Source organism: Amycolatopsis sp. NPDC003731 (assembly GCF_053586895.1).
Genome location: NZ_JBSFNC010000009.1, coordinates 57,351 through 111,148, shown reverse-complemented (window position 1 = coordinate 111,148; position 53,798 = coordinate 57,351). Strand labels below are relative to the sequence as shown.

Sequence of the window (53,798 nt, the reverse complement as noted above, 5' to 3'; positions counted from 1 at the left end):
TTCTTTTCATGTTTTTTCCCCTCATTCCCCCGAGAGGGAATTGTCCCCCTCACCGCCCAGACTGGCAGGAACCGTCCGCCGCCGGGAAGACCCCGTCACGCAGATAGCCCAGCACCGCTTCGTTTCCGCAAGCGTTTTCCCGCGTGAAGACGCCGTGCCCGCCGGCGTCGACGGTGATCATCCGCGCGCGGGCCCCGAACGCCGCCCGCGTCTCCCGCGCGCCCGACAGCGGGGTCGCCGGATCGCGCCGGTTCTGCACCAGCAGGACGTTCGCCGGGCCGGGGCCGCCGACGCGCACCGGCGGCTCGGCGCGCTCGACGGGCCAGAACGCGCACGGGTTCACGTTCGCCGCGGCGGGGCCGAACATCGGGTGCCGCGCCCGTTCGCGTTCGACCGCGTGCTGGTAGTAGCCGACCTGCTCGGGCCAGTCGGAGTCGTTGCAGAGCACCTGGAGCTGGAGGGCGGCGTGGTTGTCGCCGTCGAGCGGCCCGGCCGCGGCGCGCGCGGTGCCCGCCCAGTCCCGCGCCACGGCGGGGAAGGAGGCGTCGTCGTAGAGCCCGTTCCAGGTGTTCGCGCGGAATCCGGGCCCGCGGACGGCGGCGAGCTCGAAGAACTTCGCCGTCACCGCGGCCGGGGTCCGGCCCAGGTGGTAGAGGTCGTCGCGCTCGGCCGCCCACGCGGCGAAGTCCGGGAAGCGGTCGTCGAAGCCTTCCGCGAAGCGCTGGTTGGCGCGGACGTCGAGGCCGCGCGGGCCGAGGACGCTGTCGAGCACGATCCGGTCGGTGCGGGCCGGGAACATCGACGCGTAGGCGGCGCCGAGGTAGCTGCCGTAGGAGACACCGTAGTAGGAGATCTTCTTCTCCCCCAGTGCTTCCCGGATCCGGTCGAGGTCCCGGGCGGTGTTCGCGGTCGTCATGTGCGGCAGCAGGTCCGTTGTGGACGCACTGCCGCACTGGGCGGCCACGGCCCGCGCTTTCGCCGCGGTGGCGAGAACGTGCCGCGGCCCGTCCGCATAGGGGCCGAGGACCGCGCCGCGCTCCTCCGGCGTCGTCATGCCGCAGGTCACCGGCGTGCTGTAGACGGTGCCGCGGGGGTCGAACCCGATGACGTCGTAGACGTCCGGCAGGCCGGAGCCGCCCATCCGCTGCAGCAGCTGGGCGGGCATGGCGAGCCCGGGGCTGCCCGGCCCGCCGGGGTTCATCACCAGCACGCCGCGTTTCTCGCCGGGGGCGGCGGCGTGGCGGGAGAGCGTGAGCTCGATGGTCCGGTCCGGGTGCGCGTAGTCGAGCGGAACGCGCAGGGTGGCGCATTCGAGGCCGGTCGTCGGGGACGGCGACAAGCCGTAGTCCGGGCAGGGGGTCGTCCACTGGAGCCGTGGTGCCGCCTCCGCCTCGGCCGGGGGCGCGGCGAGCAGGAACACCAGGGCGATCAGGGTTTTCCGCATGCCCCGAGCCTGGCCTGCCCGCCGCGCGCGGACGTCAGCCCAGGGACCGGAACTCGTGCTCCGCCCCTGGGCTGACGTGCGGTCACGCGGCTTGCGCGCGGTTGTACAGGTTCTGCGCGTCGGTGCCGAAGTACGGCCCGAACATGTAGCCGGGCAGGAAGGTGTAGCCGAAGCTGTTCACCGAGGCCTGCACGCCGGTGCCGGTGCCCTCGTTGAACGACAGGAACCACGGACCGCCGCTGGAGCCGCCGGTCATGTTGCAGTTCATGCCGTGGTCCTTGGTCAGCAGGAAGTCGGTGAAGGTGCTGCCGCTGCAGTAGATCAGCTTCGTCCCGTCGTAGGGCGCGGCGGCGGGGTAGCCGAAGGTGTACATGTTCTGGTTCTTCGGCTGGTTGAAGGCGATGCCCTGCGCGCCGACGACGTCGGTGAGCCGCTGCGAGTCGAGCGGGTTGACGACGGCCATGCCGACGTCGTAGTTCATGTCCTCACTGGCTTCCCACTGCGGCGTGGTGAGCGTGGTCTTCGCCGTCCACTGGCCGTAGGGGGCGTTGCCGTTGTTGTAGCCGGGCACGAAGACCCATTGGGTGTGCCAGCTGCCCTGGTACTTCACGCAGTGCCCGGCGGTGACGACGACGCTGCCGTTGGTGCTGGTGACGGCGTCCCCGGAGCACGACGCTTTCTGGCCGTTGAACAGGAAGAACACCCGCCCGGCGGTCTGCGTGACCTTGCCGCCGCCGGTCCAGGGTCCCCCGCCGTTCGGGATGCTCCGGATGATCGCGCTCTGCCCTTTGGCCACGTCTTTCGGCGTGACTTCCGGGGCTTTGACGAGCGACTCCATGGGGACGGCCGCCCGCATGGCATCGGGCGTCCAGAAGGGTTTCGGTGCCGCCTGGGCCGGGGTGCCGACCAGGGCGAACGCGAGAGCGAGGATGGCGGTGACCACCGCGGTTTTCGTGTGCTTCAAGACGCCCCACCTTCCGCAGAAGTGAATCGTCGCAAAGGCGACACAGCTACTCGAAAGTAGTTGTCTGTGTACAGAGTGCACAGCCGCCGTTCGGCGTAACGCTTTCAGGACGCGGCGAAGGCCCCCTCACCGGCGGCGAGGGGGCCTTCTCGTGGAACAAGATCAGACGACCGCGAGCGGCAACGCCGTCGGGTGCACCGGGGCCGGGAGGTCCGACGCCCCCGTCAGGTACGTGTCCACCGCGTTGGCCACCGAACGGCCCTCCGCGATCGCCCAGACCACCAGCGACGCTCCGCGGTGCGCGTCACCGCAGACGAACACCCCGGGCGTCTCCGTCTGCCAGTCCGCGCCGCACGACAGCGTTCCCCTGCGGGTCAACGACAACCCGAGCCCCGACAGCAGCGGCATCTCCTCGACGCCCTCGAAGCCGATCGCCAGCAACACCAGGTCCGCCGGCAGCGTCTCGACCTCGTCGTTGACCGGGATGACCTCGCGACGGCCGGAAGAGGGATCCTTCTGGACGCGGACCTGCTGCAGCTCCACCGCCGTGACCCGCCCGTCGGAAGACCCGACGAACCGGCGCACCGCCACCGCGAACTTGCGCTCGCCCGCCTCCTCGTGCGCCGCGTACGTGCGCAGGATGTACGGCCACGTCGGCCACGGCGACCGCTCGTCGTCGCGAACCGAGGGCGGCATCGGGTACTGGTCGAGCTGCGTCACCGACAGCGCGCCCTGGCGTGTTGCCGTTCCGTAGGAGTCCGCTCCCGTGTCGCCGCCGCCGATGATCACCACGTGCTTGCCGCGGGCGTCGATCGCGGGCGGGCCGTCGCCCTCGACGAACTTGTTGGCCGGGACCAGGTGCTCCATCGCCAGGTGGATGCCCGCCAGCTCGCGGCCCGGGGTCGTCGTGTCGTCGCGGCCGCGCAGGGCGCCGACCGCCAGGACCACCGCGTCGTACTGCGCGCGCAGGTCCTCCACCGACAAGTCGACGCCGACCTCGCAGCCCGTCACGAACCGGGTGCCCTCCTTGCGCAGCTGCGCCAGGCGCCGGTCGAGGACCTTCTTCTCCATCTTGAACTCGGGGATGCCGTAGCGCAGCAGCCCGCCGAGGCGGTCGTCGCGCTCGAACACCGTCACCTCGTGGCCGGCGCGGGTCAGCTGCTGGGCGGCGGCGAGCCCGGCCGGCCCGGAGCCGACGATCGCCACCCGGCGGCCGCTGGACACTTCGGACACCTGCGGCTGGACGTAGCCCGCTTCCCAGGACTGGTCGGCGATCGTCTGCTCGACGCGCTTGATCGACACCGGCCCGCCCGACAGTGGCGAGATCGACAGCACGCAGCCCGCCTCGCACGGCGCCGGGCACAGCTTCCCGGTGAACTCGGGGAAGTTGTTGGTCGCGTGCAGCCGGTCGCTCGCCGCGGCCCAGTCGCCGCGGCGGACCAGGTCGTTCCACTCCGGGATCAGGTTGCCCAGCGGGCAGCCGGACCCCCCGGAGTGGCAGAACGGGATGCCGCAGTCCATGCACCGCGACGCCTGCTTGCGCACCTGCTCGTTGCGCTCGTTCGGGTCGACGTCCGCGTAGACCTCGCCCCACGAGGAAAGCCGTTCCTCGTAAGACTTCTTTGCGGGCTCTTCGCGCTCGAACTTCAGGAAACCGGTCGGGTCAGCCACGAGCGGCCTCCATGATCGCCTCGTCGACGTCGCGGCCGGCAGCGCGCGCCGCCTTCGCCGCGTCCAGGACCCGCTGGTAGTCGCGCGGCATCACCTTCGTGAACGCCACGGACCGGCGCGGCCAGTCGCCGAGCAGCGAGGCCGCGACCGCGGAGCGGGTGAGATCGTAGTGCTGTTGCACGGTCTTCTTCAGCCACGCCAGGTCGTCCGCGCTCGGGCGCAGCAGGTCCACCATGTCCTGGTTGACCTTCTTCGCGTCGACGTCGAGGACGAAGGCGATGCCGCCGGACATGCCGGCCGCCAGGTTGCGCCCGGTCGGGCCGAGCACCACCGCGCGGCCGCCGGTCATGTACTCGAAGGCGTGGTCGCCGACCCCTTCGGCGACGACCGTGGCGCCGGAGTTGCGGACGCAGAACCGCTCGCCGACCTGGCCGCGCAGGAAGATCTCGCCGCCGGTGGCGCCGTAGGCGATCGTGTTGCCCGCGATCGTCTGCGCCTCGGCGGCGAAAGTCGCCTCCGGGTCGGGGCGGACGACGATCCGGCCGCCGGAGAGGCCCTTGCCGACGTAGTCGTTCGCGTCGCCGACCATGTCGAGGGTGATGCCGCGCGGCAGGAACGCGCCGAGCGACTGGCCCGCCGAACCGGTGAGCTTGACGTTGATGGTGTTCTCGGGCAGGCCGTCGCCGCCGTAGCGGCGGGTGATCTCCGAGCCGAGCAGCGTGCCGACGGTCCGGTTGACGTTGCGCACCGGCAGCTCGATGTTGACGTGGTGCGCGTCTTCGAGGGCCGCCTCGGCGAGCTGGATGAGCGTGCGGTCCAGGGCGTGCTCGAGGCCGTGGTCCTGGCCGCGGGTGCGCCGCTTCGCGCCACCGTACGGGGTCTCCGACGGCATCTCGAAGATCGGCTTCAGGTCGAGCCCGGCCGCCTTCCAGTGGTCGACGGCCTCGTCGGTGTCCAGCAGCTCGGCGTGGCCGATGGCCTCGTCCAGCGTGCGGAAACCCAGCGCGGCCAGGGTTTCGCGGACTTCTTCGGCGACGAACTTGAAGAAGTTGACCACGTGCTCGACCTGGCCGGTGTAGCGCTTGCGCAGCTCGGGGCTCTGCGTGGCGACGCCGACCGGGCACGTGTCGAGGTGGCAGACGCGCATCATGATGCAGCCCGCGACGACGAGCGGGGCCGTCGCGAAGCCGTACTCCTCGGCGCCGAGCAGCGCCGCGATGACGACGTCGCGCCCGGTCTTCATGGCGCCGTCCACCTGCACGGTGATCCGGTCGCGCAGGCCGTTGAGCAGCAGCGTCTGCTGGGTCTCGGCGAGGCCGATCTCCCACGGCGTGCCCGCGTGCTTGAGCGAGTTCATCGGGGACGCGCCGGTGCCGCCGTCGTGGCCGGAGATGAGCACGACGTCGGCGTGCGCCTTGGACACGCCGGCCGCGACCGTGCCGACACCGAGCGAGGACACCAGCTTCACGTGGATGCGGGCGTGCTCGTTGGCGTTCTTGAGGTCGTGGATCAGCTGGGCCAGGTCCTCGATGGAGTAGATGTCGTGGTGCGGCGGCGGCGAAATGAGGCCGACACCCGGCGTCGAGTGCCGGGTCCGCGCGATCCACGGGTACACCTTGTTCGGCGGCAGCTGGCCGCCCTCGCCGGGCTTCGCGCCCTGCGCCATCTTGATCTGGATGTCGTCCGCGTTCACCAGGTACTCGCTGGTGACGCCGAAGCGGCCCGACGCGACCTGCTTGATCGCGCTGCGGCGCTCGGGGTCGTAAAGCCGCTCCGGGTCCTCGCCGCCCTCGCCGGTGTTGGACCGGCCGCCGATGCGGTTCATGGCGATGGCCAGGGTCTCGTGCGCCTCGGCCGAAATCGAGCCGTAGGACATCGCGCCGGTGTTGAAGCGCTTGAAGATCGCTTCGGCGGGCTCGACCTCGTCGAGCGGCACCGGCTCGCGGACGCCGTCCTTGAACGAGAACAGCCCGCGCAGCGTGCCGCCCTCGCGGTAGAGGCGGTGCACCTCGTCGGTGTACTTGCGGTACACCTCGTCGCGGCCGGTCTTGGACGCGTGCTGCAGCAGGAACACCGTCTCCGGCGTGAACAGGTGCAGCTCGCCCTCGCGGCGGTAGGCGTACTCGCCGCCCGTCTCGAGTCCGCGGTGGACGCGGTCGGTCGGGTTCTCCGGGTACGCGCGGCGGTGGCGCGTCGCGACCTCTTCGGCGAGCACCTCCAGGCCGACGCCGCCGAGCTTCGACGACGTCCCGGTGAAGTACTCGTCGAGCAGGTCCTGGCTCAGGCCGAGGGATTCGAAGACCTGGGCGGCGGTGTACGCGCCGACCGTGGAGATGCCCATCTTGGACATGATCTTCAGGACGCCCTTGACCAGCGCGTACACGTAGTTGCGGACGGCCTTGGCGGGCTCGATGCCGGTGACCGCGCCCTGGGAGATCATGTCTTCGATGGTCTCGAAGGCCAGGTACGGGTTGACCGCGGCGGCGCCGTAGCCGAGCAGCAGCGCGATATGGTGCACCTCGCGCGCGTCACCGGATTCGACGACCAGCGCGACCCGCAGGCGTTCCTTGGTGCGGACCAGGTGGTGGTGCACCGCGGAAACCAGCAGCAGCGACGGGATCGGCGCCATCCGGTGGTCGGAGTCGCGGTCGGACAGCACGAGCGTGCGCGCGCCGGCCGCGATCGCCTCGGACGCCTCGCGCCGGACGCGCTCGATCGCGCCCGCGAGCGCTTCCGCGCCACCGTCCACTTCGTACAGTCCGGAAAGGACGCTGCAGGCGAAGCCGGGGAGGTCGCCGTCGTCGTTGATGTGGATGAGCTTGGCGAGCTCGTCGTTGTCGATGACGGGGTACGGCAGCTTCAGGTGGCGGCACGACGCCGGGCCGGGGGCCAGCAGGTTGCGCTCGGGGCCCATGATCCGCGCCATGCAGGTGACGAGCTCCTCGCGGATCGCGTCCAGCGGCGGGTTGGTCACCTGGGCGAAGTTCTGCTTGAAGTAGTCGTAGAGCAGGCGGGACCGCTGCGACAGCACCGCGGGCGGGGTGTCCGACCCCATCGAGCCGATCGGTTCGGCACCCTTCTCGGCCATCGGCGCGAGCAGGATCTTGAGCTCTTCTTCGGTGTAGCCGAAGGAAAGCTGGCGGCGCAGCACGGAGTCGTGGCTCTGCACGACGTGGTCGCGGTCGGGCAGCTCGGCGATCTGGAGCAGGCCCGCGTGCAGCCACGAGTCGTAGGGCAGCTCGCTCGCCAGCGCGGACTTGACCTCTTCGTCGTCCACGATCCGGCCGGCCACCGTGTCGACCAGGAACATCCGGCCGGGCTTGAGCCGGCCCTTGGCGACGACGTCCTTCGGGGCGACGTCCAGGACACCGGCCTCGCTGGCCAGGACCACGCGGTCGTCGGCCGTGCGCCACCAGCGCGCCGGGCGCAGGCCGTTGCGGTCCAGGACCGCGCCGACCAGGCTGCCGTCGGTGAAGGTGACGCACGCGGGGCCGTCCCACGGCTCCATCAGGCTGGCGTGGAACTGGTAGAAAGCGCGGCGCTCGGGCTTCATGGTGGCGTGGTTCTCCCACGCCTCCGGGATCATCATCAGCACCGCGTGCGGCAGCGACCGGCCGCCCAGGTGCAGCAGCTCGAGGACCTCGTCGAAGGACGCCGAGTCCGACGCGTCCGGCGAGCAGATCGGGAACAGCCGGGACAGGTCGCCGGGGAGGACGTCGGATTCGAGCAGCGCCTCGCGGGCCCGCATGCGGTTGCGGTTGCCGCGGATGGTGTTGATTTCGCCGTTGTGGGCGACGAACCGGAACGGGTGGGCCAGCGGCCACGACGGGAAGGTGTTGGTGGAGAAGCGGGAGTGCACCAGCGCGATGGCGCTTTCCAGGCGTTCGTCGCGGAGGTCGGCGAAGAACGCGGGCAGCTGCTCCGGTGTCACCATGCCCTTGTAGACGATCGTCCGCGAGGACAGGGACGGGAAGTACGTGCCGCAGCCGGCGTTCGCGCTCTCGTTCTCGACGCGCTTGCGCAGACAGAAGGCCAGCCGATCCAGCTCGAGGCCGGATTTTCCGTCGGCGGTGACGAAAAGCATGGCGAAGTGCGGCATGACCGAGCGGGCGGTCGGGCCGATGTCGGCGCGATCGGCGTCGACCGGGACCTCGCGCCAGCCGAGGACCTCCAGGCCCTCTTCGACGGCGATGCGTTCGGCCAGCCCCACGGCCTTGCGGCGCTGCTCGGCGTCCTGGGGCAGGAACGCGATGCCGGCGGCGTAGGAGTGGTGGCCGTCTTCGCCGGGCGCGGGCAGTTCGAAGCCGGCCTCGGCGCGCAGCAGCGCGTCGGGCAGCTGCAGGAGGATGCCGGCGCCGTCGCCGGAGGTGGGCTCGGCGCCCGCGGCGCCGCGGTGGTCGAGGTTGGTCAGCGCGGCCAGGCCGTCGGTGACGATGCCGTGGGAACGGCGCCCGCGGATGTCGGCCACCATGGCCACACCGCAGGAGTCCTGCTCGGTCTCCGGGTCGTACAGACCCTGCTTGCCGGGCATGGCGGAGAAGATCAACGGGACCTCCTTCGTCGTCTTGTTCGTGCGGGGCCGGGCTACCGGCCGGGGAGCGCACGGGACGACGATGGCCCGCTTGTTAGCGCGACTTTAACACCTGGGAAACATGCCAGCAGCATCTCAGAGCGCCCCGGACGGCGTCGGACGGTAACGATCTGGCTGCGCGGAACGACGTAGTTCCTGATGGGCTTCCGGTAGTTCGTTCCGCTAAGTATACGGCCCGGAAACTCCGGTCGAGTCTACCGTGACCTGATCGGCTCGCTGTGTCCGCGGTCACTAGAACGTGTTACATTTCGCCGCATGATCCTCGATCGGTTCAAGCTCACCGACCAGGTCGCGGTGGTCACCGGAGCAGGGCGCGGGATCGGTGCGGCCACCGCCGTGGCCCTCGCCGAAGCGGGCGCCGACGTGGTGATCGCGTCCCGGACCGCCGCCCAGCTCGACGAGGTCGCGGCCCGGGTTTCCGAGGCCGGCCGGCGCGCTTTCCCGGTGCCGGGGGACCTGTCCTCACCGGCGGCGGCGGCCGCGCTGGCCGAGACGGCGGTCTCGGAGTTCGGCCGGCTCGACCTGGTGGTCAACAACGTGGGCGGCACGTACCCGCGGCCCCTGCTGGAGTCGTCGGTGGACTTCATGGAGGAAGCGTTCCGCTTCAACGTGGCGACGGCCCACGCGCTGACGGTGGCGGCGGCACCCTCGCTGCTGGAGACGGGCGGCTCGGTGGTCAACATTTCCTCGGTCATGGGCCGCCTCGCGGGCCGGGGCTTCGCGGCCTACGGAACGGCGAAGGCGGCCCTGGCCCACTACACGCGCCTGGCGGCGGCGGACCTGGCCCCTCGCGTCCGGGTGAACGCCATCTCGGTGGGTTCGGTGGCGACGTCGGCCCTGGAGATCGTGGTGGGCAACCCGGAGCTGCGCGCCAAGATGGAGGGCGCGACACCGCTGGGCAAGATCGGCGAGGCGGAGGACATCGCGGCGACGGTGGTGTTCCTGGCGTCCCGGGCCGGCGGGTACATCACCGGCAAGATCCTCGAGGTCGACGGCGGGCTGCAGGCGCCGAACCTGGAGCTGGGCCTGCCGGACCTCTGACGCTCAGCTCTCGTCGGTCTTCTTCGGCTCTTCGGCCGGGATCTCCTCCGCGGGCTTCTCGGCCGGAACGTCGGCCGTGACCTTGGCGGGCTCGGCCTCGGGCTGCTCGGCCGGGGCCTCCGAAGCCGGGACCTCGTCCGGCCCCGCGGCGTCCTTGCTGACCAGGGTCTCCGGCGCCTCCCGCGGCCCGCGCTTCCCGGCGACCACGAAGTACGCCACCGCGCCCGCGAACAGCAGGATCGACGTCCACACGTTCACCCGCAGCCCGAGGATGTGGTTCGCCGTGTCGGTCCGCATCATCTCGATCCAGCCGCGGCCGACCGTGTACCCCGCCACGTAGAGCGCGAAGGCCCGGCCGTGGCCGAGCTTGAACTTGCGGTCCGCCCAGACCACCAGGAGCGCGACCAGCAGGTTCCAGATCAGCTCGTACAGGAACGTCGGGTGGACCGGGCTCTCCGGCAGCGGGATGTGGCCCGTCGCGACGCCGTTCAGGAGGTTGTCCGGGTCCTCCGGGTTGAAGCGCTGGTAGACCTCCAGGCCCCACGGCAGGTCCGTGTGCGCGCCGTAGAGCTCCTGGTTGAAGTAGTTGCCGATGCGGCCGATCGCCTGCGCGACGACGATGCCCGGCGCCACCGCGTCCGCCATCGCCGGCAGCGGGATGCCCTTGCGGCGGCAGGCGATGAGCGCACCCACCGCGCCGAGGGCGATCGCGCCCCAGATGCCGAGGCCGCCGTCCCAGATCGCGAACGCGTTCCACGGGTTGCGGCCCTCGGTGAAGTACAGCTCGGGGTCGGTGATCACGTGGTACAACCGGCCGCCGACCAGGCCGAACGGCACCGCGAACACCGCGATGTCGATCACCGTGCCCTTGGTGCCGCCGCGGGCGATCCACCGGCGCTCGCCCCACCAGATCGCCACGATGATGCCGGCGATGATGCACAGGGCGTACGCGCGGAGCGGGATCGGTCCCAGGTGCCAGACACCGCGGTCGGGGCTCGGGATCGTCGCGAGGTAGGCGCTCATCACGCGGCCACCGTAGCGCTAAGGCACCGGAGCCTCCAAGGCGGCCAGGTACCCCGCCACCAGCGCGTGGGCGACCTGGGTGACGGCTTGGTCACGCGGCAGGAAGCGCTCGTCGTGCAGGCTCGGCACGCCCGCCGTGTCGCCGAGGCCGACGAACAGCATCAGCCCGCGGGTGCCGCCGCCGCAGTAGTGGGCGAAGTCGTCGGCGCCGAACGAGCGGAACCCCTCGTCGACGACGAAGCCCGCGTGCCGCAGCCACCGCTGCGCGCCCGAGGCCAGTGCCGCGTCGTTGTCCAGGACCGGCTCGCAGGGGCTGATCTCCAGCTCGGCCGTGCAGCCGTGGGCCCGCGCGGTGCCGTGGACGATCTCCGCCAGCGTTTCCAGGGCCCGTTCGCGGTCCTTCGTGCGCATCAGGCGCAGCGAGCCGAACGCGCTCGCGCTGTTGGGAACGACGTTGGCCGCCGCGCCGCCCTGGATGCGGCCGATCGAGCAGACCGCGCCGAACACCGGGTCGATCCGGCGGGACGCGACCTGCTGCAGGCTCACCACCAGCTGGGACAGCGCCAGGATCGGGTCGCGCAGCAGGTGCGGGTAGCCGGCGTGGCCGCCCTGGCCGTGCATCGTCACCTCGAACTCGTCGGTGGAGGCGTTGACCGGCCCCGGCACCGCCGAGACGACGCCGTGCGCGATCCGCGGCTGGACGTGCGCGCCGATCACCGCGTCGACGCCGTGCTCGGCCAGCACCCCGGACTCGACGACGTCGAGCGCGCCCGGCGGCGACGTCTCCTCCCGCGGCTGCAGCAGCGCCAGGATCGGCCTCGGCACGCCGACGCGCTGCGCGGCCCGGCCGACGGCGACCAGCGCGGCGAGGTGGACGTCGTGACCGCACGCGTGCATGAACTCGTTCCCGGACGCCCACGGCACGCCGGTGCCCTCCAGCACCGGCAGGGCGTCGAGCTCGGCCCGCAGCGCCACGGCCGGGCCGGCCCCGCCGGGCAGCGGGATGGCGCGCCCGGTCTTGGCGATCCGAGTGCCGTCGCCCGCGCCGAGCGCGCCGGCGACCAGGCGGGCGGTGTCCTCCTCGTCACCGGAGCCGCGCGGGTCGGCGTGCACGGCGTGCCGGAGCTCGACGGCGGCGGGCAGTTCGTCGGCGATCGCCTGCGTCCACCGGGTCCACAGATCACTCACACGTGCTCCAAGCGGTAGATCCTCTTCGCGTTCTCGTGTCCCACCAAAGCACACAGCCGGACGGCGTCCTTTTCGGACATCGCGTCCGCGGCCAGCGCGGCACGCAGGAAGTCCGACAGGCCCTGCCGGAACAGGGCCGTGCCCAGGTGGTACAGCTCGGCCAGGCCGAAAGCGTCGGTGGAGAAGAGCACCTTCCCGAACGGCGCGAGCTCCAGGAGCTCGGCCAGCACGGCCGGCGCCCGGAAGCCCGCGTTGTGCGTGATGAGCCCGGCGTCGACGAACACGTGCTCGAAGACCTGCGCCAGATACGCCGCGTGGCGGTGGAACGGGTAGTTGTGCAGCAACAGGATGGGCACACCGCGGCCACGGGTCGCCCGCAGCAGCCCGGTGAGCAGCAGCGGGTCGCACCGGTGCAGGTCGACGTCGGAGTCGCCGTAGCCGACGTGGAACTGCACCGGCAGGCCCAGGTCGAGGCCGGTGAACACGAGGTGGCGGTGCAGCACCTCGTCGGCCAGCCGCCCGCCGCCCGCGGCGAGCCACCGCCCGGCGGCGGCCTCGACCTCCGCCGGCGACGGCCGCTCCCCGGCCAGCTCCAGGCCGACGCGGTAGGCCGCGATCGACTTGAGCCCGACGGCCGTGGCCGCGCGTTTCCCCAGCTCGTCGGCGAAGGCCCCGGCGAACCCGGCTGCCGTGGCTCCCCCGATCACCGCCTCCGCCACCTGTTCCAGCCGGACGACGTCGTGCGCGCGGGTGCCCGCGAGCTCGGCGAACTGCGGCGTGGTGGTCAGCGCGTCCGGCAGGAAGCCGCCGTCCAGCAGGAAGGCGGTCGTCCCGGTGGCCCGCAGGAACCGCCGGGCCACCTCGGCCGCGCCCAGTTCGGCGCGGCGTTCGAGGTAGACCTCGGCCGGGGCGTGCTCGGGCAGGTCGAGCACGGGCGCGCAGCGGGCGCGCACGGCCAGCCCGATCAGCGAGTCGAACAGGCTCGTCCCCAGCGGTGACGGCGCGTCGGCCTCGGTCAGCATCGCTTCGAAGTCCGCGCGGGTCACGTCCCGGGTGACGACGCCGTGGCAGTGGTGGTCCACCAGCGGCAGATCCGCGACGAACGGGAGCAAACTCGTCATGCGCCTCCGTCCGCGTTCGTCAGCCTCTCCCCCACCCTACGAGCGAACCGCGGCGCGGACAGGACGGCGATCACCGCGAGCACCAGCACCGCCGCGGCCACCACCGGGAACCACCGCGCCGGGCCTTCGGTGGGGTACGGCACGACGTTGACGTACACGGTGTACCCGAGCACGGCGAGCGCGCCGATCGGGAAGACGAGGTGCCACCCCGGCACGCGCATCCGGCGCTTCACGAACAGCAGCAGGATCGCGCCGATCGTCGTGAGCAGGTAGATGACCAGCAGGATGAGGGTCCCGATCGAGCCCGACCAGGCGAACGTGTCCGACGCCGTCGCGCCGAAGAAGACTGCGCACACCACGATGATCAGCGCCGCCGCGGCGGTCACGACGCTCACCGCGGCCACCGGGGTACCGCGCGAGGACGTCCGGCCGAGGCCGCCACCGGCGTCGCGGCCCAGGGCGTAGAGCAGCCGCGAACCGCCGACGACGCAGGCGAGGCAGCAGCCGAACGCGCTGATCGCGGCACCGACGCTGATGACGTCGCCGACCCAGGCGCCCGCGTACCGGCTGCCGAGGTCGCCGAGCAGGGACGGCGAGTCGTGGAACGCGCTCGCGTCGCTGCCGAACGCCATCATCTCCACGGCCGTCACCACCACGAAGTAGAGGCCGCCGAAGAGGGCCGTGCCGAGGATCGCGCGCGGGATGTTGCGCTTCGGGTCGTGGGTTTCCTCGCCGAGCGTCGCGGCGGCTTCGAACCCGGCGAACGACAGGAAGCCGAAGACCGCGCCGAGGAACACCCCGGACAGCCCGGTTTCCGGGACGAAGACCTCCATCGTGAACCGGGCGCCGCCGGGGGCGTTCCCGGCGACGAGCCGGACCCCGATCACCACGGTGACCAGCAGGATCACCGCGATCGTCGCGCCTTCGACGGCGAGCAGGGTGCTCGTGCCGCGGCGCGCGGGCACCACGGACAGCAGCCAGGCGCCGATCAACGCCACGGCGGTCAGCACGAACGGGCCCCAGGACGGCGGCTCCGGCCAGATCCCGGTCTGCGTCAGGAAAGCCGTGCCCAGCGTGCCCGCCGCCGAGCTGGTGACGACGGCGTAGAACGTGTACGTCCCGAGCAGCCCGATGCCCGAGACGACCCCCGCGCGCGGGCCGAGGGTCGCGCCGACGAAGGCGTACACCGACCCGGCGTGCTGGTAGTGCCGGCAGAGCTTGACGAAGCCGTACGCGACCAGCAGGACGCCGACCGCGGAGAGCAGGAAGGCGAGCGGCACCGCCCGGCCGGCGGCCGCGGCGGTCTGCTGGGGGTTGATGTTGGCGGCCATGCTCGGGGCCATCAGCGCCACGGACAGGCCGACGGCCTGCCAGACGGAGAGGGATCGGCGTAGCCCTGGACGGGTTTCGACGGTGTCTGACACGATCTCCACCTCACTCGCAAGCCATTGACTCAGCGCAAGCAACCGACCCAGTGAACATCGACGGGGGCAGGATGAGCCAGCTCGATCGGGCAGAACTCGCGCAACAGGGCGCACTCCGGGCCGACGGCCTGCGCGCCGCCGGCGTGGAGCTCGTCGCGCTGACCTTCGTGGACAACAGCGGCATCGCGCGGGTGAAGGCGGTCCCGGTGGACCGGCTGTGGTCGGCGGCGGCGTGGGGCGTCGGCGCGTCGAACTCGTTCGACTTCTTCCTGGCCACCGACGACATCGTGGGCGGCGAGTACTCGCGCGGCCCGGTCGGCGACCTGCGGCTGCACCCGGACCTCGACGCGCTCGTGCCGCTGGCCGCGCAGCCCGGCTGGGCGTGGGCGCCGGCCTGGCGCTACGACCAGGAAGGCGAGCCGCACCCGCAGGACGCGCGGGCGCTGGCGGCGGCCGCGACGGCCCGGCTCGCGGAGCTGGGCTACAACGTGCGGACGGCGTTCGAGATCGAGTGGGTGGTCACGGCGGCCGACGCGCCGGACGATCCGCGCTCGGCCACCGCCGGCCCGGCCTACGGCTACGCGCGGCTGTCTTCGCAGGCGCGCTACCTGCGGACGCTGGTGTCGACGCTGGCCGCCCAGGGGGTCGCGGTGGAACAGATCCACCCCGAGTACGCGGCCGGGCAGTTCGAGGTGTCGGTGGCGGCGGGCGACCCGGTGCGCGCGGCGGACGTCGCCGTGCTGACGCGCGAGACGATCCGGACGGTCAGCGAGCACCACGGGCTGCGGGCGTCGTTCACGCCGAAGTTCGCCCCGGACGGCGTCGGCAACGGCGGCCACGTCCACCTGAGCCTATGGGACGGCGACCGCAACCTGTGCGCCGGCGGCGACCGGCGGTTCGGGCTCACCGAGACGGCGGAGGCGTTCGGCGCCGGGATCCTGGCCCGGCTGCCGGCGCTGCTGGCGATCGGCGCGCCTTCGGTGGTCAGCTACCTGCGGCTCGAGCCGCACCACTGGGCCGGGGTGTTCCACGCGTGGGGCCTGGAGAACCGCGAGGCGCCGCTGCGGCTGGTCCAGGGCCCGGCCGGGCAGCGCGACCGGGCGGCGAACTTCGAGGTCAAGTGCTTCGACCTGACGGCGAACCCGTACCTGCTGGTGGCGGCCCTGATCTTCGCCGGCCTGGCCGGGGTTTCGGAGGAGGCGACGCTGCCGGACCCGGTCGACGTCGACCCGGGAACGCTCCCCTCGGCGTCGCGGCTGCCGGCGTCGCTGACCGAAGCGGTGACGGCGTTCGAGGCGGACTCGGCCCTGACATCGGCGTTCGGCCCCGAGCTGGCGACGACGTTGATGGACGTCCGCCGCGGCGAGCTCGACCGGCTGGGTGCGTTGCCGCCGGACGAGCTGTGCGCCGTGATGCGGTACCTACATTAGGGCTTTCGCGACCTCGCTCCGGAGCTGCGGGAGCTTCGCGTAGAGCCGGTCACCCGGGCATTCGGTGTTGTAGTAGTCGCGGTGGCCCTTGATCTCTTCGACGGGGATGCCGTACTGGCGGCAGATGTAGGCGCAGAAGACGACGAGCGATGCCCACTGCGGCTGCGGTGGTTCGACGCTGGTGTAGAGGCCTTCGTTTTCGATGCCGATGGCGTTGGTGTTCTGCCCGGGGCAGTGCGCGCCCTGGATCATGGTGCTCCGGCCGCGCAGCGCGTCGAGGCTGCCGTGCCGCCCTTCGAGCCGGTACCCGCCGCGGCTGACGGTGAAGTGCTGGCCGGTGTCGGACCAGTGGTTGTTGTCGATGTGGTCGTGCTGGTCGTCGCGCGCGACCTGGAAGGCGTGGGCGAGCGAGTAGTCGGTGCTGTTGGCGCTGGCGATGTGGTGGATGAGGATCCGGTTCGCGGGGTGGTCGAGCGTGGTGAGCGCATCGGCGGGCGGGCGGGCACCCCACTCGGCACAGCTGTAGATCCGCGGCTCAGTGGCGGCTTGGGCGGCTCGGGGGAGGACCAGGCCGGCGGCCCCGGCGACGGCGAGCCCGGCGGCACCGCGGAGGAAGCTGCGCCGCGGGAGGTGTGCGATGTCCATGGCGCGGACTTTGCCGCGGAGGTGTACAGCTTTCGTACAAAGGCGGGTCAGGCGAGGCGGATTGTGGCGGTGAAGGGGCGAGTGAGGGCGAGATCCGTTTTGTCGCTCTTGGCGATGGGTTCGTACTCGCCGCCGTGGAGCTCGAACAGGGTCGCCGCGATGGGGTCGCCGGGTTCGACCAGGAGGTAGTACGGGATCAGGGCTTCGGCGTAGATGGCCCGCTTGAGGACCCTGTCCTGGATTTTGGTCGACGGTGAGACGATCTCCGCGGCCAGCAGGACATCGCTCGCTGCGTAGGCGACGGTGTCGACGCCGGGGCAGTTGAGAATCACCAGATCGGGGATCAGCAGCCGTTGTGGTCCGATCCGCACGTTCACGCCGGGGAGCAGCTCGGTGTCGTCCGGCAAGGCAGGCGCCAAGGCGGCTTGGACCTTCCCCAGAAGCCGCTGGTGCTCCAGGTCTGGCCACGGGCTCACGACGAGTGCTCCGTCAACGAGTTCGATCCGCTGCGCCAGGGTTTGCGCCTCGGGCAGAGCGAGGACTTCGTCGACGGTCCAGCCACCCGGTCGTGGCGGCAGGAAAAGCGCGTTCTGGATCAGCACACGAGGAGTATGCAGACCACCACCGACAGGTCTGATCGAGCGATGGGTGTCACACGGGTGCGACAGCGCGCCGGCTCACGCGGTCGCGACCGCCCGGCGCACACCCTCCGCCAGCTCCGCCGACAACGCACGCACGCCGTCAGCGCCCTCGGCCGCCGCCGTGACCAGGGCGGAACCCACGATCACCGCGTCCGCGAACGAAGCCACCTCGGCCGCCTGGTCGCCCGAGCGGACACCCAGACCCACGCCGATCGGCAACGACGTGTGCGCCCTCGTGCGGCGGACCAGCTCTTCCGCTCCCGCGCCGACCTGGTCGCGGGCGCCGGTCACGCCCATCACCGCGGTCGCGTAGATGAACCCCGACGACGCGGCCGCCGTCAACGCCAGGCGCTCCTCCGACGACGACGGCGCCACCAGGAACGTGCGGTCCAGGCCGTGCTCCTTCGAAGCCGTCATCCAGGCGCCGGCCTCGTCCGGGATCAGGTCCGGCGTGATCAAGCCCAGGCCGCCCGCCGAGGCCAGGTCGCGGGCGAACCGGTCCACGCCGTAGCGGTTCACCGGGTTCCAGTACGTCATCACGACCGCGCGGCCGCCGCGGGCGGACACCGATTCGACCACCTCGAACACGTGCTTGAGGCGGAAGCCGTTGTCCAGCGCCGTCACCGAGGCCGCCTGGATCGTCGGGCCGTCCATCACCGGGTCCGAATACGGGACGCCGACCTCGATCAGGTCCGCGCCGCCGTCGACGCAGGCCGCGATCAGGTCCTTCGAGCCGGCCACCGTCGGGAAGCCCGCCGGGAGGTAGCCGACCAGTGCGGCGCGGCCCTCGGCGCGCGTCGAGGCGAAGAGGTCGTCCAGCCCGCTCATTCGTTCACCAGTCCGAACCACTTGGCCGCCGTGTCCATGTCCTTGTCGCCGCGGCCGGAGAGGTTCACCACGATGAGACCCGAAGGGCCCAGCTCGCGGCCCAGTTCCAGCGCGCCGGCCAGCGCGTGCGCCGACTCGATCGCCGGGATGATGCCCTCGGTGCGGGACAGCAGCTTGAACGCGTCCATCGCCTCGGCGTCGGTCACCGGGCGGTACTCGGCGCGGCCGGTGTCCTTCAGCCACGCGTGTTCCGGGCCGACGCCCGGGTAGTCGAGCCCGGCCGAGATCGAGTGCGACTCGACCGTCTGGCCGTCCTCGTCCTGCAGCAGGTACGTCATCGCGCCGTGCAGGTTGCCCGGCGTCCCCTTCGTGAGCGTCGCGCCGTGGCGGTTGCCCTCGATGCCCTCGCCACCCGGCTCGAGGCCGACCAGCCGCACCGACGGGTCGTCGTAGAAGCCCGAGAAGATGCCGATCGCGTTCGACCCGCCGCCGACGCAGGCCGCGACGACGTCGGGCAGGCGCCCGGCCTGCTCGAGGATCTGCGCGCGGGCCTCTTCGCCGATGACGTGGTGGAAGTTGCGCACCATGGTCGGGAACGGCGCCGGGCCGGCCGCCGTGCCGAACAGGTAGTGCGTGCTGTCGGCGTTGGTGACCCAGTCGCGCAGCGCCTCGTTGATCGCGTCCTTCAGCGTCCGCGACCCGGTCTTGACCGGGATCACCTCGGCGCCCAGCAGCCGCATGCGGGCCACGTTCAGCGCCTGGCGCTCGGTGTCGACCTCGCCCATGTAGACGACGCAGTCGAGGTCGAGCAGCGCGCACGCGGTGGCCGTCGCGACGCCGTGCTGGCCCGCGCCGGTCTCGGCGATGACCCGCTTCTTGCCCATCCGCTTGGTGAGCAACGCCTGGCCCAACACGTTGTTGATCTTGTGGGAGCCGGTGTGGTTCAGGTCCTCGCGCTTGAGGAACACGCGCGCGCCGCCGGCGTGCTCGCCGAAGCGCTTGGCCTCGGTGAGCAGCGACGGACGTCCGGCGTACTCGCGCAGCAGGCGGTTGAACTCGTTCAGGAACTCGGGGTCGTGGCGGGCCTTCTCGTACTCGGTGGCGACCTCGTCGACGACGCCGATCAGCGCCTCCGGCATGAACCGCCCGCCGTACGGGCCGTAGTAGCCGCGCTCGTCCGGGTCGTGCTTGCCGTGTTCCGTCACCGCGACGGCCTCGGGCAGGCGGGGTGGGACCCGGCGGTGACCAGCTTGACCAGCGCACCCTTCGGGTCGCCGGACGCGACGAGCCCCTCGCCGACCAGCACCGCGTCGGCGCCGTGGCCGGCGTAGGACATCAGGTCGCCCGGGCCGCGCACGCCGGATTCGGCGACCTTGTAGACGTCCATCGGCAGGCCGGGGGCCAGGCGCGAGAAGACGTCGCGGTCCACCTCGAGGGTGTGCAGGTTGCGCGCGTTGACGCCGATGACCTTGGCGCCCGCCTCGAGGGCCCGGTCGGCCTCCTCGGCGTTGTGGATCTCCACCAGCGCGGTCATGCCGAGCGATTCGACGCGGTCGAGCAGGGCGACGAGCGCGTTCTGCTCCAGCGCGGCGACGATCAGCAGCACCATGTCGGCGCCGTGCAGGCGGGCCTCGTGCACCTGGTACGGGCTGACGATGAAGTCTTTGCGCAGGATGGGGATGTCCACCGCGGCGCGGACCGCGTCCAGGTCGGCCAGCGAACCGCCGAAGCGGCGCTGCTCGGTGAGCACGCTGATCACGCGCGCCCCGCCGGCTTCGTAGTCCTTCGCCAGCGCGGCCGGGTCGGGGATGTCGGCCAGCTCGCCCTTCGAAGGGCTGCGCCGCTTGACTTCGGCGATGACGCCGATGCCGGACTCGCGCAGGGCGGCCATCACGTCGCGCGGCGCCGGGGCGGCGGCCGCGCGGAGCTTCAGCTCGTCGAACGGCAGCGCGGATTCCCGCACGGCGAGGTCTTCCCGCACGCCGGCGACAATGTCTTCGAGCACGCTCACCGGGCGCCCCCACCAGGGCGCGTGCTCACGGATTCACTCGCAAGGTCGCTCACAAAAACCTTCCCCTTCCCGCCGAAACGATGCTAACCCCCGCATCCGCGACGCCCGGTTCCGGGTGTGCGCGTTACTCCGAATGCCTCCCTCGGACGTCGGTCGGATCTTCCCCTTCGGACAGGGCCTCCCACAGCTCCGCGTCGGGGTCACGGACCTTTTTCCGGGTGGCCGGAGCTGCGTACTTCGCCCCGAGCCGGGTGGCCCGGGACGCGCCCTTGACGGCTGCCAACCCGCCGGTGGCGACGAGAATTCCCCCGAGCACGGCCAGGCCGCGGCCCACCAGCATCTGGGTGACCGGCAGGCCGTCGGCGTAGCCGGAGAAGCGGACCCCGGCGACGCCGAGCCAGACCGCCGCCACGCCGGCCAGCGCCAGCACGACGCCGAGCACGCGCCGCGCCCAGCCGCCGGTGGCCACCAGCCCGGCCACGCCGGCCAGGGCCAGCAGCGCCAGCGGCACGAGCGCGGCGGCCTGCTGCTCGCCGGTCTCGCGGTAGAGCACCGTGCCCCGCACGCCGCCGTCGCGGAACTCGGCGAACCACGTCAGCCGTGACGCACCCCACAACGCGGCCGCGCCCAGCAGCAGCGCGGTCACCATCATCCACAGTGGACGCTTCGAGGCGGCCGGGTCCGGGCCCGGCGCGTCAGACACGGGCGGCGTCCGCGGCCGGGTCGAGGGCGCCCGCCGGCACCATCGTCTGCGCCGCGGCCACCGCCGACAGCACGGTCCGGGCCTTGTTCAGCGACTCGGTGTCCTCGTAGTCCGGCACCGAGTCGGCGACCACCCCGCCGCCCGCCTGGACGTGCGCGATGCCGTCCTTGACCAGCGCGGTGCGGATCGCGATCGCGGTGTCGGCGTCGCCGGCGAAGTCGAGGTAGCCGACGACCCCGCCGTAGAGCGCGCGGCGGACCGGTTCGAGCTCCTCGATCAGCTCCATCGCGCGGACCTTCGGCGCGCCGGACAGCGTCCCGGCCGGGAAGCACGCCGTGACCGCGTCGAACGCCGTCTTGCCCTCGGCCAGCTCGCCGGTGACGGTGGACACGATGTGCATGACGTGGCTGTAGCGCTCGATCTGGAAGAAGTCGACCACGCGCACGGTGCCCGGCTTGCAGACCTTGCCGAGGTCGTTGCGGCCGAGGTCGACGAGCATCAGGTGCTCGGCGCGCTCCTTTTCGTCGGCCAGGAGGTCCTTGGCCAGCTGCGCGTCCTCTTCTGGGTCGACACCACGCCAGCGGGTGCCCGCGATCGGGTGCGTGGTCGCGCGGCCGTCCCGCACGGTGACCAAGGATTCGGGGCTGGAGCCGACGATGTCGAAGCCTTCGAGCCGCAGCAGGTACATGTACGGGCTCGGGTTGGACGTCCGCAGCACGCGGTAGATGTCGAGCGCGTCGGCCGCGGTCGGGATCTCGAACCGTTGCGACGGCACGATCTGGAACGCTTCGCCGGCCTTGATCGCTTCGACGGCCTTCTCGACGGCCGCGTGGAAGTCTTCCTTGGACCGCTTCCGCACGAAGTCCGGCGCGGGCCGGTCGAACGCGGCGACGGTGGCGGGCGCGGCCACCTGCAGCTGCTCGGTCATCGCGGAGAGGCGGGCGACGGCGTCGTCGTAGGCCGCGTCCACGCGCTCGGGCGAGTCGTCCCAGTTGACGGCGTTCGCGATGAGCGTGACCGTGCCCTCGTGGTGGTCGAACGCGGCCAGGTCGGTGGCCAGGAGCATGGTCAGCTCGGGCACGTCGAGGTCGCGCTCGGCCAGCTCGGGCAGCTTTTCCAGCCAGCGCACGGCGTCGTAGCCGATGTAGCCGACCATGCCGCCGGTCAGCGGGGGCAGCCCGGGCAGCGGCTCGGTGTGCAGGGCCTCGATGGTCTCGCGCAGGACCTCCAGGGGGTTGCCCTCGCTGGGCAGGCCGACCGGCGGGGTGCCGGTCCAGACCGCTTCGCCGTCGCGGACGGTGAGCGCGGCCGGGCTGCGGACGCCGATGAACGACCAGCGGGTCCAGGACGCACCGTTCTCGGCGGACTCGAAGAGGAACGTGCCGGGCCGGTCGGCGGCGAGCTTGCGGTACACCCCGATCGGCGTCTCGCCGTCGGCGAGGACCCGGCGCACGACCGGGATCACGCGGCGGCTCTCGGCGAGGACGCGGAAGTCTTCGCGGGACGGGCTGACCGTGCCGGGACCGGCCGGACCGGCGGATGCGCTGACCATGGACCTCATTGTGCCGGTCCCTCGGCACCCGGCTTCTCCGGGTGTCGAATTCAACGTTCATTGAATTCCGCGGATCCGTACGTCATGATGGGTTCGTGAGCACCACGGACCACCCCGAGACTACTGCCCGCCGCCGCGGGCGCCGCCCGGCCGGCCAGGACACCCGCACGGCGCTGGTCGACGCCGCGCGGTCGGTGTTCGCCGAAAACGGCTACGACGGTGCGACCGTGCGGGCGATCGCCACCCGCGCCGGCGTCGACGCGGCCATGGTCAACCACTGGTTCGGCAGCAAGGAGGGCCTGTTCGCCCAGGCGGTCCTCGAGCTGCCGTTCGACCCCCTGGAGCTGCAGAAGGCGCTGCGCAACGGCCCCGCCGACGAACTGGGCGAACGGATCGTCCGCACGTTCATCACCCGCTGGGACAGCGCGGGCGGCGGCCAGTTCGTGGCGCTCATCCGCAGCATCACCGGCCACGAGCAGGCCGGCCACGTGCTGCGCGACTTCTTCCAGCGGTTCTTCAGCGGGCTGATCACCTCGATCGGCTCGGACCGCAACGCGCTGCGGATGAACCTGTGCGCGACCCAGATGGTGGGCCTGGGCATGGTCCGGTACGTGGCGAAGTTCGAGCCGCTCACCACCGAAGACGTCGAGGTGCTGGTGCGGGCGATCGCGCCGAACCTGCAGCGGTACCTGACCGGCGAGATCGGCTGACCCCGCGGCCGGAATCGCGCCGAAGCCGCGAGAAAAGCCACCAGTCAACCGGCTTGTGAGTGTGGTGGGTAGCGGTTCCGGTCTGGGCCGTTGCCAGGATCAGCAACAACGAAACGGGCTTCGCAGACACACTGAGCTGGATCGTCGACCACGCGCCAGGACCGCGTGTGGTGATCGCGCTGGAGGGCACCCGCGGTTATGGCATCGGCCTGACCCGGGCGCTGCAGGCCGCCGCACCGAACTGCGCCGTCCGACCGGATCGATCCGGCGCATCCGCGACGAACTCACCGACAACAAGACGCAGCTCTCCGCCCTGGCCCCGCACTCCTGAGCTCCGTCGGTGTCCCACCCTGGACGTTGCGGCGACCGAGCTCTCGACAACGCCTTTCATGCCATCATGCTCACTCGACGGCGCGTCTGCCCCCGGACCCAGCACTACATCGACAAACGACGCAGCCAAGGCACCAACGATCGTGAATCAGCGTCACCCGAATGCCGGACGAATTGCGGCCGATCGCCATTCGTGGACACCATTCGCACAATCGTGGAATTGAGCGATTCGTAGTATCGCCGCATGAAGCCAACGTCTTCGGGACCCGCCGCGAGAACACTTGCCGCTTCGCTGCGCGAAGAACGCGAAGCGCGCAAAATCGGCCTGCGGGCTCTCGCCGACAAACTGGGCATCCTCCCCCAGTTGCTGTCCGTGTGGGAAAAGGGACAGCGCCTGCCGAGCGTCGAAGACGTGTCGGCGATCCTGGCGCTGCTCGGCGTCACCGGGGAAAAGCGCGACCGGATCCGGGCGCTCGCCCGCCACGCCCGCGAACCCAACTGGCTCGCCTCGGGCAACACCGATCTCCCCTTCGCGCTCACCACGAGACTGGACCTGGAACGGACCGCGAACGCCATCACCTCGTGGTCGCCGTTGATCGTTCCCGGGCTGCTGCAGACCCCGGACTACATCCGGGCCATCGTGGACAGTTCCGCGGTCCCGATCGAACAGGCCGACCGGCAACTGCGGGTCCGGCTCGCCCGGCAGGGAATTCTCACCCGCCGCGAACCCATCCGGTTCACCGCTTTGCTCGGCGAACGTTCCCTGCAGGAGGACTTCGGCATTCCCGGGGTCATGTCCGACCAGATCGACCACCTCGAGGCGATGGCACAGCGCCGGAACATCAGCCTGCGCATCGTCCCCGCCGGAATCGGTTACCACCCCGGCCTGATCGGCCCGTTCGAAATCTACGAGTTCCCCGGCTCGCCGCCGATCGCCTCCGTCGAACACGTCTGCTCGACGGCTTTCCTGCACGAGGACGCGCAGATTTCCGGGCACCAGCAGGTGGCCAGGCTGCTCGCCAAGGCCGCGCTGAGCGAGGAGGCGTCCCTGGCGCTGCTCCGGGACGCCGCCCGGTGACCGGACGGCTACCGCGCGAGCAGCAGCGCGATGAGCGCCAGCGCGCCGGGCACCACCTGGACGAACAGGATCCGCTTGCTGGCCGTCGCGGCGCCGTAGAGGCCCGCGACGATCACGCAGACGATGCCGTACAGCTTGAGCTGGAACCCGGTCGGGTCGCTCGCGATGAGACCCCACACCAGCGCGAGCGCCAGGAAGCCGTTGTACAGCCCCTGGTTCGCCGCGAGCGTCTTCGTCTCCTCCGCGAACTCCTTCGTGGTGCCGAAACCGGCGCGGGCGCGCGGCGAGGTCCAGAGGAACATCTCCAGGACGACGATGTAGAGGTGGATCAGGGCGACGAGCCCGACCAGGATGTCGGCGACGATGGTCACGCGTGCTCTTTCTCATCCGCCAGGAGGAGGCGTTCCTCGGTGTCGAAGCAGGTGTGCGTGCCGGTGTGACAAGCCGGGCCGGTCTGGTCGACGCGCAGCAGCACCGTATCGCCGTCGCAGTCGATCCGCACCTCGCGAACGTGCTGGTAGTGCCCGGACGTCTCGCCCTTGACCCACAGCTTCTGCCGGCTGCGCGACCAGTACGTCCCGCGGCGGGTGGCCAGCGTCGCCGCGAGGGCGTCGTCGTTCATCCAGGCCATCATCAGCACGTCCGAAGTGGCGTGTTCGACGACGACCGCGGCGATCAGGCCGTCGGTGTTGCGCTTGAGGCGCGCCGAGACGGCCGCGTCCAGGGTCATGCGGTGGCTCCCAGGATGTGCCGCTTGAGCGGCATCGAGTTCAGCAGGACGAACGCGTAGCCGTAGCCGGCGAAGGAAAGGCCGGAGAACAGCTTGTTGAACCACAGCTCGGCGGCGAGCAGCAGGAACGCGTGCAGCAGCGCGAAGACGACGGTGACGACCAGGCCGCCGATCCGGGCGCTGCCCATCTTCAGCACGAGCCCGGTGGTCACCACGGCGCCGAGGAGCAGCGCAAGCGCGGGCATCCGGTAGATGGCCAGGCCCGCCCCGGCGCTCAGCACCGGGATCAGGTCGAGCAGCGCCCACGCGACCGGGAGCCCGACCAGCAGGCCGGCGGTCACCTTCACCTCGACGGGTGCCTGCCAGGACTTCACCGGACCTCGACCCCGCCTTCGCGCAGGGCGCCCTTGACGTCCCCGATCGTCAGCTGTCCGAAGTGGAACACGCTGGCGGCGAGCACGGCGTCGGCCCCGGTCCGCACCGCGGGCAGGAAGTGCTCGACGGCCCCCGCTCCCCCGCTGGCGATCACCGGGACGCGCACGGCCTTGCGCACCAGTTCGAGGAGTTCCAGGTCGAAGCCGTTCTTCGTGCCGTCGGCGTCCATGGAGTTGAGCAGGATCTCGCCGACGCCCAGCTCCTCGCCGCGGGCGGCCCACTCGACGGCGTCGATCCCGGTGCCGCGGCGGCCGCCGTGGGTGGTGACCTCGAAGCCGGAGGCGGTCGGCTCGCCGCCCTCGGGCACGCGGCGGGCGTCGACGGACAGCACGATGCACTGGGCACCGAACCTCCGCGACGCCTCGCTGAGGAACTCCGGCCGCGCGATGGCGGCGGTGTTGATGCTCACCTTGTCGGCGCCGGTCCGCAGCAGCCGGTTGACGTCGTCGTTGCTGCGGACGCCGCCGCCGACGGTGAGCGGGATGAAGACCTGCTCGGCGGTCCGGCGGACGACGTCGTAGGTGGTCTCGCGGTCGCCGGAGGAGGCCGTGACGTCGAGGAAGGTGAGCTCGTCGGCGCCTTCGGCGTCGTAGCGCCGGGCCAGCTCGACAGGGTCTCCGGCGTCACGGAGGCCGGCGAAGTTGACCCCCTTCACCACCCGGCCCGCGTCGACGTCGAGACAGGGGATCACCCGCACCGCGACAGACATGGCCACCAGCGTAGTCAAGGGGGTCGGACCGGCCGCGATCCGGCATCCGCCGTTCACGCCCCGGCCACCCGGTTCGTCTAGTTTCCGCGCGTGCGCAGACTCCTCCCGGTGGCCGTGGCCGCCGTCTCCCTCCTGACCGCCGTCCCCGCGTCGGCCGCTCCCCGCGACCCGGCGCCCGTCCTCCAGACCCAGGCCTTCGTCGACGACGCCGGCGCCACCCCGGCCGACGCCGACGCCGACGACCCGGCCATCTGGGTGCACCCGCGCGACCCCGAGCGCAGCGTCGTCCTCGGCACCCTCAAGGAGGGCGGCCTCGCCGCGTTCGACCTCGGCGCGCGGACGCTGCAGCTGGTCCCCGCCGGGCCGGGCGGGCGGTTCAACAACGTCGACGTCGTCGGGGACCTGGCCGTCGTCAGCGACCGGGGCCGGGACCGCATCCGCGTCTACCGGATCGACCCCGCGGGCGCGGGGGCCGGCGCGCACCTGCTGCGGGACGTCACCGACCCCGCCGCCGCGCCGGTGTTCTCCGCGTCGGAGTCCGAAGTGGACGAGCAGCGGACCGCCTACGGCCTGGCCGCGGGCCGGGACCCGCGCACCGGCCTCCGCTGGGTCGCGGTGACCCGGCGGCACGAGACGCGCGTGGCTCTGCTGCGGCTGGTCGACCGGCCGGGCGGCACCGTCGGCACCGAGCCGATCGACACCGTGGACCTGCCGGCGCGGTTCCGGCTGCCGGACGGCACCTCGTGGTCGCCGTGCGAGGAACCCGGCGAACGGCCGCAGCTGGAGGGCTCGGTGCTCGACGGGCGCGTGCTCTACACCGCCCAGGAGGACGTCGGGATCTGGCGGATCCCGCTGACGTCCGGGGGCTTCGGGCGGCCCGAGCTGATCGACCGCGTGCGCTCCTTCGGCGTCCCGCAGCGCTGGGACGCGGCGTCGGAGGAGTGCGTCCCGGACGGCGCCGACCCCGGGTACGGCGGCCGGTGGCTGACCGCCGACGCGGAGGGCCTCGCGGTGGCGAACGGCACGCTGTTCGCCTCCAGCCAGGGCGACTCGCGGTTCGTCGTCTACGACCGGCACGTCCGTGACCTGCGGATCGTCGCGGGCCGCGGCACGGACTCGGTCGAGCACTCCGACGGCTCGGCGATCAGCACCGCTTCCCTCGGCCGCCGCTTCCCGCACGGCCTCCTGGTGGTCCACGACGGCGAGCGCCGCCCGCCGGCCGGGGACCTCCCGACCACGGGTTTCGCGTTCGTCCGGCTGGAGGACGTCCTGCCCCGGTGAAAAAAGTTCCGTCCGCCGTGCAGCGGCACGGCCCCCTCGCGCGTCCACAGGAGGGACCGAAAGGACGCGTGTGACCTTCGAAGAGTTCGTGGCGGAGCGGCTGGACGGGCTGCTCCGCTACGCCACCGTCCTGACGAACGACCCGCACCTGGCGCAGGACGTCGTCCAGGACGTGCTCCTGCGCGCCCAGCAGCGGTGGGACGGCATCGCCGCGCCGCCGACCTACGTGCGGCGGATGATCACCAACGAGTACCTGTCCTGGCGGCGGCGGGCGGTGCGGCGGATGGTGTCGAGCAGCCACGACGTCCTCGACGACCTCGGCCCGCCCGAGCCCGACCCCGCGACCGCCTACGACGAGCGGGACGCCGTGCTCGGCCTGCTCGCCACGCTGCCCCGCAAGCAGCGCGCGGCCGTCGTGCTGCGGTACTACGAGAACTACTCCGACGCCGAGATCGCCGCGGTCCTGCGCTGCGGCGCGTCGACCGTGCGCAGCCAGATCTCGCGCGCCCTGACCACCCTGCGCCAAGCCGGGTTGAAGCACACCGCCGTCACCACCGGAGCCCCCGAATGACCCGCAGCGACCACGAGACCGAGACGCTGATCCGGGACAGCCTGGACCGCCTCGCCGCGCGCGCCCCGGACGGCCACGCGGTGCGCGACGCGCTCGCCCGCGCCGGGCGGAAGCGGCGGCCGGCGACCCGGCTGGCCCTGGTCGCCGCCGCCGTGGTCGTGGTGGTCGTCGGCGTCGTCTCCGGCACGCAGCTGCTGACCCGGCCGGACCCGGCGCCGGCCGCGAGCCGCCCGGTGCTCGGCTACGGCCCGGAGTGGCTGCCGGACGGCTTCACCGAGCAGTACCGCGAAGGCGGACCCGGGCTCACCCCGCAGGTCCGGCAGTGGACGGCCGGCTTCGCGAAGGTCACGCTGACGGCGTACCCCACCGCCGACCCCGAGTGGTCGCAGACGGCGCTGCGGATCGCGTCCATCAAGGACCAGGTCCTGGTGCACGGCCGGGTCGCCATGCTCACCGGCTCCCGCGGCACCGCGGAGCTCACCTGGCTGGCCGACGAGCAGCACGTGCTGGTCGTGCAGGTCTTCGGGCTCCCGGACGACGCCCGCGAGATCGCCCAGCGGGTCGCCGACTCGGTCGCCGCCGACCCGGTCGGCGTCCGCGGCGAGCTGCGGTTCGGCCCGCTGCCGGCGGGGCTGGCCGAACGTTCGACCGTGGTGAAGGGCACCGGTCCCGGTGACGCGGGTACCGAGCTGACCGCGGCCGACCCGGCCCGGCCGTCGGTCGCCGCGGTGCGGGCCGCCGCCGGCCGCGATGCGCCCGGCGTCCAGGGTGCGGAACCGGTGACCGTCCGCGGCGGCGAAGGCTTCTTCGTGCCGCCGGCGACCGGGCGGGACGCGACGGTCGCGGCGCGGCTGCCGTCGGGGCGCTGGCTGACGGTCTCGGGGGCGCGGCCGGAAGCCGAGCTGATCGCCGTCGCGAACGGCGTCCAGCTCGACCCGGCACCCGACTACCGCTGGCTCGGACGGGCTACCAGTTGATCATCGGGAACCAGATGATCCCGAGCCGGCCCAGCACGCGGACGTCCCAGTAGAGCAGCGTGAACGTGCCGCCGACGAGCAGGGCGACGCCGGTGACGGTGGCGATCCGCGCCGGTTTCGCGGCCAGCCAGCGCTGCACGCGCCCGCCGGTGGCGTAGGTCAGGATGAGGAACAGCACCGCCATGACGACGATGTTGCCGAGCGACTGCAACGCGAACGCGGCGGCGCCGTAGAGGACGTTGTGCTGCTCGGCGGCGTCGCGGAACATGATCCGGAAGAGCGGGTAGGGCCGTCCGATGAGGAATCCGCCGATGAGCGCGCCCATCAGCACGAGCGGCGCGGCGGGGTGGCGGCGGGTGAAGCCGGCGAAGGGGTTGCGGAGGATGCCGAGGGCGATCAGGCCCATCAGGAGGAAGACCAGGCCGACGACGCCGAAGGCGATCATCGATTGGATGCTGCGCGGGGAGAGCCCGGTGGTCTTCGCGGTGGAGAACTGCGGCATCCGCGTGCCGACGAGCGCGACGATGACGCCGTAGACGACGGACACGGTGAGCATGCCGGCGGAGATCCAGCCGAGCGGCTTGAGCGCGTTCCGCTTCCCGCCCGCCTGGTCGCCGACCAGCGGCGCGACGGCGCCGAACGCGGCGATGTTGCAGGCGGTGAAGGAACCCGCGAGGCCGGAGACGAAGGCGAAGAGCGTCCCGGCGAGGACGCCGCTGATCGGGGTGGCTTTCGCGTCGTGGCCGAGGATCCCGTTCGCGACGCTGTCCCCGATCACGGAGTCGACGAAGGGGGCCGACCAGATGGCGGTCAGCACGAACCCCGCCACGACCGCCGCGACGGCGATCGCGGCCCGGCGCGCGGGATACGGCCCGGCGCCGAAGAAGCCTGCCTGCGGGTGAACCGGTACTTGCTGTTTGACCGCCATCGATGCCCTCCAGGGTGCGGGAATCCAGCCCAGAAAGCGTTGCAGGCAGACGTGTTGAAACGCTTCGGCCAGGCGTGTGGCTTTCCGCGCCGAAAGGCCTATGCATTCTTCACACCGGTTACGGTGGGACATGACCTTCCCCGGCAGCGCCGCCTGGCGACACGAAGACGCTCGTACCGGCTTCGAAGTGACGCGCTTCCGCCCCCACGAAGGCGGCTGGCTGGCCGAAGGCGCGACGAGCGCGGTCGAGGACGGCGTCGCCTGGGCGGTGCGGTACACCCTCGTCGTCGATCCACAGTGGACACTGCGTTCCGCCCGGATCGCCGGACTCGGTGCGCGGGAGCTGGCGGTCGAAGCCGACGGCCGCGGGCACTGGCGGCTCGACGGCCGGCCCGCGCCGCACCTGGCCGGCTGCCTCGACCTCGACCTCGAGGCGTCCGCGATGACGAACACCTTCCCGGTGCACCGCCTCGCTCTGCCGCCCGGCGGGCGGGCCGAGGCACCCGCAGCCTACGTCCGCGCGGCCGACCTCGGCGTCGAGCGGCTGGAGCAGACCTACGAGCACTTGTCCCCCGGCCGCTACCACTACTCGGCGCCCGCGTTCGACTTCGCCTGCGTCCTCGAATACGACGACACGGGCCTGATCACCCGCTACCCGGGCATCGCCGTCCGTCATCCGGCTACGGTGGGCGCATGACCTCCGAGACCGACCGCCTCGCCGCCGAGCGCTACGTCGTCCTGACCACGTTCCGGCGCGACGGGCGGGCCGTGCCGACCCCGATCTGGGTGGCCGGCCGCGACGGCGAGCTGGTGCTGTGGTCGGTGCGCGAGGCCGGCAAGGTCAAGCGCATCCGCAACAGCGGCCGCGTCGAAGTCCAGGCCTGCGACGTCCGCGGGCGGAAGACGCACGGCGCGAAGGTCTCCGGCCAGGCCCGGCTGCTGGACGCCGCCGAGACCGAGCAGGTCCGGCGGGCGATCGCCCGCAAGTACGGCATCGTCGGGCGGGTCACGATGTTCTTCTCGAAGCTGCGCGGCCCGGAGGACCGGACGGTCGGCATCGCGGTCAAAGTGGACGGCTGAAGCTGCGGAAGCCGCGCCGCAGGTAGTTCGGCAGCGCGTTTGGGTGGTCGAGCGTCGAGGTGTGCAGCCAGACGCGCCGCGTCCCGGGCAGCGCCCACGCGTCGGCGACGACGAGGGTGAGCGCGCACCCGCCGAGTCCTTTCCCGACGAACTCCGGCAGCAGGCCGAACGTGGTGATCTCGACGTCGTTCCCGGGCTGCGGCTCGAAATCCGCGGCGCCGGCGAGTTCGCCGCGGTACTCGATGAGCCGGTATTCGCGGCGGGGTGCGGCGAGCCAGCGGTCCCACTCGGCGTCCCCGCGGGTGGCGCCCGGCCACCGGTACGGCGTCCCGATCCGGACGTGCAGCTCGCGGATCAGCGGCCCCGGCCCGGTGGTCCGCAGCGCGACCCCGTCGACGAGCGGAGCGGGGTTCAACTGGCCGGCGGCGGTCATTTCGAGCCGGGTGACGATCTCCTCCACCCGCGGCAACCTACGACGCACGGGGACCGCTGTCAGCCGCTTTTCGGCCTCAAGCGGCGGCGCGCAGGGCGGCCGCCGAGGCGGAATTACCCCGGAGGTAAGGCCGGCTGCCCGGCCAGCAGCCGCTCGACCAGCGCGGTGACCAGGTCGCGGCGCTCCCGCTCGGTGAACAGGTCCGGCAGCGTCAGCCGTTCCATGATCAGCCAGTTCAGCGCCAGCCACAGCAGGACCACCATCGTGCCGTCGCCGGGCAGGCCGGACTTCTCGTGGTACTCGACGTTGAAATCGACGTCCGCGCGGATGCGGCTGGTCAGCACTTCCCGCAGTTCCGGACGGCGCGCGGCTTCCAGCCGCAGTTCCAGCAGGGCCAGGAACCCGGTCGGGAACGCGGCCACGCGGTCGACCAGTTCGTGCATCAGCGCGGTGACGCGGGCGCGGTCACGCGGTCCCTCCAGGCCGCCCGCGATCACCGCGTCGTCCACCAGCCGCTCGTAGACCCGCTCCCCCGCGTGCTTGAGGATTTCGCCGCGGTTGGCGAAGTAGTTGGACGCCGTGCCGACCGGCACCTCGGCCTGCTGGTCGACCGCGCGGAAGGTGAGCCCGCGCGCGCCCTCGTTGGCCAGGACTTCGATCGCGGCGTCGAGCAGCGCCGCGCGCCGCTCGGGATTGCGTCGCACCATGACGTTGACACCACTCCAGACGTAGTACTACGGTCGCAATCACTTCACTTAAAGTACTACATGCGGAGTCCATCCACCATGCGCAAGCTCGTGCCCGCTCGACCCGGACATGGTGGCGCTGGCCGAAGGCATGAACAGCCCGTACCCGCCCCTGCGGCATTACGTCGTCTCGCGGTCGCTGACCGAGGCCGACCCGGCCGTCACGCTCGTGCCCGGCGATCCGCTGGACCTGGCGCGGCGGCTCAAGGCCGAGACGGCCTGGACATCTGGCTGTGCGGGAGATCGACGAACTGGTGGTCAAGTCCTACCCGGTGGTCGCGGGCGGCGGCGTGCCGATGTTCACCGGCGGCTTCGGCCCACGCGAGTTCACGCCCGCCGAGGTCCTGACCTTCGGCCACGGCGGCACGATCACCACCTACCGCGCCTAGACCTTCGCGACCGCGGCGAGCGCCTCGGGCAGCGTGAACGCGCCGGCGTAGAGCGCCTTTCCGACGATCGAGCCCTCGACACCGTCGGACGCCAGGCCCGCCAGCGCAACCAGGTCGGCCACGCTCGACACCCCGCCGGAGGCGATCACCGGCGCGTCGGTGCGGGCGACGACGTCACGCAGCAGGTCGAGGTTCGGGCCGCGCAGCGTGCCGTCCTTGCTGACGTCGGTGACGACGTAGCGGGACGCGCCGTCGCGGTCGAGTCGCTCCAGGACGTCCCACAGGTCGCCGCCGTCGGAGGTCCAGCCGCGGGCCGAGAGGCGGTGGCCGGCCTCGGTGATCCGCACGTCGAGGCCGATCGCGACGCGGTCGCCGTACTCGCCGATGACCCGGGAGGTCCACTCCGGGTCTTCGAGCGCGGCGGTGCCGAGGTTGACCCGCCGGGCCCCGGTGTCCAGGGCGGCCTTCAGCGACGCGTCGTCGCGGATGCCGCCGGACAGCTCGACCTTGACGTCGAGCGTGCCGACGACCTCGGCGAGCAGCTCGCGGTTGCTGCCCTTGCCGAAGGCGGCGTCGAGGTCGACCAGGTGGATCCACTCGGCGCCGTCGCGCTGCCAGGCCAGGGCGGCTTCTAGGGGGCTGCCATAGGAGGTCTCGGTGCCGGCCTCGCCCTGGACGAGTCGCACGGCCTGGCCATCGGCCACATCAACGGCGGGAAGCAGCGTGAAAGTCACGCGGGTAACTCTAGGGCGGCGACCCGGCTCACCCGGTCAGAGGGTCGCCAGCCAGTTGCGCAGCAGCTGCGCCCCGGCGTCGCCCGACTTCTCCGGGTGGAACTGGGTGGCCCACAGCGGCCCGTTCTCGACCGCGGCGACGAAGTCCTCGCCGTGGTGGGCCCAGGTGACCTTCGGCTCCTGGCCGGGCAGGCCGTCCAGTTCCCACCTGCGCGCGGCGTAGGAGTGCACGAAGTAGAACCGTTCGTCCGGGTCCAGCCCGGCGAACAGCTGCGAGTCCGCGGGCGCGCGCACGGTGTTCCACCCCATGTGCGGCAGGACGTCGGCGTGCAGCCGGTCGACGACCCCGGGCCACTCGCCGGTGCCTTCGGTCTCCTCGCCGTGCTCGACGCCGCGGGAGAAGAGGATCTGCATGCCGACGCAGATGCCGAGCACCGGCCGCCCGCCCGCCAGCCGCTTGCCGATGATCCGGTGCCCGTGCACGTCCAGCAGCCCCGCCATACAGGCGGAGTAGGCGCCGACGCCGGGAACGACCAGGCCGTCGGCTTCGACGGCGGCATGCGGGTCGGCGGTGACCTCGACGTCGGCCCCGGCGCGCGCCACAGCGCGTTCGGCGGAGCGGAGGTTGCCGGAACCGTAGTCGAGGATCACCACACGAGACACGCCACCCAGCGTAGCCGTCGCTCTCAGCGGCGCTCGAACGAATAGACGTCGGTCACGGTGTTGCAGGGCGACGGCGGCACGACCTCGACGCGCAGCACGCCGGCGTCGTAGTCGACGCCTTCCGGGGTGAAGGTCCCCGTGCAGGTGCTGACCAGCGGGACCTGGCCGATCTCGCGCACGTGCGCGGTGACGTCGCGGCCGGTCAGCGGCCGGGCGAGGTCGATCTGCAGGAGCTGCAGGTTGGTCGGGTACAGGTCGTTGTACGGGTCGCTCGTCGCGCAGATCAGGCGCGTCGCGCCGACGAAGTCACAGCCCTGGGCGTTGCGGAGGTGGTGGTCGAGGTGGATGCGGGCGGCGACCGGCAGGTCGCCTGCCTGCCGCGGGCCGCGCGGGTTGAGGAACGGCGTCGGGGAGACGTAGAGGCGGTCGATCTCGCCGAGCGGGCCGGAGACGAGCCACTGCCCGTCGGGGGTGGCCGCGACCTGGGCGTTCGCGTTCACGGCCGGCTCGTCGGACTGCAGCGGGTGGACGAACTCCGTCGTCGTCCCGTCGGGCTGGGTGACCAGGTACATCTTCGTCGTGGGCGTCGGGGTGCGGGTGTCCTGGTAGACGTCGAAGACGTGGCCGCGCAGCGAGTCGGGGTCGCCGACGTGGCCCCAGCCCTCGTCCTTGAGCGGCTGTGGGATGGTGGCGCCGTTGCGGTAGACGAGCTCGGGGGCGTGGCCGGGCCGCCGCAGCGTGGCGAGGCCTTCGCCGCTGATCCGGTTCTCGGCGGTGGTGTGGCCGACCTGCCGCCAGCCGCTTCCGTGCGCGGCGGCGACGCCGGCGCCGGCGAGCAGGGTGGCGGTGGTGAGGGCGAGCAGACTTGCCGTCCGCAGTGTGCGCATGTGCGCTCCTCGGGAGTGGAGGCCTTGGCGGCGGCGACGTCATCCTGCCACAGAGCGCACGCTCCTCGGAAAAATCTTGAAGACACCCGTTTGAGTGTCCCGCTCGCCGGGTATCACTTCACCCGATCGTGTGCGCTGAGCCGCCACGACCGGACGCCAGGGAGGCGAAGATGGCCGAGGACGATCTGCTGTCCCAGATGCTGCACGCCTGGCGCGACGACATCGAAAGCGTGCCGTTCCCGCAGTTCGGCGAGCTGCTGATCCCCCGCCAGCAGACCCGCCCGCGGTGCGTCCCGAGCACGTCTGCTGCCCGCGTGACGAACGCCACGCGGAGAACAGACGCCTGACTGTGGTTTCCTGCGGTGGCCGCATCGACGCGTCCCCCGGGAGCCCTCATGAGCCGCACCCCTGACCCGCACGATTTCCTCGACCTCGACGCCGGGCTCGCCGAGGAGGAACGGGCGATCCGCGACGCCGTCCGCGCGTACGCGAAGGACCAGCTGCTCGGCCACGTCGCCGACTGGTACGAAACCGGCGCGCTCCCCGCCGCGGAACTCGCGAAGGGCTTCGGCTCGCTCGGCCTGCTCGGCATGCACCTGGAGGGCTACGGCTGCGCCGGCACCAGCGCTGTCGCCTACGGCATCGCGTGCCGCGAGCTCGAGGCCGTCGACTCGGGGCTGCGCAGCTTCGTCTCGGTGCAGGGGTCGCTGGCGATGTACGCGATCCACAAGTGGGGCAGCGAAGAGCACCGGCAGGAGTGGCTGCCGCGGATGGCGACCGGCGAAGCGCTGGGCTGCTTCGGGCTGACCGAGCCGGACGCGGGCAGCGACCCGGGCTCGATGCGGACGCGGGCGGTGCGCGACGGCGACGACTGGGTGCTGTCCGGCACGAAGATGTGGATTACCAACGGAACCGTCGCCGACGTCGCGGTCGTCTGGGCCCAGACCGACGACGGCATCCGCGGCTTCGTCGTCCCGACCGCCACGCCGGGCTTCACCGCGAACGAGGTCAAGCACAAGCTGTCGCTGCGGGCGTCGCTGACCGCGGAACTGGTGCTCGACGGCGTCCGGCTGCCGGCGTCGGCGGCGTTCCCCGAGGTCCGCGGGTTGCGCGGGCCGCTGTCCTGCCTGAACGAAGCTCGTTACGGGATCCTCTTCGGGGTCGTCGGGGCGGCGCGCGCGTGTTACGAAGCCGCGCTGGAGTACACGCTGTCGCGGTCGCAGTTCGGGAAGCCACTGGCCGGGTTCCAGCTGACCCAGCGCAAGCTCGCCGACCTGGTCGTCGAGGTCAACCGCGCCGGGCTGGTGGCGCTGCAGATCGGCCGGCTGAAGGACGCCGGTTCGCTGCACCACAACCACGTCAGCTTCGGGAAGATGGCGAACGTCCGGTCGGCGCTGGACGTGGCCCGGACCGCGCGGTCGATGCTGGGCGCCAACGGGATTTCCCTGGAGTACCCGGTGATGCGGCACATGGCGAACCTCGAGACGGTGCTGACGTACGAGGGCACCGAGGAGATGCACGCGCTGTCACTCGGTCAGGCGGTCACGGGGCTCGCGGCGTTCCGCTGATCGGTTTTTGTCGGTGGTGCCCGCTAGCTTCGGCGGCATGACGTTTTCCGAGTTCGAAACCGTGGTGGAGCTGCGGCGCTACACCCTGCACCCCGGCCGGCGCGACGAGCTGATCGAGCTGTTCGAGCGCGAGTTCGTCGAGCCGCAGGAGGCGGCGGGCGCGCACTTGTTCGGGCTGTTCCGAGCGAGAGCGTCCCCGGACGAGTTCGTGTGGCTGCGCGGCTTCCGCACGATGTCCGAGCGCAAGGCGGCGCTGGAGGCGTTCTACTCCGGCCCGGTGTGGCGGGAACACCGGTCGGCGGCGAACGCGACGATGATCGACTCCGACAACGTGCTGCTGCTGCGCCCGGTCCGCCGCGGCCTGGCCGCGCCACCACCGGGCGCGGGCGTGCACGTGACGATTTCGCCACCCGCTCCCCCGCCGGAGTCGGCGTTCGCGGCGTTCGAAACCGAGCCGTCGGAGAACAACTTCCCGCAGCTGCCGGTCCGCACGGACGGCCCGTTCTCGGTGTGCTTCAGCCGGGTGCCGTCGGAGTCGTCGTTCGAGCTGGTGCCGACCACGCGGTCACTGATCCGATGAGAGGAGTTCGATGAGCCCGGTGGGGTAGAGGATCTTGCTGCCGTCGCGGAAGTCGCGGAGGTCGACCCAGCGCGCGGTGGCGGGGTCGTCGAGGATCTTCATCTCGTCGCGCCGGTAGAAACCGGCGTCGACGAACTCGGCGGTGAAGACGAAGGCGATCTCGTGCCCGGGCCGGTCACGCCAGGTGAAGACGTTCTCGAGCACGCCGAGCCGGTCGCCGACCTCGATCTCGGCGCCGAGTTCCTCGCCGAACTCGCGCACGAGGGCGTCCTTGCTGCCTTCGCCGAACTCGATCCCGCCGCCGAGCGGCCGGTAGTAGGTCTCGCCTTTGAGGTCGTCGTGTCCTTCGAAGACGAGCAGTGCGTCGCCGCGCCGGATGACGGCGAGCGCGATGGGCCGGATCGATGGCATGGCGGCCACGCTATCGACCCGCGGCTCCCGAAGCACGAGCCCGGCCACCCACCCGGCCCCGGCCAGGCCGAGCACCCCGGCGGCCAGCCACGCCCACCCACCCCCGAACACCCCGGCCACGGCAACGACCACCACCCCGACGGGAGGTACCACCCAGGGCGAAAACCCCATCCTGACCTCGTCCCACACTCCTCGACTGGGCCTGAATGCTGGCCTAACATGGTCGGATCCTGGAGGGCGGGGTGAGGCGCATGCGCAGGCTTCGGCTCGTCGTCGCCCTGGCGTTGCCCGGTCTCTTCGGCTACGGCAAAGGCCCGCTCCCGCCGCCCGGCGAAAGTGAAGACACGTCCGGAAGCAGCAAGTGCCCGCGGTGCGGCGGCTCCCTCCGCCGTCGCGAAGGCAAGTCGTATTGCCGCAAGTGCGCCAGGGTGATCTACAAGTCTCCGGGGAACGGCTGAGGTGGCCGGCCCCGCGCTGCCCGACGCCGCGGTCGGGCTGGGGTCCCGCATCGGCCGCTACTTCAGCGTGGTCAGCGTGCTGCCCGCGCTGTTCCTCGTCGTGTGGACCGCGGCGCTGGTGACCAGCGAGGCCTGGCGGGGCCGGCCCGACGTGGGGCTGATGGTGCGCAGGCTCGGCGGGCTGAACCTCAGCGGCGCCGCGTGGCTGATCCTGGTGACGATCCTCGTCGCCCTGTTCCTCCATCCGCTGCAGGTGGGGATGACCCGGTTGCTGGAGGGCTACTGGGGAAGCTCGCGTCCGGCGGTCGTCCTGCTCCGGCTGCGCATCACCCGGTACCGGAAGCGCCGGGAACGGCTGGAGGATCGCCGGGAGGCCCTCGAGGAAACCCGTGACCGGGAGCTCGACCGGCTCCTGGCGGCCGCGCATCGCGAGGCCCTCGCGAACGGCGAGGACGACCCCGATCCCGCCGGCCTGCCCGAACGGCAGCGCAAGGACGCCCGCGAAGCGATGCTGGAGATCCCGGCCGGGCAGTCCCTCAGCGGAATCCACGCCGCGTGGTCCAGCATCCCGCGCGCGCTCGCGCGCTACCCCGACGTGGCGCGCATGATGCCGACGAGGCTCGGCAACGCCCTGCGGTCCGGCGAAGACAAGGCCGGGCGGCAATATCGGCTCGACGTCGTCAAGACCGCACCGCACATCGGTCTCGTCGCCCCGCAAAGCCACCTCGACTACATCGACGACGCCCGGCAGCAGCTCGACACGTCGGCGAGGTTGTGCGTGGTCGCGTTCGTCGTGACCCTCGAAACGGCGGCTTTCCTGGTGACCGGCGGCTGGTGGCTCCTGCTCGCGCTGGGCCCGTACTTCCTCGCGTACATCGCCTATCGCGCGTCCGTCGCGGCGGCGGAACAGTACCTGGGCATCCTCAGCACCGTGCTGGACCTGAACCGGTTCAAGGTGTACGAAAGCCTGCACCTGCCGCTGCCGACGACCGCCGAACAGGAGCGGGAGAGCAACAAGAAACTCATGAGGTTCCTCGGCGGCGAACCCGAACACCTGCGGTACAAGCACCCCGCCGCCGGTACCCCCAGCACCGGCGACAGTGCTGCTACTCCCCCAAAAACTCCCTGATCGAGAACCCCAGCGACCCGGCATCCAGCCCGTGGGCCAGATCGTGGTCCCCGATGGTCCCGTACGTCCGGACCTCCACGTCCCGCCGCACGCCCAGCGATCGCAACCGATGCGGCACATCGGAAAGCGCCTCCGCCACCCACGCGGCCGACGTTCCGGCCAGGTACGGCTCCACCAGCACGACGGAAGCGGACGAGGAAAGCACCGCCGACCGCAGACCGGCCGCGTCGAACGGGCGGATCGTCGAGGCGTACAGCACCGTCACGTCCAAGCCCGCCGTCGCGCGCAGGACCCGGTCGAGCACCGGGCCCACCGCCACCACCACGCCGGCCGACCCGGACCGCAGCCGGGTGAAGCCCACGCCCAGGTGCGGAGAAGCGTTTTCCTGCGCCGAAAGCCGCAGGTAGACCCGGCTGTCCCCGGGGATCGACTCCAGCAGCAGGCGCTCGGCCTCGGCCGGGTGGCCCGGCACGTGCACCGTCCAGCCCGGCAGGGAATCGATCAGGGCGACGTCGCCCGGCGACTGGTGCGTGCGCCCCGCCGTCGGCATGTCGTACGACGCTCCCCACGACACCAGCACGCCACCCACGTCCTGGTGCGAGAAGTCCAGCTTGATCTGCTCGAAGGCGCGCTCCACCAGGAACGGCGGGAACGTGTGCACGATCGGCCGCAGGCCCGCCAGCGCCAGCCCGGCCCCGGTGCTGACCAGCAGCTGCTCGCGGATCCCGACGTTGATCACCCGGCCCGGGTGCCGCCGGGCCGCGCCGGCGAGCTGCGCGGCCGAGATGTCGGCCAGCACGACCGCGACGTCCGGGTCGGCGTCGACGATCCGTTCGGTGGTGGCGAGGAAGGTTTCCCGCATCGGCAACATCGTTCAGCCCTTCGGTTCGACGACGGCGACCACGGCGAGCGGCCGGCCGGGGTGGGCGGTGGTGAAGGCGTCGTACAGCGCGTCGTGGTCGCGGCCGGACACCGTGCGCGTCTCCCAGCCTTCGACGGCGAAGCGGCGGGCGATGCCGTCCGGCCAGCCGCGCGTCGACGACTGGTTGTCGACCACCACCGTGGTCAGGTTTTCGAGGCCTTCACGCGCCGCGACGACGATCGCCTCGTGGTTCGAGCCTTCGTCGAGCTCGGCGTCGCCGACGAGCGTCACGACCTTCGCGTCCGTCAGGCCGCGGGCGCGCAGGCCGAGCGCGGTGCCGAACGCGATCGGCAGGCCGTGGCCGAGCGAGCCGCTGGAGATTTCGACGCCGGGGATGCGGCACCGGTCGGGGTGGTAGCCGAGCCGCGACGCCGCGTCGGACCACGTCGCCAGTTCCGCCTCGGCGATGAAGCCCTTCGCGGTGAGCACGGCGTAGTACGCCATCGGCCCGTGTCCCTTGGACAGCAGGAACCGGTCGCGGCCGGGCTCGCGGAAGTTCTCGGGCGTGACGTCGAGCACCCGGTCGTAGAGCACCCACAGGACGTCCAAAGTGGACTCGGCGGCGGCGCTGTGCTTTTCGTCGCCGGTCATCAGCGAAATCAGCCGGGGCAGAGCGGCGTAGCCCGGTGCGGTCACAGTGGTCATGACCCGACGATGCAACCTCGACTAAACTCGAAGTCAAGGATAGCCTGACCTGGTGACCAGGCTCGCTGAACATCTCAGCATCGGACAGGTGGCGGAACGCAGCGGGGTTCCGCACACGGCACTGCGGTTCTACGAGGAGAAGGGGCTGATCAGCTCGGAGCGGTCGGCGGGCAACCAGCGCCGCTACGCGCGCTCGGTGCTGCGTCGCATCGCGTTCATCCGCGCGGCGCAACGGGTCGGGCTCTCGCTCGAGGACATCAGCACGGCGCTGGAGACGCTCCCGGCGGACCACGCGCCGACGAAGGCGGACTGGGCGCGCCTGTCGCGAGACTGGCAGCACGAGCTCGACGCGCGCATCGACGCCTTGCAACGGCTTCGCGATCGCCTCACCGGCTGCGTCGGCTGTGGCTGCCTCTCCCTGCGCAGCTGCGCGCTGTACAACAACGACGACGAGCTGGCCCGCTTCGGCCCGGGCGCGAGCAAGCTGCGCCCGGCGGTCGAGGGCGGGATCTAAACCGCTTGCGCGCGGGGAGGATGCTGGGGAGGCAATGAACGAAAAGGAAATCATCCGCATCTCGAAGCGGCTGTCCCGGCACCTCCGCCACGACCCCGCCGCCCTCGGCCTGACCCTCGCGCCCGGCGGCTGGGCACCGGTCGACGCGCTCCTGCGTGCGCTGGCGATCACCCGCCCACAGCTGGACGAAGTGGTCGAGAAGAACAACAAGCGCCGCTTCGCCTTCGACGAAACCGGCACGCGCATCCGCGCCAGCCAGGGCCACAGCGTCCCGGTCGACTTGGCGTTGCCGGACGCAACACCCCCGGACGTCCTCTACCACGGAACGGTCGCGAAGTACCTCGACGCGATCTTCCACGAGGGCTTGCGCCCGATGAACCGCCACGCGGTCCACCTGTCGGCAACCCTCGAAACGGCCCGCACGGTAGGCGCCCGCCGCGGCAAGCCGGTGATCCTCCGCATCGACGCCGCCGCAATGACCGCGGCCGGCCACACCTTCCAGGTAAGCGCCAACGGAGTCTGGCTGACACCTTCAGTCCCCCCGCCCTACCTCAGCCACGCCTGACACCGTGTCGACCCTCCAATCACGCGTCATGACCCTCCAATCACGCGAGATCGCCGCCCAATCACGCGAGCCGACCGATCAAGGACACGCCCTCGCGTGATCGGACGCGGAACTCGCGTGATCAGCGGGGCATCTCGTGGAGTTGCCCCGGTGAGGCGGACACGGGGTTTTCAGGCAGCGTGGGCCTGAGCGTAGCTGATACGGGCTTCGGCCGGGATGTTCTGGCCGATGGTGGAGTGCAGCCTGTTGTGGTTGTAGTAGCGCAGCCAGGTGAACACGTCCTGGCGAGCCTGGGCGCGGGTGCGCCAGATGGTGGTGCCGATCTCGGTTTTGAGGGTGGCGAAGAAGGCTTCGGCGACGGCGTTGTCGTAGCAGGACCCGACCCGCCCCACCGACGGGCGGATCTTGTGTTCGGCGAGGGCGGTGCGGAACTGGCTGGAGGTGTACTGGACGCCGCGGTCGGAGTGGAACACCGCATCATCGTCGATGAGGCCGCGGGCAGTCGCGAGGTCGATGGCCTGGCAGACCAGGTCGGTGCGCATATGGCTGGCCATGGCGTGGCCGACGACTTCGCGGGTGTGCAGGTCGATGACCGTGGCCAGATACAACCAGCCTTCGAAGGTCGGCAGGCAGGTGATGTCCCCCACGAACCGTGTGCCGGGCGCGGTGGCGGTGAAGTCCCGGCGAATCAAGTCGGCCACCGGCGGGACCGGGCCGGCCGCAGGCCGGGTCAGCGCTCGGCGTTTGCGGCGGGTGATCCCGGCCAGGCCATGTTCGCGCATCAGCCGCTCGACCCGCTTGTGGTTCACCACGATCCCCCGCCGGTGCAGCTCCGCGGTGATCCGCGGCACCCCGTAGGCCCCGCGGTGCTCGGCATGAATCGAGGCGATCAGCGCGACCAGCTCGGCCTCGGCCTCCGCGCGGGCGGCCCGCGCCGCCTCGGCGGCGACCCATTCGTGGAAGCCTTGCCGGCGCAGGCCCAGGACCTGGCACAACCGCTTGACACCGAACTCGGTGCGGTGTTCGGAGATGAACCGGTAGCGGTAGATCATCGATCCATCTCGCGCGCAAAATAGGCGGCCGCTTTCCGCAGGATCTCCTTCTCCTTCTGCAGCTCAGCGACCTGCTTCCGCAACCGCGTCACCTCATCGGCCACCGCCGGATCCTCCACCGGCGGCCCAGCCTCCGCAGCCTGCCTGGCCACATTCACCCACGACCGCAAGGTCTCGTGGTTCACCCCGAGTTCGCGGGCGATCTGCCGCAACGGCCGATCACTCGAGTTGACCAGCTCGACCGCGTCACGACGGAACTGCTCCGGATACTTCGACCTGCGAGACACCAGGACATCCTCCCTCCAGACCACCGTCTGGAATCAAGGTGTCCGGCCCCAGGGGGCAACTCCACTCGCGTGATCGGGGAGACATCACGCGTGATTGAAGGGGCGACACGCGTGATTACAGGGTCGACACGGGGGTGAGGGGGCGGCGGCGGGGGCGGCCGAGGAGGCGGCGGCCCACGTCCAGGAGTTCCGTGCGCAGCTCTTCGTCACCCAGGCCGGCCAAGTCCGGGGATCCTCCGGCCATGGCGATCCCGGTCAACGTCACCAGGGCGTTGACGCGGGCCGTCGTGTCCGGGTCCGGGCCCGACAGGATGCCCAGCATCGCGCGGCCGAAGCCCTCCATGCCGCCGTGGGCGGACTTCTCGATCGCGCGGGCGATGCCCGGGTCGCTCGAGAACAGCGCCACCAGCGCCCGGTGGCGGATCACCAGGTCGACGAACCCCTCCAGCAGCAGATCCACCTGCGCGCCCCGGCGCTTCAGCGCGGCCGCTCGCCGGACGAGGTCGTCCAGGTCGCGGACGCCCGGCTCCGCCACCGCCTCGGTGATCTCCGCCTTCGTCTTGAAGTGGTAGTACACAGCCGCCTTGGTGATGCCCAGCGCGTCGGCGATCATCTGCAGCGACGTGCCCTCGACCCCGTGTTCGGTGAACAGGCGCAGCGCGGTCTGCAGCAGTCGGGTCCGGGTGTCCTCGGCCGGGCCGGCGGTCATTCTTCCTCCTCAGCGAGCCGTCGGAGCCTACGTCACGCCCTGTCGATCGGCAAACCGCCTTACTAGCCGAACGGCTAGGGATAAACCTTGCTGTTCGGCAAGTCACATACTTGCCGATCGGCTTGGAGTCGCCCTTGCCGATCGGCTAGCTTGGAAACGACCCTGTGGAGTGAACCGACCCCGTTCGGGCGAAACGGAGCTGACTCGTGGCGACCTTCCTGTACCGGCTCGGCCGGTTCTCCTTCCGGCGCAGAGCGCTGGTCGCGGCCGTCTGGGCGGCGGTCCTGGTGGCGCTGGGCCTGGGCGCGTTGACGCTCTCGAGCCAGCTGTCGAACTCGGTGACGATCCCCGGTACCGAGTCACAGCGGGCGATCGACCAGCTCACCGAGAAGTTCCCGCAGGCCAACGCCGGTGGCGCCACCGCGCGCGTGGTCATCGAGGCCCCGGCGGGCACCACGGTGACCGACGCGAAGGGCAAGGCTGCCGTCGAAGCCCTCGTCGGCCAGCTGAAGACGGCGCCCAAGGTCGCCGCGGTGGTCGACCCGTTCCAAGCGCAGTCCATCTCACCCGATCGGCGCGTCGCGCTCGCCCAGGTCAGTTACGGAGCGAAAGCGTACGAACTGACCGACGAGGACCGTCAGGCCCTGCTGGACACCGCGAACGCCGGACGCGCCGCCGGGTTCACGATCGAGTTCGGCGGTGACGCCGTGCAGGGTGTGCCCGCGACCGGCGCCACCGAAGGCCTGGGTGTGGCCGTCGCCGCCGTCGTGCTGATCATCACCTTCGGCTCGCTGCTCGCGGCCGGCATCCCGCTGCTCACCGCGTTGATCGGCGTCGGCACCGGGATGGCGGGCATCTTCCTCGCGTCCGGGTTCCTCGAGCTGAACTCGAACACGCCGGTGCTGGCGCTGATGATCGGCCTGGCCGTCGGCATCGACTACGCGCTGTTCATCGTCTCGCGCTACCGCCACGAACTCGGCATCGGCCGCGACCCCGAAGAAGCCGCCGGCCGCGCCGCGGGCACCGCCGGGTCCGCCGTCGTCTTCGCCGGGCTCACCGTCATCATCGCGCTGGCCGGTCTCACCGTGATCGGCATCCCGTTCCTCGGCCAGATGGGCGTCGCCGCGGCCGCCACCGTCGCGATCGCCGTGCTCATCGCCCTGACGCTGCTGCCCGCGATCCTCGGCTTCGCCGGTTCCCGGGTCGCCGGCGGCCGCATCCGGCTGCGCCGCAAGCCGGTCGAAACGACGCACGGCGAGCGTTGGGCGCGGTTCGTCGGCCGCCACCGCATCCCGGTGCTGCTGGTCGCGCTGGCCGGGATGGCCGTCGTCGCGCTGCCCGCGCTGAGCATGCAGCTCGGCCTGCCCAACGACAGCACCGCGGCGCCGGAGTCGACGCAGCGCAAGGCGTACGAGATCGCGAGCCGCAGCTTCGGCGAAGGCTCGAACGGCCCGCTGCTGGTCGTCGTCGACGTCTCCGCGAGCGGCAACCGCCAGGCCGCGCTCGGCCAGGCCGCGGCCGACATCCAGAAGCTGCCCGACGTCGCCGCCGTCACGCCGCCGCGGCTCAACCAGGCCGGCGACACGGCGTTGCTCACGGTGATCCCGAAGAGCGGCCCGAGCAGCACGCAGACCGAGGACCTGGTGGCCGCGATCCGCGCGGAATCCGGCAACCTGGACGCGAAGCTGGCCGTCACCGGCCAGACCGCGGCGAACATCGACGTCTCGGAGAAGCTGTCGGACGCGATGCTGCCGTACCTGGCGCTGATCGTCGGGCTGGCGTTCGTGCTGCTGATGCTGGTGTTCCGCTCGGTGGTGGTGCCGCTGAAGGCGACGATCGGCTTCCTCGGCTCGGTCGCGGCGACGTTCGGCGCGGTGGTCGCGGTGTTCCAGTGGGGCTGGCTGACGGACCTGCTCGGCGTCGAGTCGACCGGCCCGATCATGAGCATGCTGCCGATCCTGCTGATCGGCGTGCTGTTCGGGCTGGCGATGGACTACCAGGTGTTCCTGGTGACGCGGATGCGCGAGGAGCACGTCCACGGCGCGGAGCCGCAGGAAGCGATGGTCACCGGCTTCCGCCACGGCGCCCGGGTGGTCGTCGCGGCGGCGCTGATCATGATCAGCGTGTTCGCCGGCTTCGTCCTCGCCGAATCGTCGCTGATCCAGTCGATCGGCTTCGCGCTGGCGTTCGGCGTGCTGGTGGACGCCTTCGTGGTCCGGATGACCCTGGTCCCGGCCGTGATGTCGCTGCTGGGCCGCAGCGCGTGGTGGCTGCCGAAGTGGCTGGACCGCATCCTGCCGGACGTCGACGTCGAGGGCGAGAAGCTCACGAAGCACCTGGACGAGCCCGAAGAGCGGGAACTGGTCGGCGCGAATCGCTGACGACAATTTCCCACCGGCCCGGCGGTGATGTGGACAACCACGTCACGGCCGGGCTTTTTCCGTTCTCCGCGGGCCACGAATTACACTACGACGTGTGACGAGGACGACAGTTCTGATCAAGGTCGAGGGTGAAGACGACGCGCTCGGACTGCTGCGTTGGCTCGAGGAAGATTTTCCGGGGAAAGTGCGCCTGGACGACCATTCCGCGGCCGAAGGCACGATGGGCCCGGCGCTCGATACGGTCTCCTTGGTGGCCACCAGCGGTTTCACCGCACTGACCACCGCTCTCGTGGCTTACCTCAGGACGCGGGGCATGAAGGTCGACATCACGGTCAAGGCGGGTGACAAAACCGTTTCCCTCAAGGGCGAACGCATTCACCGGACCGCCGTCAAGGACCTCAACGACGCCGCGGTCACGCTGGCCAAGCAACTCGGCGAGGAATGAATGCGCCTGGCCGACCCCCAAGGGGCCAAAGCGATCCTGATCGGCGCCGCCCGATACGACGACCCGGAGCTGCACGACATCGCTCAAGCAAGAGCCAACGTGGAGGACCTCGCCGACATCCTCGTCGATCCCGGGCTCGGCGGTTTTCTCCCGGCGAACGTCCGCACGATGGTCAACCCGCGGCACAAGGACGACGCGGAGGTGGAAATCGCGCGCTGGTGCCGCACGGCCACCGACACCTTGGTCGTCTACTACGCCGGCCATGGCCTCGTCGACGTCGACGGCGAGCTGCTGCTCGCCACGAGTGACACGATCAAAGCCGAAAAGGAATTCCGCTCGCTGCGTGCCGACATCCTGCGCCGGGCCGTCCGGGACAGCGAAGCCGAGGTCAAGATCTTCATCGTGGACTGCTGCTACTCCGGTCGTGCGTTCGGCACCCCGATGGCGGACGAGACTTCCGGCGTCCTCGAACAGATCGAGGCGAAGGGTACGTGCGGCCTGGCGTCGGCGCCCCGGCACCTGGCGGCGCTGTTCGTCGAGGGCGAGCGCCACACGGTGTTCTCGGGTGAGCTGATCACGGTGCTGCGGGACGGGCTGCCCGGTGAGGGGCCGGTGCTCCCGCTGTTCACGATCTACCGGCAGCTGTGCCGCCGGATGCGCGAGCGCGATCACCCCGAACCGAAGATCATGCACAGCGACTCGATCGGCGAGTTCGCACTGGTCCGCAACCGCGCCCACCGCCCGACGGAAAAGCCGGTTCCGCGGGCCAAGACCCGGCCGGTCAGGCCGAAGCCGCGACCACCACTCCGGAACGGGTCCGGCCGCCTGCGGTTGCACACCATCGCCGAGGCCGACGCGCTCGTGAGCGGCTTCCCGCGTGGCGGCACGACGAACACCGCGCTCGCCTCGGCCGCGAAACAGTCGATCTGGCCCGTGCTCGCCCGGCTGCGGTTCGTCTCGGAACTGGCGCACGCCGGCCAGACGGTCTCCGCGGTGGAAGCCCTGCGGAAACTCCGAGTGGCCGAACTGGCGCAGGCGCTCGGCGCCGTCAAGCAATTGCGCTACGACCTGGCCACCGGCCGGGCGTGGGAAAGCGGCGACTGGGACGTCGGCGAACTGATCGCGGGCACCGAGCCGGTCAGCGACGTCGAAGCCAGGCAACTCTGGGGAACCGCCATGGCGATGCTGCTCACCGCCGCCAGGCTGCCCACTCCCCTGCGCATTCAAGCGATCAGGGAACTCGCCGACCTCGGCCACCGCGACGAGGCGGCGTGGATCGCGCGGGGCATGCTGCGCGATCGGTGGCCCGACCCGGACCTCATCAGTGAGGTCACGGCGTTCCTGCATGAGGAAGAAGGCGGAACACCGGGTCGGACCGGCGCAGATCGTTGAGCGCCTCGGCGATCCGGCCGGGCACGGCCCGCGCCTTGATCAGCCGCGCCAGTTCGGTGAACGCCAGGTACCCGGTCCGCGTCGCGGCCGCGGCCGCGGCGACCGCCACCACCACGAGGACGGCCACCAGCCAGCCCGGCGGCTCCCCGAAGATCAGTGCGGCCAGCGCCGCCACGAAGGCGAAACCGGTGACCAGCGAGCTCAGCGCGGCGAGTTCGTGCTCCATGTTGTCGATGGCATCCCCGACCACGTCGCTGGACTCGTTGTCGAGCAGGTCGTCGGCCAGCGCGCAGAGCAGCAAGAACGCGAGCAACGGCACGACCAGGTACCCGCCGACCACCGCGGCCGCCGTCAGCAGGAAGTCGACGAAACCCGGCAAGTCGAAGGTCGCCACGGTGGTGACCAGCACAACGGCCACGCCGGTCCCGATGCCCGCCACCAGCAGCAGCAAGCTCCCGTAGTAATCCGTCGCGACCCCGGAGCCCGGCAGGGTGTCGTCCACGAAGACCACAACCGCCGCGGTGATGACGAAGGCGGCGGCGAACGCCGCCGTGCTCAGGTTCACCAGGTCGTCCCAGCCGGCACCGAAGTCGACGAAGATGTCGCTCACCAGGGAGGCCACGGCGAACAAGGGCAACCTGACGACCGCGTTTTCCCCGCCCCCGGCGTAGCACACGGAGACCGCCCCGGCGCCGATCAGCAGCGTAACCAGAAGGCCGAGCAATGGCTGCGGATCGTGCATGGCGCGGGAAAAGTGCGTCACCCAGTCGGCGACGAGTATCCCGACCCCGAGGGTCAGCGGGAACACCCCGTAGCCGTAACCGTGCTGAGCGATCGCGGTCAGCAGCAGCACGACGCCGATGCCGACCGCGACCCACGAGCCGCCCGTGACGAAATCGGTGCCCTTCGGGGGAACGGTGATGACGCGGTGCGCGAAAAGCCCGGCGATACCCAGGATGATCACGAGAAGTCCGGCTCTGCCCACGGTCGGTCATGGTACCGCCGGGGCGCTCGGCGTCAGCTCGAGAGCCAGAAGATCGCGCCGCCGATGGCCAGCAGGGCCGCGATGCCCAGGACCGCCGCCATGAACTTCGACGACTTCCAGGTCGACCAGACCCCGCCCACCAGAAAACCTCCGAGGGCGAGCAACAGCACCCCGACCACGCCGTTGCTCACAGGACGCCCTTCGTCGAGGGGATGCCGCCCGCGCGCGGGTCCGGCTCCGTTGCCGCGCGCAGCGCGCGGGCGACCGCCTTGTACTCCGCCTCCGCTATGTGGTGCGGGTCGCGGCCGTGGATCACTCGGACGTGCAACGCGATCTGGGCGTGGAACGCCAGCGAGTCGAACACGTGGCGGGTCAGCACGAACGGGTAGTTTCCGCCGATCGTGAACGTGTTGAACTGCTCCGGCTCGCCCACGTGCACGCAGTACGGCCGACCCGAGACGTCGATCGCCGCGTGGGCGAGGGTTTCGTCCATCGGGATCCAGGCGTCGCCGAAGCGGCGGATTCCGCTCTTGTCGCCCAGGGCCTGGCGGATCGCCTGGCCCAGCACGATCGCCGTGTCCTCGACCGTGTGGTGGGCGTCGATGTGGACGTCGCCGGTGGCTTCCACCTTCAGGTCGAGCGAGCCGTGGACGCCGAACGCCGTCAGCATGTGGTCGTAGAACGGGACGCCGGTCGAGATCTCGACCTCGCCCGTCCCGTCGAGGTCCAGCTGCACGGAGATCGAGGACTCCTTGGTGGTCCGTTCGACCTTGCCGATGCGGGTCATCGGGAAACTTCCTTACTCGCCTCGAGGAAGGCGTCGTTCTCTTCCGGGGTGCCGATGCTCACGCGCAGGTGACCGGGGATGCCCGGGTCGCGGATCAGCACCCCGCGCTCCAAATAGGACTGCCAAGCCGCCGCCGGGGACGCGAACCGTCCGAAGAGGACGAAGTTCGAGTCGCTCGGCACCGGGTCGTACCCCAGTCCCGCCAACGCCTCCACGACGCGGTCGCGCTCCGCCGCCAGCTTGTGCACGCTGTCCAAAGTGGCGTCCGCGTGCCGCAGCGCCGCCCGGGCCGCCGCCTGCGTCAGCCGCGAGAGGTGGTAGGGCAGGCGCACCAGCTGCAGGGCGTCGACCACCGCCGGCGCCGCCGCCAGGTAGCCGAGGCGGCCGCCCGCGAAGGCGAACGCCTTGCTCATCGTCCGCGACACGATCAACGACGACGGGTAGTCCGCCAGCAGCGAGACCGCGCTCGGCTGGGACGAGAACTCCGCGTACGCCTCGTCGACGACCACCATTCCAGTGGCCGCGTCGAGCAACGCGCGCAGCTCGTCGAGCGGGATCGAGCCGCCCGTCGGGTTGTTCGGGCTGGTCACGAACACGATGTCCGGCCGCTTCGAGCGAACGAGAGCGGCCGCCGAGGCCGTGTCCAGCGAAAAGTCGTCGCGGCGGGGCGCCGGGACCCACTCGGTGCGGGTGCCGGACGCGATGATCGGGTGCATCGAGTACGACGGCTCGAAGCCCAGCGCGCTGCGCCCGGGACCGCCGAACGCCTGCAGGATCTGCTGCAGCACCTCGTTGGACCCGTTCGCCGCCCAGACGTTCGCCTCCGACAGCACCACCCGCGTCGACACGCTCAGGTAGTCCGCCAGGTCCTGTCGCAGCGCCAGCGCGTCGCGATCCGGGTAGCGGTGCAGCTCGGCCGCCTCCGCGCGAACGGCCTCCGCCACGTCCGCGACCAGCGCGGGCGGCGGCGGGTAGGGGTTCTCGTTCGTGTTCAGCCGGACCGGGACGTCCAGCTGCGGCGCCCCGTAGGGCGACTTGCCGCGCAGGTCGTCGCGCAGCGGCAGCTGGTCCAGCGTGACCTCTTCGCCGATCGTCATCGGACCGCACCTCCGAAGCGGGCGGCGACGGCCTCGCCGTGCGCGGGCAGGTCCTCGGCGTCGGCCAGCGCGACGACGCGGCCGGCGACCTCGCGCAGCGCCTCCTCGGAGTAGTCCACGACGTGGATGCCCTTGAGGAAGCTCTGCACGGACAGGCCCGAGGAGTGCCGGGCGAACCCGCCGGTGGGCAGCACGTGGTTGGACCCGGCGCAGTAGTCGCCGAGCGACACCGGGGCGTACGCGCCGACGAAGATCGCGCCCGCGTTGCGGACCCGGGCGGCGACCGCACGCGCGTCCGCCGTCTGGATCTCCAGGTGCTCGGCGGCGTAGGCGTCGACGACCCGGAGCCCGTCCTCCACTGTGGACACCAGGATGACGCCGGACTGCTTGCCGGCCAGGGCTTCGGCGACCCGCGAACTGTGCTTCGTCGCGGCGACGCGGTCGACCAGCTCCTGGTCGACGGCGTCGGCCAGCTCGGTCGACGTCGTCACCAGGACGCTCGCCGCCAGGGGGTCGTGCTCGGCCTGGCTGATCAGGTCGGCGGCGACGTGCACCGGGTCGGCCGTCTCGTCGGCGAGGATGGCGATCTCGGTGGGCCCGGCTTCGGCGTCGATGCCGATCAGGCCGCGCAGGAGCCGCTTGGCCGCGGTGAGGTAGATGTTGCCGGGGCCGGTGACGACGTCGACCGGCGCCAGCTCGGCGCCGTCGGTGTCCGTGCCGCCGTACGCCAGCAGCGCGACGGCCTGCGCGCCGCCGGCCGCCCACACCTCGTCGACGCCGAGGAGCTCGGCCGCGGCGAGGATGGTCGGGTGCGGCAGGCCGTCGAACGCGGCCTGCGGCGGCGAGCAGACGACCAGCGAGCCGACCCCGGCGATCTGCGCCGGGACGACGTTCATCACCACGGTCGAGGGATACACGGCCAGCCCGCCCGGGGCGTACAGCCCGACGCGCTCCACAGGCACCCACTTCTCGGTGACCGTGCCGCCCTCGACGACGGTGGTCGTGACGTCGGTGCGGCGCTGCTCGGCGTGCACCTTCCGGGCCCGGGCGATCGACTCCTCCAGCGCGGCCCGCACCGCGGGGTCGAGCTCCTCCAGAGCGCGGGTCAGCGCCGCCCGCGGCACGCGCACGGACGCCGGGCGCACCTTGTCGAACTTCTCGGTGTATTCGAGGACGGCTTCGACACCGCGGTCACGAACCGCCTCGACCACCGGGCGCACGTGATGCAGCGCCGCGTCCACGTCGTATTCGGCGCGGGGGAGCGTGGCGCGCAGTTCGGCGGCGGTCGGGACCTGCCCGCGCAGGTCGGTGCGGTTCAACATGCCCCCAGGGTACGAGGTCACACCCAGCGGCTTTTCAGCGATACTCCCCGGTGACGGCCGATCCCAGCATGCAGGAGGCAGCGGTGGCGCGAATCGCGTTGTGCCAGGTCAACTCGGGTGACGATCCGGAGGCGAACCTGAAGCTCGTTCGCGAAGGCGTCGAGGCCGCGGTGGCGGACGGCGCGCGGATCGTCGTGTTCCCCGAAGCGACCATGGCGCGCTTCGGACGACCCCTCGAGCCGGTCGCGGAAGCGCTCGACGGCCCGTGGGCGTCGGCCGTGGCCGCGATCGCCGCCGAGTACGACGTGGTCGTCGTCGCCGGCATGTTCACCCCGGCCGACGACGGGCGGGTCCGCAACACGCTCCTGGTCACCGGCGGCGGGCACCACCGCGGCTACGACAAGATCCACCTCTACGACGCCTTCGGGTTCGCCGAGTCCGACACGGTGGCGCCCGGGTCCACCGCGACCACGTTCGAGCTGGACGGCGTCGTCTACGGCGTCGCGACCTGCTACGACGTGCGGTTCCCGGAGCTGTTCCGCGCGCTGGCCGACGACGGCGCCGACGTCGTGCTGCTGCCGGCGTCGTGGGGCGCGGGCGAGGGCAAGCGCGAGCAGTGGGAGGTGCTGGTGCGGGCGCGGGCCCTGGACTCGGGCTGCTGGGTGCTGGCGTGCGGCCAGGCCGACCCCGCGGCGACGGGCGTCACGGTCAACCCGAAGGCGCCGACGGGCATCGGGTACTCGCTGGTCGCGGACGGCTTCGGCCGGGTGGCCGCCCAGGCCGGGGCGGCGCCGGAGACGCTGCTCGTGGACGTCGATCCGGCGGTGTCGGCCAAGGCCCGCGCCGCCACGGGAGCCTTGGCCAACCGGCGCCTCTAGCGCAAGAGGCCTTCGCGGATGGCGACGCGCACGAAGCCCGCGCGCCGCCGTTCGCCGGTCTTGTCGCGGATGCGGTCCAGGTAGGACCGGACCGTGCGGACGCTGATGTTGAGGATCTCCGCCACGTCGACGTCCCGCTCCCCCGCCGCCACCAGGCGGAGGACCTGCTTTTCCCGTTCCGACAGCACGATCTTCGGGCCCGCGTGCCGCTCTTCGCTGTCCTGGATGATCATCCCGGCCAGCGTCGGGGACACGTACGCGTTGTCGTCGGCGATCGTGCGGATCGCCCGCAGGAGCTCGTCGCCGTCGACGTCCTTGGACAGGAAGCCCTTCGCCCCCGCCTGCATCGCGCCGAGCACCTCCGGCTGTTCCGCGTGCGCGGACACCACCAGCACCTTGTGCCCCATCTGCCCCACTTCCAGGACCGCGGCCGCGTCCTGGACGCCCCGGAGCTTGAGGTCGAGGACGACGACGCTGCCCGCCGGCTGGTCCTGGACCGCGAACCGGGCCACCGAGTCGGCGACCGCGCCGAGCTCGATGTCGGGCGCCTCGGTGAGCACGCGGCTCAGCGCGTACCGGTAGAGCGGGTGGTCCTCGATCACCCCGACCGGGATGCGCCCGCTCATTTGCGGCCGCCGCGCCGGGGGCCGGCCTCGCCGATCAGGCCGCGCCGGATGGCCTCCTTGACCAGGCCCGGCCGCCGCCGCTCGCCG

60 protein-coding genes (2 of these 60 cut by a window edge) are annotated in these 53,798 nt (G+C 71.4%); 21 read left to right on the top strand and 39 right to left on the bottom strand.

Features of this window, described 5'->3' with window-relative positions:
* The 5 genes from ACWDN5_RS06285 to gltB form a co-directional block, all read right to left on the bottom strand.
* Positions 1-10 carry the 5' end (the start) of a hypothetical protein gene (locus ACWDN5_RS06285; protein WP_449674935.1) on the bottom strand. Its footprint begins 302 nt before the window's first position, so 10 of the gene's 312 nt are visible here — the first part of the coding sequence; the start codon lies at positions 8-10; its stop codon lies beyond the left edge, outside the window.
* Positions 11-49: 39 nt separating this feature from the next.
* Complete coding sequence (locus ACWDN5_RS06280; RefSeq protein ID WP_449674933.1) at positions 50-1,444, bottom strand: alpha/beta hydrolase; 1,395 nt, start codon at positions 1,442-1,444, stop codon at positions 50-52.
* Between the two features lie 82 nt (positions 1,445-1,526).
* Positions 1,527-2,408 (bottom strand): trypsin-like serine peptidase, encoded by an 882-nt coding sequence (locus ACWDN5_RS06275; RefSeq protein WP_449674931.1) that lies wholly within the window; start codon positions 2,406-2,408, stop codon positions 1,527-1,529.
* 162 nt (positions 2,409-2,570) lie between these two features.
* Complete coding sequence (locus ACWDN5_RS06270) at positions 2,571-4,079, bottom strand: glutamate synthase subunit beta (RefSeq protein ID WP_310976480.1); 1,509 nt, start codon at positions 4,077-4,079, stop codon at positions 2,571-2,573.
* Positions 4,072-8,625: a glutamate synthase large subunit gene (gene gltB / locus ACWDN5_RS06265; RefSeq protein WP_449674929.1), complete on the bottom strand. Its 4,554-nt coding sequence runs from the start codon at positions 8,623-8,625 to the stop codon at positions 4,072-4,074. Before gltB ends, ACWDN5_RS06270 begins: the two co-directional genes overlap by 8 nt.
* A gap of 300 nt (positions 8,626-8,925) precedes the next feature.
* Here gltB and ACWDN5_RS06260 point away from each other — a divergent pair, with 300 nt between their 5' ends.
* Positions 8,926-9,711, top strand: a complete 786-nt coding sequence (locus tag ACWDN5_RS06260) for an SDR family oxidoreductase (protein WP_449674927.1) — start codon at positions 8,926-8,928, stop codon at positions 9,709-9,711.
* A gap of 3 nt (positions 9,712-9,714) precedes the next feature.
* Here the strand turns inward: ACWDN5_RS06260 and lgt are convergent, their stop codons facing one another.
* From lgt to ACWDN5_RS06240, 4 genes are read right to left on the bottom strand one after another with little or no spacing between them, the layout of a single operon-like run.
* Positions 9,715-10,734: a prolipoprotein diacylglyceryl transferase gene (gene lgt, locus ACWDN5_RS06255; protein ID WP_449674926.1), complete on the bottom strand. Its 1,020-nt coding sequence runs from the start codon at positions 10,732-10,734 to the stop codon at positions 9,715-9,717.
* An 18-nt stretch (positions 10,735-10,752) separates the two neighbouring features.
* The gene (locus ACWDN5_RS06250) at positions 10,753-11,922 is read right to left on the bottom strand and encodes a M20 metallopeptidase family protein (RefSeq protein ID WP_310976485.1); all 1,170 of its coding nucleotides are present in this window, start codon (positions 11,920-11,922) and stop codon (positions 10,753-10,755) included.
* Complete coding sequence (locus ACWDN5_RS06245) at positions 11,919-13,043, bottom strand: amidohydrolase family protein (protein WP_449674924.1); 1,125 nt, start codon at positions 13,041-13,043, stop codon at positions 11,919-11,921. Before ACWDN5_RS06245 ends, ACWDN5_RS06250 begins: the two co-directional genes overlap by 4 nt.
* A complete protein-coding gene (locus tag ACWDN5_RS06240) occupies positions 13,040-14,467 on the bottom strand; it encodes an APC family permease (RefSeq protein ID WP_449674922.1) in 1,428 nt (475 codons plus the stop codon). Before ACWDN5_RS06240 ends, ACWDN5_RS06245 begins: the two co-directional genes overlap by 4 nt.
* Positions 14,468-14,538: 71 nt before the next feature.
* On the opposite strand from ACWDN5_RS06240, the gene ACWDN5_RS06235 reads away from it, so the two are divergent.
* Positions 14,539-15,897, top strand: a complete 1,359-nt coding sequence (locus tag ACWDN5_RS06235; RefSeq protein ID WP_449674920.1) for a glutamine synthetase — start codon at positions 14,539-14,541, stop codon at positions 15,895-15,897.
* On the opposite strand, the gene ACWDN5_RS06230 is transcribed toward ACWDN5_RS06235, so the two are convergent.
* The 7 genes from ACWDN5_RS06230 to ACWDN5_RS06200 form a co-directional block, all read right to left on the bottom strand.
* Entirely contained in the window at positions 15,889-16,542 is a 654-nt protein-coding gene (locus ACWDN5_RS06230) for a peptidoglycan recognition protein family protein (RefSeq protein WP_449674917.1), read from the bottom strand. The genes ACWDN5_RS06235 and ACWDN5_RS06230 overlap by 9 nt on opposite strands.
* A gap of 47 nt (positions 16,543-16,589) precedes the next feature.
* The gene (locus ACWDN5_RS06225; protein WP_449674915.1) at positions 16,590-17,144 is read right to left on the bottom strand and encodes a Uma2 family endonuclease; all 555 of its coding nucleotides are present in this window, start codon (positions 17,142-17,144) and stop codon (positions 16,590-16,592) included.
* 75 nt (positions 17,145-17,219) lie between these two features.
* Complete coding sequence (gene trpA / locus ACWDN5_RS06220) at positions 17,220-18,011, bottom strand: tryptophan synthase subunit alpha (RefSeq protein ID WP_310976493.1); 792 nt, start codon at positions 18,009-18,011, stop codon at positions 17,220-17,222.
* Positions 18,008-19,234 (bottom strand): tryptophan synthase subunit beta, encoded by a 1,227-nt coding sequence (gene trpB / locus ACWDN5_RS06215; protein WP_310976535.1) that lies wholly within the window; start codon positions 19,232-19,234, stop codon positions 18,008-18,010. The genes trpA and trpB overlap by 4 nt, the downstream gene beginning before the upstream one ends.
* The gene (gene trpC, locus ACWDN5_RS06210) at positions 19,213-20,022 is read right to left on the bottom strand and encodes an indole-3-glycerol phosphate synthase TrpC (protein ID WP_310976495.1); all 810 of its coding nucleotides are present in this window, start codon (positions 20,020-20,022) and stop codon (positions 19,213-19,215) included. The genes trpB and trpC overlap by 22 nt, the downstream gene beginning before the upstream one ends.
* 124 nt (positions 20,023-20,146) lie before the next feature.
* Positions 20,147-20,674 (bottom strand): Trp biosynthesis-associated membrane protein, encoded by a 528-nt coding sequence (locus tag ACWDN5_RS06205; RefSeq protein ID WP_310976536.1) that lies wholly within the window; start codon positions 20,672-20,674, stop codon positions 20,147-20,149.
* A 43-nt stretch (positions 20,675-20,717) separates the two neighbouring features.
* Positions 20,718-22,277: an anthranilate synthase component I gene (locus ACWDN5_RS06200; RefSeq protein ID WP_310976496.1), complete on the bottom strand. Its 1,560-nt coding sequence runs from the start codon at positions 22,275-22,277 to the stop codon at positions 20,718-20,720.
* A gap of 95 nt (positions 22,278-22,372) precedes the next feature.
* Here ACWDN5_RS06200 and ACWDN5_RS06195 point away from each other — a divergent pair, with 95 nt between their 5' ends.
* Positions 22,373-22,987, top strand: coding sequence for a TetR/AcrR family transcriptional regulator (locus ACWDN5_RS06195; RefSeq protein ID WP_310976497.1), 615 nt, complete (start codon positions 22,373-22,375; stop codon positions 22,985-22,987).
* Positions 22,988-23,561: 574 nt separating this feature from the next.
* Positions 23,562-24,395, top strand: a complete 834-nt coding sequence (locus ACWDN5_RS06190) for a helix-turn-helix domain-containing protein (protein ID WP_310976498.1) — start codon at positions 23,562-23,564, stop codon at positions 24,393-24,395.
* 8 nt (positions 24,396-24,403) lie between these two features.
* Here the strand turns inward: ACWDN5_RS06190 and ACWDN5_RS06185 are convergent, their stop codons facing one another.
* From ACWDN5_RS06185 to hisF, 4 genes are read right to left on the bottom strand one after another with little or no spacing between them, the layout of a single operon-like run.
* Positions 24,404-24,766, bottom strand: coding sequence for a DUF1304 domain-containing protein (locus ACWDN5_RS06185; RefSeq protein ID WP_310976500.1), 363 nt, complete (start codon positions 24,764-24,766; stop codon positions 24,404-24,406).
* Positions 24,763-25,125: a phosphoribosyl-AMP cyclohydrolase gene (hisI, locus tag ACWDN5_RS06180; protein WP_310976502.1), complete on the bottom strand. Its 363-nt coding sequence runs from the start codon at positions 25,123-25,125 to the stop codon at positions 24,763-24,765. Before hisI ends, ACWDN5_RS06185 begins: the two co-directional genes overlap by 4 nt.
* Positions 25,122-25,499: a hypothetical protein gene (locus tag ACWDN5_RS06175; protein WP_310976503.1), complete on the bottom strand. Its 378-nt coding sequence runs from the start codon at positions 25,497-25,499 to the stop codon at positions 25,122-25,124. The genes hisI and ACWDN5_RS06175 overlap by 4 nt, the downstream gene beginning before the upstream one ends.
* Entirely contained in the window at positions 25,496-26,269 is a 774-nt protein-coding gene (hisF, locus tag ACWDN5_RS06170) for an imidazole glycerol phosphate synthase subunit HisF (protein WP_310976505.1), read from the bottom strand. Before hisF ends, ACWDN5_RS06175 begins: the two co-directional genes overlap by 4 nt.
* Positions 26,270-26,377: 108 nt before the next feature.
* Here hisF and ACWDN5_RS06165 point away from each other — a divergent pair, with 108 nt between their 5' ends.
* The 3 genes from ACWDN5_RS06165 (at position 26,378) to ACWDN5_RS06155 (ending at position 29,098) form a co-directional block, all read left to right on the top strand.
* On the top strand, positions 26,378-27,550 hold the full coding sequence (locus ACWDN5_RS06165) for a phytase (protein ID WP_449674951.1): 1,173 nt from the start codon (positions 26,378-26,380) through the stop codon (positions 27,548-27,550).
* Between the two features lie 70 nt (positions 27,551-27,620).
* Complete coding sequence (locus ACWDN5_RS06160; protein ID WP_310976507.1) at positions 27,621-28,121, top strand: RNA polymerase sigma factor; 501 nt, start codon at positions 27,621-27,623, stop codon at positions 28,119-28,121.
* Entirely contained in the window at positions 28,118-29,098 is a 981-nt protein-coding gene (locus tag ACWDN5_RS06155) for a hypothetical protein (RefSeq protein WP_449674910.1), read from the top strand. Before ACWDN5_RS06160 ends, ACWDN5_RS06155 begins: the two co-directional genes overlap by 4 nt.
* Here the strand turns inward: ACWDN5_RS06155 and ACWDN5_RS06150 are convergent.
* On the bottom strand, positions 29,088-30,026 hold the full coding sequence (locus ACWDN5_RS06150) for a hypothetical protein (RefSeq protein ID WP_310976511.1): 939 nt from the start codon (positions 30,024-30,026) through the stop codon (positions 29,088-29,090). The genes ACWDN5_RS06155 and ACWDN5_RS06150 overlap by 11 nt on opposite strands.
* A 130-nt stretch (positions 30,027-30,156) precedes the next feature.
* On the opposite strand from ACWDN5_RS06150, the gene ACWDN5_RS06145 reads away from it, so the two are divergent.
* On the top strand, positions 30,157-30,723 hold the full coding sequence (locus ACWDN5_RS06145) for a putative glycolipid-binding domain-containing protein (RefSeq protein ID WP_449674908.1): 567 nt from the start codon (positions 30,157-30,159) through the stop codon (positions 30,721-30,723).
* Positions 30,720-31,106 carry a PPOX class F420-dependent oxidoreductase gene (locus tag ACWDN5_RS06140; protein ID WP_310976514.1) on the top strand — a complete coding sequence of 129 codons (387 nt, stop codon included), beginning with the start codon at positions 30,720-30,722 and terminating at the stop codon, positions 31,104-31,106. The genes ACWDN5_RS06145 and ACWDN5_RS06140 overlap by 4 nt, the downstream gene beginning before the upstream one ends.
* On the opposite strand, the gene ACWDN5_RS06135 is transcribed toward ACWDN5_RS06140, so the two are convergent.
* Both ACWDN5_RS06135 and ACWDN5_RS06130 read right to left on the bottom strand, forming a co-directional pair.
* Positions 31,090-31,566, bottom strand: a complete 477-nt coding sequence (locus tag ACWDN5_RS06135; RefSeq protein ID WP_449674906.1) for a GNAT family N-acetyltransferase — start codon at positions 31,564-31,566, stop codon at positions 31,090-31,092. The two genes, ACWDN5_RS06140 and ACWDN5_RS06135, sit on opposite strands and share 17 nt — an antisense overlap.
* 86 nt (positions 31,567-31,652) lie before the next feature.
* The gene (locus tag ACWDN5_RS06130) at positions 31,653-32,246 is read right to left on the bottom strand and encodes a TetR/AcrR family transcriptional regulator (RefSeq protein ID WP_449674904.1); all 594 of its coding nucleotides are present in this window, start codon (positions 32,244-32,246) and stop codon (positions 31,653-31,655) included.
* Between the two features lie 272 nt (positions 32,247-32,518).
* Here ACWDN5_RS06130 and ACWDN5_RS06125 point away from each other — a divergent pair, with 272 nt between their 5' ends.
* Complete coding sequence (locus ACWDN5_RS06125) at positions 32,519-32,674, top strand: hypothetical protein (protein WP_310976520.1); 156 nt, start codon at positions 32,519-32,521, stop codon at positions 32,672-32,674.
* Here ACWDN5_RS06125 and priA read toward each other — a convergent pair.
* The 3 genes from priA to ACWDN5_RS06110 are packed head-to-tail and all read right to left on the bottom strand — an operon-like array spanning position 32,671 to position 34,958.
* Positions 32,671-33,408 (bottom strand): bifunctional 1-(5-phosphoribosyl)-5-((5-phosphoribosylamino)methylideneamino)imidazole-4-carboxamide isomerase/phosphoribosylanthranilate isomerase PriA, encoded by a 738-nt coding sequence (priA, locus tag ACWDN5_RS06120; protein ID WP_310977206.1) that lies wholly within the window; start codon positions 33,406-33,408, stop codon positions 32,671-32,673. The two genes, ACWDN5_RS06125 and priA, sit on opposite strands and share 4 nt — an antisense overlap.
* Before the next feature lie 36 nt (positions 33,409-33,444).
* Positions 33,445-34,062 (bottom strand): imidazole glycerol phosphate synthase subunit HisH, encoded by a 618-nt coding sequence (gene hisH / locus ACWDN5_RS06115; protein ID WP_310977210.1) that lies wholly within the window; start codon positions 34,060-34,062, stop codon positions 33,445-33,447.
* Positions 34,063-34,094: 32 nt separating this feature from the next.
* Positions 34,095-34,958 (bottom strand): hypothetical protein, encoded by an 864-nt coding sequence (locus ACWDN5_RS06110; RefSeq protein ID WP_449674901.1) that lies wholly within the window; start codon positions 34,956-34,958, stop codon positions 34,095-34,097.
* Between the two features lie 170 nt (positions 34,959-35,128).
* On the opposite strand from ACWDN5_RS06110, the gene ACWDN5_RS06105 reads away from it, so the two are divergent.
* From ACWDN5_RS06105 to ACWDN5_RS06095, 3 genes are read left to right on the top strand one after another with little or no spacing between them, the layout of a single operon-like run.
* Positions 35,129-35,305: a hypothetical protein gene (locus ACWDN5_RS06105; protein ID WP_310977204.1), complete on the top strand. Its 177-nt coding sequence runs from the start codon at positions 35,129-35,131 to the stop codon at positions 35,303-35,305.
* A 48-nt stretch (positions 35,306-35,353) separates the two neighbouring features.
* Positions 35,354-36,526, top strand: a complete 1,173-nt coding sequence (locus tag ACWDN5_RS06100; protein ID WP_449674899.1) for an acyl-CoA dehydrogenase family protein — start codon at positions 35,354-35,356, stop codon at positions 36,524-36,526.
* 37 nt (positions 36,527-36,563) lie between these two features.
* Positions 36,564-37,106 (top strand): NIPSNAP family protein, encoded by a 543-nt coding sequence (locus ACWDN5_RS06095; RefSeq protein ID WP_310977202.1) that lies wholly within the window; start codon positions 36,564-36,566, stop codon positions 37,104-37,106.
* On the opposite strand, the gene ACWDN5_RS06090 is transcribed toward ACWDN5_RS06095, so the two are convergent.
* Positions 37,092-37,649, bottom strand: a complete 558-nt coding sequence (locus ACWDN5_RS06090; RefSeq protein ID WP_449674896.1) for an NUDIX hydrolase — start codon at positions 37,647-37,649, stop codon at positions 37,092-37,094. The two genes, ACWDN5_RS06095 and ACWDN5_RS06090, sit on opposite strands and share 15 nt — an antisense overlap.
* A 119-nt stretch (positions 37,650-37,768) precedes the next feature.
* Between ACWDN5_RS06090 and ACWDN5_RS06085 the strand changes: the two genes are divergently transcribed.
* Both ACWDN5_RS06085 and ACWDN5_RS06080 read left to right on the top strand, forming a co-directional pair.
* Complete coding sequence (locus ACWDN5_RS06085) at positions 37,769-37,975, top strand: hypothetical protein (RefSeq protein WP_310977200.1); 207 nt, start codon at positions 37,769-37,771, stop codon at positions 37,973-37,975.
* Position 37,976: 1 nt separating this feature from the next.
* Positions 37,977-39,104 (top strand): hypothetical protein, encoded by a 1,128-nt coding sequence (locus ACWDN5_RS06080; RefSeq protein WP_449674894.1) that lies wholly within the window; start codon positions 37,977-37,979, stop codon positions 39,102-39,104.
* On the opposite strand, the gene ACWDN5_RS06075 is transcribed toward ACWDN5_RS06080, so the two are convergent.
* Both ACWDN5_RS06075 and ACWDN5_RS06070 read right to left on the bottom strand, forming a co-directional pair.
* Entirely contained in the window at positions 39,082-39,972 is an 891-nt protein-coding gene (locus ACWDN5_RS06075) for a transketolase family protein (protein ID WP_449674948.1), read from the bottom strand. The two genes, ACWDN5_RS06080 and ACWDN5_RS06075, sit on opposite strands and share 23 nt — an antisense overlap.
* A gap of 6 nt (positions 39,973-39,978) precedes the next feature.
* Positions 39,979-40,671: a thiamine pyrophosphate-dependent enzyme gene (locus tag ACWDN5_RS06070; RefSeq protein WP_310977197.1), complete on the bottom strand. Its 693-nt coding sequence runs from the start codon at positions 40,669-40,671 to the stop codon at positions 39,979-39,981.
* 52 nt (positions 40,672-40,723) lie between these two features.
* Between ACWDN5_RS06070 and soxR the strand changes: the two genes are divergently transcribed.
* Positions 40,724-41,185, top strand: a complete 462-nt coding sequence (gene soxR, locus ACWDN5_RS06065) for a redox-sensitive transcriptional activator SoxR (protein ID WP_310977196.1) — start codon at positions 40,724-40,726, stop codon at positions 41,183-41,185.
* Positions 41,186-41,219: 34 nt separating this feature from the next.
* Complete coding sequence (locus tag ACWDN5_RS06060) at positions 41,220-41,750, top strand: RNA 2'-phosphotransferase (protein ID WP_449674892.1); 531 nt, start codon at positions 41,220-41,222, stop codon at positions 41,748-41,750.
* A gap of 170 nt (positions 41,751-41,920) precedes the next feature.
* On the opposite strand, the gene ACWDN5_RS06055 is transcribed toward ACWDN5_RS06060, so the two are convergent.
* The 3 genes from ACWDN5_RS06055 to ACWDN5_RS06045 all read right to left on the bottom strand — a co-directional run bounded on the left by ACWDN5_RS06055 (position 41,921) and on the right by ACWDN5_RS06045 (position 43,798).
* On the bottom strand, positions 41,921-42,802 hold the full coding sequence (locus ACWDN5_RS06055; RefSeq protein WP_449674890.1) for an IS3 family transposase: 882 nt from the start codon (positions 42,800-42,802) through the stop codon (positions 41,921-41,923).
* Positions 42,799-43,113: a transposase gene (locus tag ACWDN5_RS06050; protein ID WP_449674888.1), complete on the bottom strand. Its 315-nt coding sequence runs from the start codon at positions 43,111-43,113 to the stop codon at positions 42,799-42,801. Before ACWDN5_RS06050 ends, ACWDN5_RS06055 begins: the two co-directional genes overlap by 4 nt.
* Positions 43,114-43,204: 91 nt before the next feature.
* Positions 43,205-43,798, bottom strand: coding sequence for a TetR/AcrR family transcriptional regulator (locus ACWDN5_RS06045; RefSeq protein ID WP_449674886.1), 594 nt, complete (start codon positions 43,796-43,798; stop codon positions 43,205-43,207).
* 206 nt (positions 43,799-44,004) lie between these two features.
* Between ACWDN5_RS06045 and ACWDN5_RS06040 the strand changes: the two genes are divergently transcribed.
* The 3 genes from ACWDN5_RS06040 to ACWDN5_RS06030 all read left to right on the top strand — a co-directional run bounded on the left by ACWDN5_RS06040 (position 44,005) and on the right by ACWDN5_RS06030 (position 48,016).
* Complete coding sequence (locus tag ACWDN5_RS06040; protein ID WP_310977193.1) at positions 44,005-46,179, top strand: MMPL family transporter; 2,175 nt, start codon at positions 44,005-44,007, stop codon at positions 46,177-46,179.
* A gap of 94 nt (positions 46,180-46,273) precedes the next feature.
* Positions 46,274-46,624: an effector-associated constant component EACC1 gene (locus ACWDN5_RS06035; RefSeq protein WP_310977192.1), complete on the top strand. Its 351-nt coding sequence runs from the start codon at positions 46,274-46,276 to the stop codon at positions 46,622-46,624.
* Complete coding sequence (locus ACWDN5_RS06030) at positions 46,625-48,016, top strand: caspase family protein (RefSeq protein ID WP_449674883.1); 1,392 nt, start codon at positions 46,625-46,627, stop codon at positions 48,014-48,016. It begins immediately after the preceding gene.
* Here the strand turns inward: ACWDN5_RS06030 and ACWDN5_RS06025 are convergent.
* Genes ACWDN5_RS06025 through hisD form a run of 5 tightly spaced genes read right to left on the bottom strand, consistent with a single transcriptional unit; the run spans position 47,955 to position 52,207 of the window.
* Positions 47,955-49,001 (bottom strand): hypothetical protein, encoded by a 1,047-nt coding sequence (locus ACWDN5_RS06025; RefSeq protein ID WP_449674881.1) that lies wholly within the window; start codon positions 48,999-49,001, stop codon positions 47,955-47,957. The genes ACWDN5_RS06030 and ACWDN5_RS06025 overlap by 62 nt on opposite strands.
* 32 nt (positions 49,002-49,033) lie before the next feature.
* Complete coding sequence (locus tag ACWDN5_RS06020) at positions 49,034-49,192, bottom strand: hypothetical protein (RefSeq protein ID WP_310977189.1); 159 nt, start codon at positions 49,190-49,192, stop codon at positions 49,034-49,036.
* Complete coding sequence (gene hisB / locus ACWDN5_RS06015; RefSeq protein WP_308675145.1) at positions 49,189-49,788, bottom strand: imidazoleglycerol-phosphate dehydratase HisB; 600 nt, start codon at positions 49,786-49,788, stop codon at positions 49,189-49,191. Before hisB ends, ACWDN5_RS06020 begins: the two co-directional genes overlap by 4 nt.
* Entirely contained in the window at positions 49,785-50,885 is a 1,101-nt protein-coding gene (locus tag ACWDN5_RS06010) for a histidinol-phosphate transaminase (RefSeq protein WP_449674878.1), read from the bottom strand. The genes hisB and ACWDN5_RS06010 overlap by 4 nt, the downstream gene beginning before the upstream one ends.
* Positions 50,882-52,207 (bottom strand): histidinol dehydrogenase, encoded by a 1,326-nt coding sequence (hisD, locus tag ACWDN5_RS06005; RefSeq protein WP_449674876.1) that lies wholly within the window; start codon positions 52,205-52,207, stop codon positions 50,882-50,884. The genes ACWDN5_RS06010 and hisD overlap by 4 nt, the downstream gene beginning before the upstream one ends.
* Before the next feature lie 83 nt (positions 52,208-52,290).
* On the opposite strand from hisD, the gene ACWDN5_RS06000 reads away from it, so the two are divergent.
* Positions 52,291-53,085, top strand: a complete 795-nt coding sequence (locus ACWDN5_RS06000) for a carbon-nitrogen hydrolase family protein (protein ID WP_449674874.1) — start codon at positions 52,291-52,293, stop codon at positions 53,083-53,085.
* Here the strand turns inward: ACWDN5_RS06000 and ACWDN5_RS05995 are convergent.
* Both ACWDN5_RS05995 and ACWDN5_RS05990 read right to left on the bottom strand, forming a co-directional pair.
* Entirely contained in the window at positions 53,082-53,711 is a 630-nt protein-coding gene (locus ACWDN5_RS05995; RefSeq protein WP_310977185.1) for a response regulator transcription factor, read from the bottom strand. The two genes, ACWDN5_RS06000 and ACWDN5_RS05995, sit on opposite strands and share 4 nt — an antisense overlap.
* Positions 53,708-53,798, bottom strand: partial view of a response regulator transcription factor gene (locus ACWDN5_RS05990; protein ID WP_235190866.1) — the final stretch only. The gene runs 605 nt beyond the window's last position; only the last 91 of its 696 coding nucleotides appear in the window; the start codon falls outside the window, past its right edge; its stop codon occupies positions 53,708-53,710. Before ACWDN5_RS05990 ends, ACWDN5_RS05995 begins: the two co-directional genes overlap by 4 nt.

Bases quoted from the DNA above. Each gene is read 5' to 3' on its own strand.
- ACWDN5_RS06280 (WP_449674933.1), bottom strand. From the start codon at position 1,444: ATGCGGAAAACCCTGATCGCCCTGGTGTTCCTGCTCGCCGCGCCCCCG.
- ACWDN5_RS06260 (WP_449674927.1), top strand. From the start codon at position 8,926: ATGATCCTCGATCGGTTCAAGCTCACCGACCAGGTCGCGGTGGTCACC.
- lgt (WP_449674926.1), bottom strand. From the start codon at position 10,734: ATGAGCGCCTACCTCGCGACGATCCCGAGCCCCGACCGCGGTGTCTGG.
- ACWDN5_RS06245 (WP_449674924.1), bottom strand. From the start codon at position 13,043: ATGACGAGTTTGCTCCCGTTCGTCGCGGATCTGCCGCTGGTGGACCAC.
- ACWDN5_RS06235 (WP_449674920.1), top strand. From the start codon at position 14,539: ATGAGCCAGCTCGATCGGGCAGAACTCGCGCAACAGGGCGCACTCCGG.
- ACWDN5_RS06230 (WP_449674917.1), bottom strand. From the start codon at position 16,542: ATGGACATCGCACACCTCCCGCGGCGCAGCTTCCTCCGCGGTGCCGCC.
- trpA (WP_310976493.1), bottom strand. From the start codon at position 18,011: ATGAGCGGGCTGGACGACCTCTTCGCCTCGACGCGCGCCGAGGGCCGC.
- ACWDN5_RS06205 (WP_310976536.1), bottom strand. From the start codon at position 20,674: ATGATGGTGACCGCGCTGCTGCTGGGCGCGGCCGCGTTGTGGGGTGCG.
- ACWDN5_RS06200 (WP_310976496.1), bottom strand. From the start codon at position 22,277: ATGGTCAGCGCATCCGCCGGTCCGGCCGGTCCCGGCACGGTCAGCCCG.
- ACWDN5_RS06190 (WP_310976498.1), top strand. From the start codon at position 23,562: ATGAAGCCAACGTCTTCGGGACCCGCCGCGAGAACACTTGCCGCTTCG.
- hisI (WP_310976502.1), bottom strand. From the start codon at position 25,125: ATGACCCTGGACGCGGCCGTCTCGGCGCGCCTCAAGCGCAACACCGAC.
- hisF (WP_310976505.1), bottom strand. From the start codon at position 26,269: ATGTCTGTCGCGGTGCGGGTGATCCCCTGTCTCGACGTCGACGCGGGC.
- ACWDN5_RS06155 (WP_449674910.1), top strand. From the start codon at position 28,118: ATGACCCGCAGCGACCACGAGACCGAGACGCTGATCCGGGACAGCCTG.
- ACWDN5_RS06150 (WP_310976511.1), bottom strand. From the start codon at position 30,026: ATGGCGGTCAAACAGCAAGTACCGGTTCACCCGCAGGCAGGCTTCTTC.
- ACWDN5_RS06145 (WP_449674908.1), top strand. From the start codon at position 30,157: ATGACCTTCCCCGGCAGCGCCGCCTGGCGACACGAAGACGCTCGTACC.
- ACWDN5_RS06140 (WP_310976514.1), top strand. From the start codon at position 30,720: ATGACCTCCGAGACCGACCGCCTCGCCGCCGAGCGCTACGTCGTCCTG.
- ACWDN5_RS06130 (WP_449674904.1), bottom strand. From the start codon at position 32,246: ATGGTGCGACGCAATCCCGAGCGGCGCGCGGCGCTGCTCGACGCCGCG.
- ACWDN5_RS06110 (WP_449674901.1), bottom strand. From the start codon at position 34,958: ATGCGCACACTGCGGACGGCAAGTCTGCTCGCCCTCACCACCGCCACC.
- ACWDN5_RS06105 (WP_310977204.1), top strand. From the start codon at position 35,129: ATGGCCGAGGACGATCTGCTGTCCCAGATGCTGCACGCCTGGCGCGAC.
- ACWDN5_RS06100 (WP_449674899.1), top strand. From the start codon at position 35,354: ATGAGCCGCACCCCTGACCCGCACGATTTCCTCGACCTCGACGCCGGG.
- ACWDN5_RS06095 (WP_310977202.1), top strand. From the start codon at position 36,564: ATGACGTTTTCCGAGTTCGAAACCGTGGTGGAGCTGCGGCGCTACACC.
- ACWDN5_RS06085 (WP_310977200.1), top strand. From the start codon at position 37,769: ATGCGCAGGCTTCGGCTCGTCGTCGCCCTGGCGTTGCCCGGTCTCTTC.
- ACWDN5_RS06070 (WP_310977197.1), bottom strand. From the start codon at position 40,671: ATGACCACTGTGACCGCACCGGGCTACGCCGCTCTGCCCCGGCTGATT.
- ACWDN5_RS06060 (WP_449674892.1), top strand. From the start codon at position 41,220: ATGAACGAAAAGGAAATCATCCGCATCTCGAAGCGGCTGTCCCGGCAC.
- ACWDN5_RS06055 (WP_449674890.1), bottom strand. From the start codon at position 42,802: ATGATCTACCGCTACCGGTTCATCTCCGAACACCGCACCGAGTTCGGT.
- ACWDN5_RS06045 (WP_449674886.1), bottom strand. From the start codon at position 43,798: ATGACCGCCGGCCCGGCCGAGGACACCCGGACCCGACTGCTGCAGACC.
- ACWDN5_RS06030 (WP_449674883.1), top strand. From the start codon at position 46,625: ATGCGCCTGGCCGACCCCCAAGGGGCCAAAGCGATCCTGATCGGCGCC.
- hisB (WP_308675145.1), bottom strand. From the start codon at position 49,788: ATGACCCGCATCGGCAAGGTCGAACGGACCACCAAGGAGTCCTCGATC.
- ACWDN5_RS06010 (WP_449674878.1), bottom strand. From the start codon at position 50,885: ATGACGATCGGCGAAGAGGTCACGCTGGACCAGCTGCCGCTGCGCGAC.
- hisD (WP_449674876.1), bottom strand. From the start codon at position 52,207: ATGTTGAACCGCACCGACCTGCGCGGGCAGGTCCCGACCGCCGCCGAA.
- ACWDN5_RS05995 (WP_310977185.1), bottom strand. From the start codon at position 53,711: ATGAGCGGGCGCATCCCGGTCGGGGTGATCGAGGACCACCCGCTCTAC.